Annotated in this window: 39 protein-coding genes, 1 tRNA gene and 5 pseudogenes; 21 read left to right on the top strand and 24 right to left on the bottom strand. The window is 59.5% G+C overall.

Annotated elements, in window-relative coordinates; genetic code table 11:
• On the top strand, window positions 1–217 hold a 217-nt coding region (locus tag AC07XM_RS24025), incomplete at its 5' end, for a hypothetical protein (RefSeq protein WP_102689832.1).
• Between the two features lie 158 nt (window positions 218–375).
• Window positions 376–635, top strand: a pseudogene (locus tag AC07XM_RS24020) (DUF3077 domain-containing protein); the annotation flags it as partial.
• Window positions 636–766: 131 nt separating this feature from the next.
• Here AC07XM_RS24020 and aceA read toward each other — a convergent pair.
• Both aceA and AC07XM_RS24010 read right to left on the bottom strand, forming a co-directional pair.
• Entirely contained in the window at window positions 767–2,092 is a 1,326-nt protein-coding gene (aceA, locus tag AC07XM_RS24015; RefSeq protein WP_016488214.1) for an isocitrate lyase, read from the bottom strand.
• Between the two features lie 493 nt (window positions 2,093–2,585).
• Window positions 2,586–3,350 (bottom strand): secretin N-terminal domain-containing protein, encoded by a 765-nt coding sequence (locus tag AC07XM_RS24010; RefSeq protein WP_172455952.1) that lies wholly within the window; start codon window positions 3,348–3,350, stop codon window positions 2,586–2,588.
• A 112-nt stretch (window positions 3,351–3,462) separates the two neighbouring features.
• Between AC07XM_RS24010 and AC07XM_RS24005 the strand changes: the two genes are divergently transcribed.
• Both AC07XM_RS24005 and AC07XM_RS24000 read left to right on the top strand, forming a co-directional pair.
• Window positions 3,463–5,172, top strand: a complete 1,710-nt coding sequence (locus tag AC07XM_RS24005) for a S8/S53 family peptidase (RefSeq protein WP_102689831.1) — start codon at window positions 3,463–3,465, stop codon at window positions 5,170–5,172.
• Between the two features lie 74 nt (window positions 5,173–5,246).
• On the top strand, window positions 5,247–6,689 hold the full coding sequence (locus AC07XM_RS24000) for a SulP family inorganic anion transporter (RefSeq protein ID WP_016488212.1): 1,443 nt from the start codon (window positions 5,247–5,249) through the stop codon (window positions 6,687–6,689).
• A gap of 112 nt (window positions 6,690–6,801) precedes the next feature.
• On the opposite strand, the gene fusA is transcribed toward AC07XM_RS24000, so the two are convergent.
• Entirely contained in the window at window positions 6,802–8,913 is a 2,112-nt protein-coding gene (gene fusA / locus AC07XM_RS23995; RefSeq protein WP_016488211.1) for an elongation factor G, read from the bottom strand.
• A 73-nt stretch (window positions 8,914–8,986) separates the two neighbouring features.
• Entirely contained in the window at window positions 8,987–9,412 is a 426-nt protein-coding gene (locus tag AC07XM_RS23990) for a hypothetical protein (protein WP_016488210.1), read from the bottom strand.
• A 140-nt stretch (window positions 9,413–9,552) separates the two neighbouring features.
• Between AC07XM_RS23990 and AC07XM_RS23985 the strand changes: the two genes are divergently transcribed.
• A complete protein-coding gene (locus AC07XM_RS23985) occupies window positions 9,553–9,855 on the top strand; it encodes a hypothetical protein (RefSeq protein WP_016488209.1) in 303 nt (100 codons plus the stop codon).
• 3 nt (window positions 9,856–9,858) lie between these two features.
• Here the strand turns inward: AC07XM_RS23985 and AC07XM_RS23980 are convergent, their stop codons facing one another.
• Entirely contained in the window at window positions 9,859–11,109 is a 1,251-nt protein-coding gene (locus AC07XM_RS23980) for a 2-aminoadipate transaminase (protein WP_016488208.1), read from the bottom strand.
• Between the two features lie 235 nt (window positions 11,110–11,344).
• Window positions 11,345–12,241, bottom strand: a complete 897-nt coding sequence (gene gcvA, locus AC07XM_RS23975; RefSeq protein ID WP_016488207.1) for a transcriptional regulator GcvA — start codon at window positions 12,239–12,241, stop codon at window positions 11,345–11,347.
• Window positions 12,242–12,497: 256 nt separating this feature from the next.
• On the opposite strand from gcvA, the pseudogene AC07XM_RS23970 reads away from it, so the two are divergent.
• The 3 genes and pseudogenes from AC07XM_RS23970 (at window position 12,498) to AC07XM_RS23960 (ending at window position 15,219) form a co-directional block, all read left to right on the top strand.
• Window positions 12,498–13,881 (top strand): annotated as a pseudogene (locus AC07XM_RS23970) (amino acid permease).
• Between the two features lie 57 nt (window positions 13,882–13,938).
• Entirely contained in the window at window positions 13,939–14,436 is a 498-nt protein-coding gene (locus AC07XM_RS23965; RefSeq protein ID WP_096426551.1) for a PaaI family thioesterase, read from the top strand.
• Between the two features lie 87 nt (window positions 14,437–14,523).
• Window positions 14,524–15,219, top strand: a complete 696-nt coding sequence (locus AC07XM_RS23960; protein WP_016488204.1) for a glutathione S-transferase N-terminal domain-containing protein — start codon at window positions 14,524–14,526, stop codon at window positions 15,217–15,219.
• A gap of 77 nt (window positions 15,220–15,296) precedes the next feature.
• Here AC07XM_RS23960 and AC07XM_RS23955 read toward each other — a convergent pair whose 3' ends face one another.
• Window positions 15,297–16,913 carry an inorganic phosphate transporter gene (locus AC07XM_RS23955; protein ID WP_102689830.1) on the bottom strand — a complete coding sequence of 539 codons (1,617 nt, stop codon included), beginning with the start codon at window positions 16,911–16,913 and terminating at the stop codon, window positions 15,297–15,299.
• Between the two features lie 127 nt (window positions 16,914–17,040).
• Here AC07XM_RS23955 and AC07XM_RS23950 point away from each other — a divergent pair, with 127 nt between their 5' ends.
• From AC07XM_RS23950 to AC07XM_RS23915, 8 genes are all read left to right on the top strand, one after another.
• A complete protein-coding gene (locus tag AC07XM_RS23950) occupies window positions 17,041–17,427 on the top strand; it encodes a DUF488 domain-containing protein (protein ID WP_023047493.1) in 387 nt (128 codons plus the stop codon).
• A 60-nt stretch (window positions 17,428–17,487) separates the two neighbouring features.
• Window positions 17,488–17,919, top strand: coding sequence for a GNAT family N-acetyltransferase (locus tag AC07XM_RS23945; protein WP_016488201.1), 432 nt, complete (start codon window positions 17,488–17,490; stop codon window positions 17,917–17,919).
• Window positions 17,920–18,039: 120 nt separating this feature from the next.
• Window positions 18,040–18,429, top strand: a complete 390-nt coding sequence (locus tag AC07XM_RS23940; RefSeq protein WP_016488200.1) for a helix-turn-helix domain-containing protein — start codon at window positions 18,040–18,042, stop codon at window positions 18,427–18,429.
• Between the two features lie 63 nt (window positions 18,430–18,492).
• Window positions 18,493–19,131, top strand: coding sequence for a response regulator transcription factor GacA (gene gacA, locus AC07XM_RS23935; protein WP_023047491.1), 639 nt, complete (start codon window positions 18,493–18,495; stop codon window positions 19,129–19,131).
• A 6-nt stretch (window positions 19,132–19,137) separates the two neighbouring features.
• Window positions 19,138–20,961, top strand: coding sequence for an excinuclease ABC subunit UvrC (gene uvrC, locus AC07XM_RS23930; RefSeq protein WP_060516982.1), 1,824 nt, complete (start codon window positions 19,138–19,140; stop codon window positions 20,959–20,961).
• A 33-nt stretch (window positions 20,962–20,994) separates the two neighbouring features.
• Window positions 20,995–21,555 carry a CDP-diacylglycerol--glycerol-3-phosphate 3-phosphatidyltransferase gene (gene pgsA / locus AC07XM_RS23925; RefSeq protein WP_016488197.1) on the top strand — a complete coding sequence of 187 codons (561 nt, stop codon included), beginning with the start codon at window positions 20,995–20,997 and terminating at the stop codon, window positions 21,553–21,555.
• A 63-nt stretch (window positions 21,556–21,618) separates the two neighbouring features.
• Window positions 21,619–21,694 (top strand) — tRNA-Gly (locus AC07XM_RS23920).
• 226 nt (window positions 21,695–21,920) lie between these two features.
• Complete coding sequence (locus tag AC07XM_RS23915) at window positions 21,921–23,864, top strand: tyrosine-type recombinase/integrase (RefSeq protein ID WP_023093402.1); 1,944 nt, start codon at window positions 21,921–21,923, stop codon at window positions 23,862–23,864.
• Between the two features lie 37 nt (window positions 23,865–23,901).
• On the opposite strand, the gene AC07XM_RS23910 is transcribed toward AC07XM_RS23915, so the two are convergent.
• Both AC07XM_RS23910 and AC07XM_RS23905 read right to left on the bottom strand, forming a co-directional pair.
• Window positions 23,902–24,870: a Dyp-type peroxidase gene (locus tag AC07XM_RS23910; protein ID WP_023093403.1), complete on the bottom strand. Its 969-nt coding sequence runs from the start codon at window positions 24,868–24,870 to the stop codon at window positions 23,902–23,904.
• 118 nt (window positions 24,871–24,988) lie between these two features.
• Entirely contained in the window at window positions 24,989–25,804 is an 816-nt protein-coding gene (locus AC07XM_RS23905) for a substrate-binding domain-containing protein (protein ID WP_023093404.1), read from the bottom strand.
• Here AC07XM_RS23905 and AC07XM_RS23900 point away from each other — a divergent pair.
• The gene (locus tag AC07XM_RS23900; protein WP_071536335.1) at window positions 25,762–26,055 is read left to right on the top strand and encodes a helix-turn-helix domain-containing protein; all 294 of its coding nucleotides are present in this window, start codon (window positions 25,762–25,764) and stop codon (window positions 26,053–26,055) included. The two genes, AC07XM_RS23905 and AC07XM_RS23900, sit on opposite strands and share 43 nt — an antisense overlap.
• A gap of 21 nt (window positions 26,056–26,076) precedes the next feature.
• On the opposite strand, the gene AC07XM_RS23895 is transcribed toward AC07XM_RS23900, so the two are convergent.
• The 3 genes from AC07XM_RS23895 to AC07XM_RS23885 form a co-directional block, all read right to left on the bottom strand.
• Window positions 26,077–26,967, bottom strand: a complete 891-nt coding sequence (locus AC07XM_RS23895; protein WP_023093405.1) for a LysR family transcriptional regulator — start codon at window positions 26,965–26,967, stop codon at window positions 26,077–26,079.
• Between the two features lie 484 nt (window positions 26,968–27,451).
• Window positions 27,452–28,666, bottom strand: coding sequence for a glutathione-independent formaldehyde dehydrogenase (locus AC07XM_RS23890; RefSeq protein WP_023093406.1), 1,215 nt, complete (start codon window positions 28,664–28,666; stop codon window positions 27,452–27,454).
• 466 nt (window positions 28,667–29,132) lie between these two features.
• On the bottom strand, window positions 29,133–30,074 hold the full coding sequence (locus AC07XM_RS23885; RefSeq protein WP_028698648.1) for a LysR family transcriptional regulator: 942 nt from the start codon (window positions 30,072–30,074) through the stop codon (window positions 29,133–29,135).
• Window positions 30,075–30,391: 317 nt separating this feature from the next.
• Between AC07XM_RS23885 and AC07XM_RS23880 the strand changes: the two genes are divergently transcribed.
• Entirely contained in the window at window positions 30,392–31,303 is a 912-nt protein-coding gene (locus tag AC07XM_RS23880; protein ID WP_099027937.1) for an EamA family transporter, read from the top strand.
• Window positions 31,304–31,389: 86 nt separating this feature from the next.
• On the opposite strand, the pseudogene AC07XM_RS23875 reads toward AC07XM_RS23880, so the two are convergent.
• Window positions 31,390–31,488: pseudogene (locus tag AC07XM_RS23875) on the bottom strand (FCD domain-containing protein); the annotation flags it as partial.
• On the bottom strand, window positions 31,482–32,420 hold the full coding sequence (locus tag AC07XM_RS23870) for a LysR family transcriptional regulator (protein ID WP_238174935.1): 939 nt from the start codon (window positions 32,418–32,420) through the stop codon (window positions 31,482–31,484). The gene AC07XM_RS23870 and the pseudogene AC07XM_RS23875, both read right to left, overlap by 7 nt.
• Window positions 32,421–32,666: 246 nt before the next feature.
• On the opposite strand from AC07XM_RS23870, the gene AC07XM_RS23865 reads away from it, so the two are divergent.
• Window positions 32,667–33,817 (top strand): IS3 family transposase gene (locus tag AC07XM_RS23865; protein WP_099027935.1). Its coding sequence is split into 2 segments (ribosomal slippage): window positions 32,667–32,910 and window positions 32,910–33,817, totalling 1,152 coding nucleotides; the frame shifts between segments, so codons are not numbered across the junction.
• Window positions 33,818–33,861: 44 nt separating this feature from the next.
• Window positions 33,862–34,002: pseudogene (locus AC07XM_RS23860) on the top strand (IS1595 family transposase); the annotation flags it as partial.
• Window positions 34,003–34,085: 83 nt separating this feature from the next.
• Here AC07XM_RS23860 and acs read toward each other — a convergent pair.
• Both acs and exaC read right to left on the bottom strand, forming a co-directional pair.
• Complete coding sequence (gene acs / locus AC07XM_RS23855; protein ID WP_099027934.1) at window positions 34,086–36,041, bottom strand: acetate--CoA ligase; 1,956 nt, start codon at window positions 36,039–36,041, stop codon at window positions 34,086–34,088.
• Between the two features lie 279 nt (window positions 36,042–36,320).
• Window positions 36,321–37,841, bottom strand: coding sequence for an acetaldehyde dehydrogenase ExaC (gene exaC, locus AC07XM_RS23850; protein WP_099027933.1), 1,521 nt, complete (start codon window positions 37,839–37,841; stop codon window positions 36,321–36,323).
• 276 nt (window positions 37,842–38,117) lie between these two features.
• Between exaC and AC07XM_RS23845 the strand changes: the two genes are divergently transcribed.
• Window positions 38,118–40,010: a sigma-54-dependent Fis family transcriptional regulator gene (locus AC07XM_RS23845; protein WP_099027932.1), complete on the top strand. Its 1,893-nt coding sequence runs from the start codon at window positions 38,118–38,120 to the stop codon at window positions 40,008–40,010.
• Window positions 40,011–40,427: 417 nt separating this feature from the next.
• On the opposite strand, the pseudogene AC07XM_RS23840 reads toward AC07XM_RS23845, so the two are convergent.
• From AC07XM_RS23840 to dctP, 8 genes and pseudogenes are all read right to left on the bottom strand, one after another.
• A pseudogene (locus AC07XM_RS23840) lies at window positions 40,428–40,601 on the bottom strand (IS5/IS1182 family transposase); the annotation flags it as partial.
• A gap of 241 nt (window positions 40,602–40,842) precedes the next feature.
• The gene (locus AC07XM_RS23835; protein WP_099027930.1) at window positions 40,843–43,023 is read right to left on the bottom strand and encodes a malate synthase G; all 2,181 of its coding nucleotides are present in this window, start codon (window positions 43,021–43,023) and stop codon (window positions 40,843–40,845) included.
• 79 nt (window positions 43,024–43,102) lie between these two features.
• A complete protein-coding gene (locus tag AC07XM_RS23830) occupies window positions 43,103–43,504 on the bottom strand; it encodes a heme-binding protein (RefSeq protein ID WP_099027929.1) in 402 nt (133 codons plus the stop codon).
• A gap of 212 nt (window positions 43,505–43,716) precedes the next feature.
• A complete protein-coding gene (gene eutC, locus AC07XM_RS23825) occupies window positions 43,717–44,571 on the bottom strand; it encodes an ethanolamine ammonia-lyase subunit EutC (protein WP_099027928.1) in 855 nt (284 codons plus the stop codon).
• A gap of 9 nt (window positions 44,572–44,580) precedes the next feature.
• Window positions 44,581–45,975 (bottom strand): ethanolamine ammonia-lyase subunit EutB, encoded by a 1,395-nt coding sequence (locus tag AC07XM_RS23820; RefSeq protein WP_102689829.1) that lies wholly within the window; start codon window positions 45,973–45,975, stop codon window positions 44,581–44,583.
• Window positions 45,976–46,260: 285 nt separating this feature from the next.
• Window positions 46,261–47,565, bottom strand: coding sequence for a TRAP transporter large permease (locus tag AC07XM_RS23815; protein ID WP_102689828.1), 1,305 nt, complete (start codon window positions 47,563–47,565; stop codon window positions 46,261–46,263).
• Window positions 47,562–48,077, bottom strand: coding sequence for a TRAP transporter small permease (locus AC07XM_RS23810; protein WP_158248169.1), 516 nt, complete (start codon window positions 48,075–48,077; stop codon window positions 47,562–47,564). Before AC07XM_RS23810 ends, AC07XM_RS23815 begins: the two co-directional genes overlap by 4 nt.
• Window positions 48,078–48,115: 38 nt before the next feature.
• Window positions 48,116–49,135, bottom strand: a complete 1,020-nt coding sequence (gene dctP, locus AC07XM_RS23805) for a TRAP transporter substrate-binding protein DctP (protein ID WP_158248168.1) — start codon at window positions 49,133–49,135, stop codon at window positions 48,116–48,118.
• Between the last annotated feature and the right edge of the window lie 236 nt (window positions 49,136–49,371).

The raw sequence follows: 49,371 nt of genomic DNA, 5'->3' as shown, positions 1-49,371 counted from the left end.
CCACAACCCCCACTCCCTCGAAGACACCCCGATCCAGGCCAGCGACTACGCACTATACGCAGCCACCGTGGTGCATCAGGCGTTGCTGCTTCAGCCCAAGTCCCCAGTTTCGATCCTGATGATGACCTCCATGCACGAGCTGGAGGCGCTACGGGCTTTGCCTGAATCCGCTTTGGTTCAGGTGCAGGCGCCCAGTGAGCGCAGGACTTCGCACTAAGGCTGCTTAATGTGTTGTCAGGGCCGGCCCCTTCGCGGGCACGCCCGCTCCCACAGGATCACCACAGGCTGCAAGACTTGCACAGTACCTGTGAGAGCGGGCGTGCCCGCGAAGGGGCCGGCCCAGGCATTAGAGAATTTTCAGGGAATTGAACAAAGACAACAGAAGACACCCAATTCACCGTCGGCCAGACCACTTTCTATCAAGGCGAAAACGGCACCCATCCACTGTTCCGCATCGAACCCGGCATCCCCTGTCGGGACGCCCGCGAGCAATCTTCGGAATTGATGGGCTATGTCCGTGAACTGACCATCACTGGCCTGAAGGAGGAGAAGCCCATGATGATCTGGGCTGCTCACTACCTGAGTGCAATGGCCAAGGCGCTGAGGATGATGCAGAGCTGGGCATGAAGCACTGACATACCGTAGCCCTTTCGCGACACGGGGCCGCCCCTACAGGTTTCGTGCATTTCTGGTCGGTCTGGTATCGACAAAAAGAAAGGCCCAGGGCTTCCGCAGCTCTGGGTCTTTCTTCAGTGGCAACCCACCATCAGTGGAACTGCTCTTCCTCGGTCGAGCCGGTCAATGCAGTTACTGACGATGCGCCACCCTGAATCACAGTGGTCATGTCGTCGAAGTAGCCAGTGCCCACTTCCTGCTGGTGAGCCACGAAGGTGTAGCCTTTGCTGGCGTCAGCGAATTCCTGCTCTTGCAGCTTCACGTAGGCGGTCATGTCGTTGCGGGCGTAGTCGTGCGCCAGGTTGAACATGCCGTGCCACATGTTGTGGATGCCCGCCAGGGTGATGAACTGGTGCTTGTAGCCCATGGCCGACAGTTCGCGCTGGAACTTGGCGATGGTGGCGTCGTCCAGGTTCTTCTTCCAGTTGAAGGACGGCGAGCAGTTGTACGACAGGATCTGGTCCGGGTACTCCTTCTTGATGGCCTCGGCGAAGCGACGGGCTTCGTCCAGGTCTGGCTTGGCGGTTTCGCACCAGATCAGGTCGGCATATGGCGCATAAGCCAGGCCGCGAGAGATGGCCTGGTCGAGACCGGCGCGGACCTTGTAGAAGCCCTCACGGGTACGCTCGCCAATCACGAACGGCTGATCGTACGGGTCGCAGTCGCTGGTCAGCAGGTCAGCGGCGTTGGCGTCTGTACGGGCCAGAATGATAGTCGGCACGCCGGAAACGTCAGCTGCCAGGCGCGCGGCCACCAGCTTCTGTACGGCTTCCTGCGTCGGTACCAGTACCTTGCCGCCCATGTGGCCGCATTTTTTGACCGAGGCCAGCTGGTCTTCGAAGTGCACGCCGGCGGCGCCTGCTTCGATCATGTTCTTCATCAGCTCATAGGCGTTCAACACGCCACCGAAACCGGCTTCGGCGTCAGCCACGATTGGGGCGAAGTAGTCGATGTAGCCTTCGTCGCCCGGGTTCTTGCCGGCTTTCCACTGGATCTGGTCGGCGCGGCGGAACGAGTTGTTGATGCGCTTGACCACGGTCGGTACCGAGTCAACCGGGTACAGCGACTGGTCAGGGTACATCGACTCGGCCGAGTTGTTGTCGGCGGCAACCTGCCAGCCGGACAGGTAAATGGCCTGGATGCCGGCCTTGACCTGTTGCACTGCCTGGCCACCGGTCAGGGCGCCCATGCAGTTGACGAAATCTTTGTCTGGGCGGAAGGACGGGTGGGCACCTTGGGTGACCAGCTTCCACAGTTTTTCTGCACCCTGGCGGGCCAGGGTGTGCTCTGGCTGCAGGGAGCCACGCAGGCGAACGACATCAGCGGCGGTGTAGGTACGGGTCACGCCTTTCCAGCGCGGGTTCTCGGCCCAATCTTTCTCGAGGGCTGCAATTTGCTGTTCGCGTGTCAGTGCCATGGAAATAAACCTCGTCGCATCGATCTTGGGTTAATTGTGCTGATGCTCGGGTGCAGATCAGGGCGCTTGGCGGCTGTCCTGTTCGCAGGAGTGCGGCGGCGAACGCGAAGGCTCGAAGGGGGAAGGGTGGGCAGGCCGGGCGAAGGTGTGCTCCGGCAGGTCGGCTCGTGGTTGCCTTGCTGCGGTGCTACGCGATTGCCAGTACTGCGGTGATGCGCTTCCGTCCCTCGGGACAACTTCTTCGTTGCAGTCGCAATCCCGTCGAACCGCCTTGTGGGCCGTATAGACACGAGGCGCCTCCGGGGGTGGGAGGAGCACGCCTCGAAGGCCCTTGCCAGGGCCCCTGATTAGCGGGAGCGAGGCCATCATGCCCTTGGGAAAAAGACCCTGTCAAATGTTTTGTAGTGGATTTTTTCACTTACTACATCTTTGGTCTAATGCGACTTGTCAGTCAGTTTCAAGGCCTTTGGTCGAGGCCTTGAATTGCCTGGTATCAGTCCAGAAGGTCGACTTTCACCCGCAAAGTCATGTTTTCACCGCGCTGGGTGCTGTAACTGCGGCTTGACGCGCTGCGCTCGGCTTGGCTCTGCTGGTTGTAGCCTGCCAGGGTGATCCACTCGCCGAGCTTGCCGGTCACGGTCGTGTCGGTGCTTTGCACTTTCACTACATCTGCACGTTCCTGGCTGATGCGATCATTATTAGTGCTGATTTGCAGACGAACCGTGTCACCGCTCAAACTGGGCGTGACATAAAAGCCCTGGGTCACATTGCGGTATTCGGTGTTGCTCTGGATGCGCCCATAACCGTCGGTGCTGGTGCTGGTAATCGGGATGCTCTGGCCAACCTGAATGAGTGCAGGCTGGCCTTCGCTGGCCTGAACCTGCTGCATGCCGCCGTCACGGTTGCTGGTGCCGTAGTGGATGACGCGTGCGTTACCGCGGTTGTCCTGGAAGTTGCTGTCGTTGTTGTCAACGCTGATCAGCAGGCGTTTGGGAGCGGTGTCCAGTTGCTGCAGCAAAGTGCGCAGGTCGCTGATGCGCTCGGGGCTGGCGTTGACGATCAGCTTGTTTTCGAAAGCGCTGACCGTGCCGTCCTTGCCAATGAATGACTGTGCGGCAGGCAGCAGTTCGGCGCTGGCGCGGTGCTGCAGCGGCACCACCTCGGTGGCCGCCTGGGCGGCGAGGCTGGCAACGAGCAGCAGGGAGGCGAAAAAGGGGCGTAGCGGCATGTCCATGATCTCCGCAGGTGGAATCAACATGATGGCAAATTTGCGGATGTCCTGCTGGATCTGGATCACGCTCCGGGGTGGGCAGATGAACCTTTAAGCTGCGCCGTCAGTCGCACTCACAGGGAACGCGTGGGGTGATTACATGAAGGGTAGTCTGATCCTGCTGTTATGGCTTTGCAGCCTTGGTGCACAGGCTGCAGCGGATACGCTGCGGATCAAGCAGCTGCAGCGATGCGGCGACTTGTTCGGCGATAGCCAGCAGCAATGGTGCCTGCGTGCCGAGGGGCTCGGGGCAGATGTGCCAAAGGTATGGCTGGGCGGTGTGCGGCTGTCAACGGCGGATATCGAGCGTCAAGGTGACCGGCTCACGCTGAAGCTGGCGAAGCAAGCGCAGCGCAGCGCGCCGCTTTGGCTGGAGTCTGGCAGCAGTACCAGCAACCCTGTATGGCTGACCCGCCAGCGCAGTCATGTGGTCGCCGCAAGGCCTGATGAGGTGGCGAAGAACATGGATGGCCTGACCACCTATGTCGACCTGGTCAGCCTGTTGATTGAGGAGAAACACGAAGGCCTTGGAGAGGCCCGGCGTATTGCCGATAAATACGGCGCCCAGGTTGTCGGTGCGATACCGCCGCTGAATGTCTACCAGTTGCGCTTGCCGGTGGCTGACCTGGTGCAGCGTGACGCGATGATCCTGCGCATGGGCAGTGAACTCAGCGTGGATGCCGTGGTTGTCGAGGAGTCTGCACCGGAGCGCGGTGAAGAAGGCAGCGGCCGCGACGCTCGGGCCATCGACCAGGCGGACGAATGGGCCGCCAACCGGTTCATGGATGCGCTGTATTTCTACCAGCGACGGATTGGCGCTTCGCACTTGCCGGTGCACCCCGTGCGGGTTGGGGTAGTCGAGCGTGAAGTGGATTTTGATGCCCCCGCGTTCAGCCAATACCGAGGCGGCTGCGAACAGGGCCAGACCTGCCTGTACGCGCGCGACGGGGATCGCGCGACCAGCCACGGCAGCCATGTCGCAGGCATTCTCGCCGCACAGGGTGAGGGTTTTTTGCCGGGGCTGGGCAAGCACAGCCCTGGCTTCGAGGTGATTGTAGAGCGCAACTCCGATGCAGGCATCACCGCCAACATCGCTGCATCGGTAAACCTGGTCGAGGATGGCGTGCGGGTGCTGAACTGGAGCTGGGGCATCCACCGGGTAGGCGCACGCGATGTCAACGGTGATGAGGTCGATTCGCTGGTGCGTTCCGGGCTGGCGATGAGTGGTTACGAGGAATTGCTTGAGGAGTTCTTTCTCTGGCTGCGCAAAGAGCATCCAGATGTGATGGTGGTGAATTCGGCGGGTAACGGTGCGTCGTGGTCAGGTACCGACGAATACCGCCTGCCGTCGTCGTTCATCACCGAACAACTGCTGGTGGTGGGCGGGCACCAGCGCAGCGACAAGGCGACGGCGGTCGAAGCCCCCGAGCATGTGCGCAAGCGCCACAGTTCCAACATCGACATGCGCGTGGATGTCAGTGCCGCTGCCTGCATTCGCCCAGCGGCTGCCGCTGCTGCGCATTGCGGCACGTCGTACGCAACACCCTTGGTGACTGCCACCGTTGCAACGATGCTGTCGATCAACCCGGCCCTGACCCCGGAACAGGTGCGCATGCTGTTGCGGCGCAGTGCCCTGACCCTGGGCACCGAGCAGGATTTCGAGGCGATGGATGCCGAAGACCTGACGGCGCCGATCCTGCCTTCGGAACGTGGAGGGCGCCTGAACCACCCAGACCTGGGGCGTTCAGCGCGGCTGGACATGCAGCGTGCGCTGGACCTGGCAGTGCAGAGCCGGGAGCGGGTGCGCTGAACGGTGGCCGCTGTCAGACAAATTCCGTAACATCGCGCCCTCGTTTTTGTAATGTCCCGCATCACAGGAAACCCATGAAGCCCGCCCGAATACGCGCCGACCTGCTCGCCGGCCTGACCACCTCGTTCGCCCTGGTGCCCGAGTGCATCGCCTTTGCCCTGGTGGCGCACCTCAACCCGCTGATGGGCCTGTATGGCGCGTTTATCATTTGTACGCTGACGGCGCTCTTTGGCGGTCGACCGGGGATGATTTCCGGCGCTGCCGGGTCCATGGCGGTGGTGATCGTCGCGCTGGTGGTGCAGCACGGCGCGCAGTATCTGCTGGCCACGGTGCTGCTGGGTGGCGTGGTGATGATCCTGTTCGGCCTGCTACGGCTGGGCAAGCTGGTACGCCTGGTGCCGTACCCGGTCATGCTCGGCTTCGTCAATGGCCTGGCCATCGTCATCGCCATGGCGCAGCTTGAGCACTTCAAGGCGGGTGAGCACTGGCTCAGCGGCGCGCCGCTGTACCTGATGATCGGCTTGGTGGCACTGACCATGGCGGTGGTCTACGTGCTGCCGAAATTGACCCGTGCGGTACCGCCGGCGCTGGTGGCGATCCTGGGCGTTGGCTTGCTGGTGTACCTGCTCGACCTGCCCACCCGCACCTTGGGCGACATGGCGCACATCGCAGGCGGTCTGCCGGGGCTGGCGCTGCCGGATGTACCCTGGAATCTGGACACCCTGAAGATCATCGCCCCCTACGCGGTGCTGATGGCGATGGTCGGCCTGCTGGAGACCTTGCTCACCCTCAACCTGACCGATGAAGTGACCGAGAGCCGTGGTTTCCCGGACCGCGAATGCGTGGCGCTGGGTGCGGCGAACATGGTTTCGGGCCTGTGCGGTGGCATGGGCGGTTGCGCAATGATTGGCCAGACGGTGATCAACCTCAGTTCCAACGGGCGCGGCCGGCTGTCCGGGGTAGTGGCCGGGGTGATGATCTTGCTGTTCGTGTTGTTCCTGTCGCCGCTGATCGAGCGTATTCCGCTGGCAGCGCTGGTCGGGGTGATGTTCGTGGTGGCCCAGCAGACCTTCGCCTGGGCGTCGCTGCGGGTGCTGCACAAGGTGCCGGTGAACGATGTGCTGGCGATCATTGCGGTGACCGTGGTGACGGTATTTACCGACCTGGCCATGGCGGTGCTGTTCGGCATCGTCATCGCGGCGCTCAACTTTGCCTGGCAGCATGCGCGAGAGCTGTACGCCGACAGCCATGAGGACGCTGAAGGTGGCAAGCGTTATCAGGTACATGGCACCCTGTTCTTTGCCTCGACCGCCTCGTTCCTCAACCAGTTCGACCCGGCCCAGGACCCGGCCCAGGTCACGCTGGATTGCCAGCATTTGAGCTTTGTCGATTATTCGGCAATTGCGGCGCTCAAGACCCTGCGCGAGCGCTATGCCAAGGCGGGCAAGCATTTGCGCGTTGTGCATTTGTCGGAGCGGTGCAAGAAGCTGTTGAAGCGGGCTGGCGAGCAGCATTGAAAAAATTGTGGCTGCCTGTTCCGGCCCCTTCGGCTAAAGCCGCTCCCACAGGGGTATGCGATCCCTTGTGGGAGCGGCTTTAGCCGCGAAGGGGCCGGAACAGGAGAGCCACTTACTCCCCGCGATTTTTCTTGACGATGCCATCGGCAATGCTCGCCGGGGCCTCGGCATAGCGGGTGAACTCCATCGAGAAGCTGGCCCGGCCCTGGGTCATCGACCGCATCGAGGTGGCGTAGCCGAACATCTCGCCCAACGGCACCTCGGCGCGGATCACCTTGCCAGCCGGTGTTTCGTCACCGTCCTGGATCATCCCGCGGCGCCGGCTGAGGTCGCCCAGAATGTCGCCCTGGTATTCCTCCGGCGTCACCACCTCCACCTTCATCACCGGTTCCAGCAACACCGCGCCGCCTTTCTGCGACAGCTGCTTGGTGGCCATTGAAGCAGCGATCTTGTAGGCCATCTCGTTGGAGTCGACATCGTGGTACGAGCCGTCGAACACGGCAGCCTTGAGGCTGATCAGCGGGTAGCCGGCAAGCACGCCGTTCTTCATCTGCTCTTCGATGCCCTTCTGGATCGCGGGTATGTACTCGCGCGGTACCACGCCGCCGACGATCTCGTTGATGAACTCCAGGCCTTCCTTGCCCTCGTCGCCGGGGGCGAAACGGATCCAGCAATGGCCGTATTGGCCACGGCCGCCGGACTGGCGCACAAAACGGCCCTCGATCTCGCAGGTATTGCGGATTTTTTCCCGGTAAGCCACCTGCGGCTTGCCGATGTTGGCCTCGACGTTGAACTCGCGGCGCATGCGGTCGACGATGATGTCCAGGTGCAACTCGCCCATGCCCGAGATGATGGTCTGGCCGGTCTCTTCGTCGGTACGTACGCGGAATGACGGGTCCTCCTGGGCCAGCTTGCCCAGGGCGATGCCCATTTTTTCCTGGTCGGCCTTGGTCTTCGGCTCCACGGCCACGGAAATCACCGGGTCAGGGAAATCCATGCGTTCGAGGATGATTGGTTTGTCCAGGTCGCACAGGGTGTCGCCGGTGGTCACGTCCTTCATGCCGATCAGCGCGGCGATGTCGCCTGCGCACACGTCCTTGATTTCGGCACGCTGATTGGCATGCATCTGCACCATGCGGCCGATGCGTTCCTTCTTGCCTTTGACCGAGTTGAGTACCGCGTTGCCGGAACTGAGCACGCCGGAATACACGCGGGCGAAGGTGAGGGTGCCGACGAACGGGTCGGTGGCAATCTTGAAAGCCAAGGCTGAAAACGGCTCTTTGTCGTCGGCGTGCCGTTCCAGGTGCTTTTCTTCGTCGTCCGGGTCGGTGCCGCGGATGGCAGGAATTTCCGAGGGGGCGGGCAGGTAGTCGATTACCGCATCCAGCATCAGCGGTACACCCTTGTTCTTGAACGATGAGCCGAGAATGGTCGGGACGATTTCGTTGGCAATGGTGCGTTGGCGCAGGGCAGCCTTGATTTCTTCGACGCTCAGCTCCTCACCATCGAGAAACTTCAGGGTCAGCTCATCGTTGGCTTCGGCAGCGGCTTCCACCAGGTGAGCGCGCCATTCGTCAGCGAGCGCGCGCAGGTCATCCGGAATTTCTTCTTCGCGGTAGCTGGTGCCATTGTCGGCGTCGTTCCAGTAGATGGCCTTCATCTTTACCAGGTCGATCTGGCCAATGAAGTTTTCTTCGCTGCCGATGGCCAGCTGGATCGGCACCGGGTGGTGCCCCAGGCGCTGGTCGATCTGCTTGACCACCCGCAGGAAGTCGGCGCCCTGGCGATCCATCTTGTTGATGTAGGCCAGGCGAGGCACATGGTATTTGTTGGCCTGGCGCCAGACCGTCTCGGACTGAGGCTCTACCCCGTCAGCGCCGCTGAACACCACCACCGCGCCATCGAGCACGCGCAATGAACGCTCCACCTCGATGGTGAAGTCGACGTGGCCGGGGGTATCGATGATGTTGAAGCGGTATTTGTGCGCGAACTGTTTGGTCGAGCCTTGCCAGAATGCCGTGGTGGCCGCCGACGTGATGGTGATGCCGCGTTCCTGCTCCTGGGCCATCCAGTCCATGGTCGCGGCGCCATCGTGCACCTCACCCATCTTGTGGTTGACCCCGGTGTAGAACAGGATCCGCTCGGTAGTGGTCGTCTTGCCGGCGTCCACGTGGGCGACGATGCCGATATTGCGGTATAGCTCGATGGGGGTTGTGCGGGCCATGGCGGACTACCTGCGGATGGGCGGATTCCACCACGTTAGCAGACCGGTGGAATCCTGCCCTGCCGCCGGGCCGTCAGTCGGCCTGGGCTTGCAGCATCCATTGGCCATCCACTTCACGGGCCAGGCCACTGGCCGTGAGCAGCGCCAGCAGGCGCGGGTGCAGGTCCGCTTCGGTGAAGGTCTTGAGGGTGGCCAGGTCCAGTGGGCCGACCAGGTTGAGGTCGGCCTTGGTGTACGACAGCCAGGCCTTTTTCAATACCTGGGCGACATCGCTGCCTGATGTACTGGCGAAGCGGCGATGGCACTGGCGGCTTGCAAAAGTGAAGGTGTGGGCGTGGCTGTAGGTGCTTTCGTCACCCCCTTCAGTGCAGCGGTGGCAGCGGCACGGGCCTTCGCCGAAGGCGTTGCGCAGGTAGCTGTTGAAGTCCACGACGGGCTTGAGGGACAGGCGTTTATCGACATCGAACAGGTCGGCGATCAGGGGTTCTTCGGCGCTCACTCGGGATCCTCGTGTGGTGTGGCGTGCATCGGCGGGCACCCTAACAGATCGGGGCATTCAGATCACCTGTAGAGACAACAGAGACCACCTGCCGTACTCTACGCGCCCTTACGCCTACACACCCACTGAGGTAACCCCGTTTGAGCACCAAGTACCCGTACACCGCCACCGTGACCATCAGCGCCGAAGACCGTGGCGGAGATACCGAAGCTTCGGAAAACCCCAGCATGCGCGTGGGCCTGGAAGCGGTGACCGAAACCCTGAAGAAGGTGCATTTCGTCGGTACGCTCGCGGCACCTGAAAAACAGGCCACGCACATCTGCGTGACCCTGGAGAACGGCCTGACCTACTACGGCCCGATCGTCAACGGCCACGCCGAACTCGAAGGCGGCTGGATCGCCTTCGAATCCGACATGCTGACCCCCGAAGAACTGGGCCTGTAAGCCTCAGTTCAGCTCCACCAGGCACTGCTCGAGGATATCCAGCCCTTCCTCGAGCACCTCGGCTTCGATGGTCAAGGGGGCCAGCAGGCGGATGATGTGTCGCGCCTTGCCGCTGGGCATCAGCAGCAAGCCCTTGGCCCGTGCCGACTCCATTACCTTGGCCAGTTGCGCCGGCGCCGGGCTGCCGTCGGCATTGACGAATTCGATGCCGCGCATGGCGCCCACGCCGGTCAGTCGGCCGATGTACGGGCTCAGACCCGAAGCCTTCCAGCGCTGGTGGCGGCTGACGATGGCCTGCTCCTGGCGCTCACCCCAGGTGGCGATGTTTTCGTCGGTCATCTGCGCCAGGCTGGCCAACGCCGCCGCACAGGCAATCGGGTTGCCCGAGTAGGTGCCACCGAGGCCGCCCTTGGGCAGTGCTGCCATCAATTCCTTGCGCCCGACCACCGCCCCCAGCGGCATGCCGCCGGCGATGCTCTTGGCCAGCAGCAGCAGGTCGGGCTCGATGCCGAGGCGCGGGAAGGCGAAGCGCTGGCCGGTGCGGCCGAAGCCGGACTGGATCTCGTCGATGATGATCAGGATGCCGTGTTGGTCGCAGAAGCGGCGCAAGGCCTGGGCGAAGGCCGGGTCGAGGGCGAGGAAACCGCCTTCGCCCTGCACCGGCTCGAGGATGAACGCTGCCACGTCTTCCACGGCCAGCTCCACGCTGAACAGGCGCTCCATGGCCTTAAGCGCCTGCTCGCAGGTAACCCCGGTATCCACGCTGGGGTAGGGCAGGTGGTACACCGGTCCGGGCAGCTCGCCGACCCGTTGCTTGTAAGGGGCTACCTTGCCATTGAGGTTCAGGGTGGCCAGGGTACGGCCGTGGAAGCCGCCGTCGAAGGCAATGATGGCGCGTTTGCCTGTAGCACCGCGGGCGACTTTAAGAGCGTTTTCTGCAGCTTCCGCACCGCTGTTGGTGAGCATGCCGGCCAACGGGTAGCTGACCGGTACGAACTGGCTCAGCTGTTCCATCAGCGCCAGGTATGGACCGTGGGGTGCGGCGTTGAAGGCATAGTGGGTCAGACGGGTGGCTTGCGCCTGGATGGCTTCGACCACGGCGGGGTTGCAGTGGCCCAGGTTGAGCACGCCGATACCGCCGACAAAGTCGATGTAACGTTTGCCGTCGGTGTCCCAGACTTCGGCATTACGGCCATGGGAAAGTGTGATCGGGTGAACGATGGCGATGGATGGGCTGATACTTTCCTGGTTCATGGGCACGCGGGACCTTTGTTCAAGTTTCTTATTATCCAAGCGTGTTGGGGGGTTATTCCGCAAACGAATTATTCGATTGCGGTCATTCCCTGAATTCGTGAACTGGCCGGTATGTGTGTTGCCTGTGCCGGCCTCTTCGCGGGCTTGCCCGCTCCCACAGGTTATGCACAGTGTTCGAACCTGTGGTGATCCTGTGGGAGGGGGCAAGCCCGCGAAGAGGCCGGTATAGGTTAAGTCAGTCCCCCTCAGCCACCCGCTCCCGAATCCACTGCACAAAGGCCCTGATCTTGGGCACTTCGGCCGCATGCTCGGCATGCGCGATAAAGTGCTTGCCGTTGCTCGCCACCGGGTGGTCCCAGGCCACCACCAGCTTGCCCTCGCTCAGCTCCTCGGCCACCAGGTAGCGCGGAATCAGGGCTATGCCGCAACCGGCGATCGCTGCGCGGATGCACAGGTAGAACGTGTCGAAACGCGGCCCGTGGTAGCTGTTCTGGCTGTGTAGCCCCAACCCCAGGAACCATTCATGCCAGGCCTCCGGGCGCGACACGCATTGCAGCAGGCGGTGCTCGGTAAGCGCCTGGGCGCTTTCAAAGGGGTGGTTGGCCAGCAGCTGCGGGCTGCATACCGGTACCACTTCTTCGCTGAACAGCTCGATGCAAGTGGCCCCAGGCCAGGTGCCCTGGCCGAAGAAAAAAGCCACGTCGGCCTTGGCCTGCACCAGGTCGAATGGCTCCAGCTCGTTGCGCACGTCCAGGTGAATGCGGGGGTAGCGGTCGCCGAAACCCTTGAGCTTGGGCACTAGCCAGCGCGCGCCGAAGGTAGGCTGGGTAGCAATACGCAGCACTTCGGTTTCGTCGCCGTAGCTGAGGATGTAGCGGCTGGAAATATCGATCTGGGTGAGGATCTTGTTCACTTCGGTGAGGTACAGCGCACCCGCCGGGGTAAGGTGCAGGCGCCGACGAATGCGCTGGAACAGGGAGTGCGAGAGCATGTCTTCGAGCTGCGCCACCTGCTTGCTGACGGCGCTTTGCGTCAGGTGCAGTTCCTGGGCCGCGCGGGTGAAGCTGAGGTGGCGGGCAGCCGCTTCGAAGCACTGAAGGGCGGTGGTCGAAGGCATCAGGCGTTTGGACATGACGGGCAAATACCGAGCAAAAAAAGGAAGGAGTTCATTCCAAAGCGGAATCATGTGGTTCGAAAAGGTCGTTTGTTGACCCCGGCCTATAGATTAATACTGACCTGGATCAACGATTACAACCGGTCATGTGAAGAGGAGGTCAGTACCCGCTTCCGGCATCTGCAAAACAACAAAAACGACTATCAGAAATTTACAAGAATTCTGCTCCGACCTTCAGCCGCTTTGTCGCGGCCGACCCATTCGAGGGTTCTTCATGGCTTCGCAAGACAACAAGAAACAGCGTTCCCTGCAGCACGGCCTGACTTCCCGTCAGGTGTCCATGATCTCCATTGCCGGCATCATCGGCGCCGGCCTGTTCATCGGCTCGTCGAACGCCATCGCCACCGCCGGCCCGGCCATCCTCATTTCCTACGCCATGACCGGCCTGCTGGTATTGCTGGTGATGCGCATGCTGGGCGAAATGGCCATCGCCAACCCTAACAGCGGCTCGTTCTCCACCTATGCCTCAGAAGCCATCGGCCCTTGGGCGGGCTTTACCATCGGCTGGTTGTACTGGTGGTTCTGGGTGCTGATCATTCCGGTGGAGGCCATCGCTGGCGCCGACATCCTGCATGCTTACTTCCCCGGCGTACCGTCCTGGTTGTTCGCCTTCCTGATCATGCTGGTGCTGTCGTGCACAAACCTGATCAGCGTGAAGAACTTTGGTGCCTTCGAGTACTGGTTCGCACTGGTCAAGGTGGTGGCGATCATTGCCTTCATTGTGGTCTGCAGCCTGGCGGTATTCGGCTTCTGGCCGCTGGCCGAGGTGTCCGGAGTCAGCCGGCTGTGGGACAACGGCGGCTTCATGCCCAACGGGTTCGGCACGGTGCTCGGTGGTGTGCTGATCACCATCTTCTCGTTCTTCGGCGCCGAAATCGTCACCATTGCCGCTGACGAAACCGCAAACCCGAAAGACAAGATCCGCCGTGCCACCAACCTGGTGGTGTACCGCATTGCCATCTTCTACCTGGCGTCGATCTTCCTTGGTGGTGTCGCTGGTAGCCTGGAATGACCCTGCGCTGAAAGCAGTCGGTTCGTTCCAGCGCGTGCTGGAAGTGCTGAACGTGCCAGGCGCCAAGCTGTTGGTCGACCTGGTGGTGCTGGTTGCAGTGACCAGTTGCATGAACTCGGGCCTGTACACCGCGTCGCGCATGCTGTATTCGCTGGGCGCCCGTGGCCAGGCACTGAGCATGACCAAGCGTATCTCCGGCTCGGGCGTGCCGACCGTGGCGGTCATCTTCTCGACGCTGGCCGGTTTTGCCGGGTGCCTGGTCAACTATGTGTTCCCGGGTAAGGTGTTCGGCTTCTTGCTGTCCACCACCGGCGCCATCGCCTTGCTGGTGTACCTGGTGATTGCCGTGTCGCAGCTGCGCATGCGTGCGCGTGCGGACCGCGAAGGGCGCCCGCTGGAGCTGAAGATGTGGCTGTTCCCCTGGCTGACCTGGCTGGTGATCGGCACCATCGTCATGGTGCTGGGCTACATGCTGTTCAGCGATGCCTACCGCTATGAAACCCTGATGACCGCTGGGGTGACAGCATTCATCCTGCTGGTTTCGCTGACCCAACGGCGTGCCCAGGGGGTTGCCCAAGCCGCCTGATGTTTCTGCTTTAATGGGGGCGTTGCGCGCCCCCATTCCAACAAGCACAGGAAGCGTATGACTGACCACCCACTCTCCCTTCAGGCCCTTGCGGCGCCTGAAGGCACCTGCTACGGCTGCGGCTGCGCCCACCCCAGTGGGCTGCACCTGCAAAGCCACTGGGACACCGACGGCATCCACCTGATATGCCGGCACGCACCCGACAGCACCTTTATCGGCTGGCCCGGCCTGGTTTACGGCGGCCTGCTGGCGATGCTGGTCGACTGCCATTCCAACTGGGCGGCCATGGCCTACCACTACCGCAACGAAGGCCGCGAGCCAGGCAGCCTGCCGCGTATCGATTGCGTGACTGGCACACTCAACCTGACTTACCTGAAACCTACCCCGATGGGTGGGGAGCTTTTGCTCAAAGCCCGAGTCGAAGGGGAGGTGGGGCGCAAAAGCCGGGTGATTTGCGAGGTCTGGGCCGAGGATGTGCTGACGGTGACGGCCGACTCGGTGTTTGTCCGTGTCGATACCGAAAAGCTCAAACTCAAGGCCCATGGCCAGGCTTGAGTTGCCGGCCCGGATGAGTGGTCGGTGATGGTCAGCGGCCGGGGATGTCTCTAGAGTGACAGGTTCATTCCCCAGGCAAGGTTGATCATGACCGATCTCAGTGCTTTCCCCATCACTCGCAAGTGGCCCGCCAAACACCCTGAACGCCTGCAGCTGTATTCGCTGCCGACGCCCAATGGCGTCAAGGTGTCGATCATGCTCGAAGAAATCGGCCTGGCCTACGAGGCGCACAAGGTCAGCTTCGATAACGATGACCAGTTGAGCCCCGAATTCATTTCGCTCAGCGCCAACAACAAGATCCCCGCCATCCTTGACCCGGACGGGCCTGGCGGCCAGCCATTGCCGCTGTTCGAATCCGGGGCGATCTTGCAGTACCTGGCGGAAAAAAGTGGACAACTGCTCAGCCAGGACCCTGCCCAGCGTTACCAGACGCTGCAGTGGCTGATGTTCCAGATGGGCGGCATCGGGCCGATGTTCGGCCAGGTCGGGTTCTTCCATTTCTTCGCTGGCAAGGAATATGAAGACAAGCGCCCGCGTGACCGCTACGTCAACGAGTCCAAGCGGCTGCTGGGTGTGCTGGATCGGCATTTGAAAGGTCGGGAGTGGATGGCTGACGAGTACAGCATCGCCGACATCGCCATCTTCCCTTGGGTGCGTAACCTGGTGGATCGCTACAACGCGCGTGAGTTGGTGGGCTTCGACCAGTTCAAGGAAGTGCAGCGGGTACTGGCGAATTTCCTCGAACGGCCGGCGGTGCAACGCGGCCTGAAAATCCCGGGCTGATAACGCAGAACCCGTCACGTACACCGGTCCCTGCAGGAGTGGCACAAGGCCGCTCCTGCAAAGGGCGCAGTTCAGGTTTAGAAAATGTGGTTCAGCAGCCAGTACAGGCTGCCAGCCAACAGCATCGCCGCCGGCAAGGTCAGCACCCAGGCCATCAGCAAGTTGAACAGCGTGCGCTTCTGAATCCCCGACCCATTCGCGACCATGGTCCCCGCCACCCCCGAGCTCAGCACATGGGTGGTCGAAACCGGCAACCCGAACATGTCCGCTGCGCCAATGGTGCACATGGCAACCACCTCCGCCGAGGCACCTTGGGCATAGCTCAGGTGGGTCTTGCCGATCTTCTCGCCCACTGTCACCACGATGCGCCGCCAGCCAACCATCGTCCCCAGCCCCAGCGCGATGGCCACAGCCACCTTGACCCATAGCGGAATGTAGCGGGTGGCGTCGTCCAGTTGAGTCTTGAACAGTTGCACCTGGCTGCGGGTATCGGCATTGAATGCCACCAGGCGGTTTTTCTCGATCAGGCGGATGGCTTCGCTGGTCAGGTACATATCATTGCGCACGTTGGCCATAGCCTCGGCAGGTATGCGCTTGAGCGAGCCGTAGCTTTTGACCTCTTGGCCGATCATCCCGGTCAACGCCGCCAGTGCCGGTACCAGTTGCGCGCTGGCCTTGGGCTCGCCAATGAACGCGGTCAGGGTCTGGCGCGGATCGGCCGGGGCCGCATGTGGGGCGCTGCGCACCAGTGCCTGGCGGGTCACTTCGGCGACGGTGGAAAACTGCAAGGCCTGCTCATTGGGCATGGTTTTGTTCAGCGCATACGCCATTGGCAGGGTGCCGACAAGGATCAACATGATCAGGCCCATGCCTTTCTGGCCATCGTTGGAGCCGTGGGCGAAGGACACCCCGGTACACGTCAGGATCAGTACACCGCGAATCCACCAAGGCGGCGGTGTCTGGCCTTGTGGCGCCTGATACAAAGCTTGACGCTTGACCAGTGCACGCAAGGCGAGCAACAACAGGGCGGCGCAGGCAAAGCCGATCAGGGGGGAGAACAGCAGGGCGTAACCCACCTTGCTGGCCTGGGCCCAGTCCACGCCGCTGGTGCCGTCACGCCCATGCATCAGCGCATTGGCCACCCCCACACCGATGATCGAGCCGATCAGGGTGTGCGAGGATGACGCCGGTAGCCCCAGCCACCAGGTGCCGAGGTTCCAGATGATCGCCGCCAACAGCAAGGCAAAAACCATCGCGAAGCCGGCCGAGGAGCCTACCTGTAGAATCAGTTCCACGGGCAGCAGGGCGATGATGCCGAATGCCACCGCGCCACTGGAAAGCAGCACGCCCAGGAAGTTGCACAGCCCGGACCATACCACTGCGACCGGTGCCGGCAGCGCATGGGTATAGATCACGGTGGCTACCGCGTTGGCGGTGTCGTGGAAGCCATTGACGAATTCGAAGCCCAGGGCAACCAGCAGTGCCAGGCCCAGCAGCAGAAACGGCGTGGACGTGGTGATGACCGTGCCGCTGGCGCTGACATCCTGTTTCAGGCTCCAGGCGGTGTAGGCGATACCCGCCAGCAGCAGGCCGAAGAACAACACGAGGGTGGCGCGCCCAGGCTTGTGGGCAAGTGGCGGGCGGGCGTCGCGTTGGGCCAGGTGCGGCTGGCTGGCCAGTAGCGGGGTTGCCATGATGGCTCCGGTTGGCATTGGGCAAGTTGCCGAAGGCCTTGAGCATAGAAACAATTCGCAACCCGGCCGTGACCTCGATCAATGAATTATCTAGGCTCAAGACGGACGGTAAATGCCGGAGACAGCCATGATCCGCTGCAAGCGTGTCTACGATGCGGTCGCGAGCGACGATGGCCAGCGAGTGCTGGTCGACCGCCTGTGGCCGCGCCACCTGCGCAAGGAAAACCTGCACGGGCAGTGGTTGCGCGAAGTGGCACCCTCCAATGAATTGCGCAAGGCGTTTCACCAGGGGGCGGTCGACTTTACCGGTTTTACCCAGTGCTACCAGGAAGAATTGGCTGCCCATCCAGAGCATTGGTACCCCCTGCTGGACTTGGCCGGAAAGGGGTTGCTAACCCTGCTTTATGCAGGCAAGGACACCGAGCACAATAACGCCCGGGTGCTGGCCGAATGGCTGGAAAGCGAACTGGACCGGCATGGGCCTGGCAGTTCACCCGTATGCTATGCCCAGTGAGTGACATTTGCTGCACCGGCCTCATCGCCGGCCCTGCCAATCTCCAGAGCCCATTGTGCGATGCCGCTACATTTGATTCCCGCCAACGACAGTCACCGTACGTTCGCCCGCGACCTCACGCGGCGCGCCATGCTGCGGTATTACCGTGAATTTGACCTGCTCTGGATCGAGGACGCGTTCGACCAGGCCTGGGGTTGGCGCGAGCAGTGGTTGATCAGCGAAGGCGACAGCCTGTTGGGTTTCTGCAGCCTCAGCCAGGACCGCCAGGCGCTGTTTATCCGCGAGTTGCACCTGTTGCCCGAGCATCGCGGGCGCGGTGTCGGCAGCTGGGTATTGGAAGAGCTGGCGCTGTGGGCCGGGCAGCGGCGCCTGCCGTTGCTCAGGCTGATGGTGTTTCGCAGCAACCCGGCGCGCCTGTTGTACCAACGCCATGGTTTTGTCGAAATGGGTGAGGATGAGTGCTTTGTGCGCATGCAACGTACGATTGGCTAGTAGCGTAATGATGGCTTGTCGCGACCGAAGCGCAGCGGCATAGTGAGCCCAGACGCTCACGGTCGCCCGTAGACGGGGCGGCAGAGGATGAGCGTGATCAGGGATAAGGAGAAGCCCACAATGAACGGGATTGGTCCGCGGCTGCGGGAAGAACGTGAGCGCTTGGGCATGACCCAGCGCGTGTTTGGCGATATCGGTGGGGTCGAACCCAATGCCCAGGGCAAGTACGAAAGTGGCGAGCGTACGCCGCGGGTCGATTACCTGGCAGCACTGGCGGCCAGGGGGGTGGATGCACTGTACGTGCTTAGTGGCATGCGCACGCCGGCCCCGCTAGAAGGGTTGAGTACGGATGAGTCAGGGCTGCTGGGCGCCTTCCGGCAATTGCCGATCGACGACCAGGCGGCCATCTGGCACCTGCTTGGCCGCTTGAGCAGCGATATCAAGCCCAGGCAAACAGTGAGGCCTGTCACTGTTGTGCGTCAGGCGTTTCTTACAGAAGCAATGCGTTAGACCCGCCTGGAAAAATTTTGTTAAGGTGGCGGGATCCAATCGCCCTGCTGACGAGGTGTGTGCTTGATTAGGGTCTTAGTGGTCGACGATCACGATCTGGTACGAACCGGTATTACCCGCATGCTGGCCGACATCGACGGCTTGCAGGTGGTGGGTGAGGGGGACTCGGGTGAATCCGCGCTCAAACTGGCCCGCGAGCTGAAGCCGGACGTGGTGCTGATGGACGTGAAAATGCCCGGCATCGGCGGCCTTGAGGCCACCCGCAAACTGCTGCGCAGCCACCCGGATATCAAGGTAGTGGCCGTGACCGTGTGCGAGGAAGACCCGTTCCCCACCCGCCTGTTGCAAGCCGGTGCCGCCGGTTACTTGACCAAGGGCGCAGGCCTTGACGAGATGGTTCAGGCCATCCGTCTGGCTTTTGCCGGCCAGCGCTACATCAGCCCGCAAATCGCCCAGCAGTTGGCGCTGAAACCTTTCCAGCCACAGGGCTCACCGTTCGATACACTGTCGGAGCGGGAAATCCAGATTGCCCTGATGATCGTTGGCTGTCAGAAAGTGCAGATCATCTCTGACAAGTTGTGCCTCTCGCCCAAGACCGTCAATACTTACCGTTATCGGATCTTTGAAAAACTCTCGGTCACCAGCGACGTCGAACTGACCTTGCTGGCCGTTCGCCACGGCATGGTCGACGCAAGCCTGTAGAACCTCATGTCCCAAGTGTTTGATGCCAGCGCATTCCTGGCCACCTGCAGTGGTCGCCCGGGCGTTTACCGGATGTTCGACGGCGAAGCCCGCCTGCTTTACGTGGGCAAGGCCAAGAACCTCAAGAAACGCCTGGCCAGCTATTTCCGCAAGACCGGCCTGGCGCCCAAGACCGCCGCGCTGGTCGCGCGCATCGCCCAGGTCGAAACCACCATCACCGCCAACGAAACCGAGGCGTTGCTGCTGGAGCAGAACCTGATCAAGGAATGGCGGCCGCCGTACAACATCCTGCTGCGCGACGACAAATCCTACCCCTACGTGTTCCTGTCCGACGGTGAGTTCCCGCGGCTGGGCATTCACCGTGGGGCGAAGAAGGCCAAGGGCCGCTACTTTGGCCCGTACCCCAGTGCTGGCGCCATCCGCGAAAGCCTAAGCTTGCTGCAAAAGGCTTTTTCGGTGCGCCAGTGTGAAGACAGTTACTACGCCAACCGCACCCGGCCGTGCCTGCAGTACCAGATCAAACGCTGCAAAGGGCCCTGCACCGACCTGGTCACCCCCGAAGAATACGCCGAGGATGTGCGCCACTCGGTGATGTTTCTGGAAGGCCGCAGCCAGCAACTGGGCAACGAGCTCAATGCCGAGATGGAGAAGGCCGCCATGGCCCTCGACTTCGAGAAGGCCGCTGAGTTGCGCGACCAGATCGCCTTGTTGCGCCGCGTGCAGGACCAGCAGTACATCGAAGGCGGCAGTGGCGACGTCGATGTCATCGCCGCTTTCGTCAACCCCGGTGGCGCCTGCGTGCACCTGATCAGCGTGCGCGGCGGCCGGGTGCTGGGCAGCAAGAACTTCTTCCCGCAGGTGGGCATCGAGGAGGAGGTGGCCGAGGTCATGGCCGCATTCCTTTCCCAGTACTACCTGGGCAACGCAGAACGCGAATTGCCCAGCGAGTTGATCGTCAACGTTGTTCACGAAGACTTCGATGCCATCACCGCAGCGCTGCACACGCTGCGTGGCCGCGAGCTGACCATCAGCCACCGGGTACGCGGCACGCGCGCCCGCTGGCAGCAGCTGGCAGTGACCAACGCCGAGCAGGCGCTGAACGCTCGCCTGGCCAACCGCCAGCACATGGCCGCACGTTTCGAGGCCTTGGCCGAAGTGCTGGGCCTGGACGAAGTACCGCAGCGGCTGGAATGCTACGACATCAGCCATTCCAGTGGTGAAGCCACCGTGGCCAGTTGCGTGGTGTTCGGCCCCGAAGGTGCGCTGAAGTCCGACTATCGCCGCTTCAACATCGAAGGCGTCACAGCCGGCGATGACTACGCCGCCATGCACCAGGCCCTGACCCGCCGTTACGGGCGTATCAAGGATGGTGAGGGCAAGCTGCCCGACGTGTTGCTGGTGGACGGCGGCAAGGGGCAGTTGAACATGGCCCGGGATGTGATGCAGGAATTGGGCTTCACTGACCTGACCCTGCTGGGTGTGGCCAAGGGCGTCACCCGCAAGGCCGGTTTCGAAACCCTGTACCTGAACGACGTGCACCACGAGTTCACCCTAAAGGGTGATTCGCCGGCCCTGCACCTGATCCAGCAGATCCGCGACGAAGCCCACCGTTTTGCCATTACCGGCCACCGCGCTCGCCGCGGCAAGGCCCGCCGGGTGTCGAGCCTGGAGGATGTGGCCGGGGTAGGGCCCAAGCGCCGGCGCGACCTGCTGAAACATTTCGGCGGCCTGCAGGAGCTCAACCGCGCCAGTATCGATGAAATCGCCAAAGCCCCCGGCATCAGTAAAAAGCTTGCCGAGTCGATTTATGCCAGCCTGCATAGCGAGTAGAATGCCGGGCTCAACTTGCAGCCAGTCGTACCGATGAATATTCCAAACCTGCTCACCGTTCTACGCGTCCTGCTCATTCCGTGCTTCATTCTGCTGTTCTATATGCCTTATCAGTGGAGCTACATGGCCGCCAGCAGCGTGTTTGCCGTTGCCGCCGCCACTGACTGGCTGGACGGCTACCTGGCGCGTCGCCTGCAGCAGAGCACGCCGTTCGGTGCCTTTCTGGACCCGGTGGCCGACAAGCTGATGGTGGCGGTGGCCCTGGTACTGCTGGTGCAGACCCACGCCAACTTCTGGCTGACCCTGCCGGCGGCGGTCATCATCGGCCGCGAAATCGTGGTGTCGGCGCTGCGCGAGTGGATGGCTGAGCTGGGCGCGCGGGCGCACGTGGCGGTGTCCAACCTTGGCAAGTGGAAGACCGCCGCGCAGATGCTGGCGCTGGTGATCCTGCTGGGCAACCCGCCAGCGGTAACGTTCTGGGTGATCCTGGGCTACGGGCTGCTGCTGGTGGCGGCGGGGCTGACGCTGTGGTCGATGGTGCATTACCTGCTGGCCGCCTGGCCGCACCTGCGCGAAGGTTCTGAACAGAAATAAACTTTTTTTGAATCAAGGGGTTGACGCTGTTTTAGAAATCGCTAGAATGGCACCCATCACGACGCGGGAATAGCTCAGTTGGTAGAGCACGACCTTGCCAAGGTCGGGGTCGCGAGTTCGAGTCTCGTTTCCCGCTCCAAATTTTGATCTACAGACTTCTACTGGGGTCTGTAGGTCATTGAAAAAAGGAGCTTCGGCTCCTTTTTTCATTCCAGCGAGTGCCACGGAAATCCACCCACAGCTACCGTTTTTGAGTGACCAAATAAGGCACAAGAATACGGGTGGGTCGGCTACCGGATAGTTGCTGGGGCTGAGCGGGAACCATGACGAGCATAGGGCCTAAGTCATTACTTAGGAGTCTCGAAATGGCGCTCTCTGATCTGACCGTCCGGCAGGCGAAGACCACCGGAAAACGCTACACCCTCTCCGACAACGACTGCCTGGGCCTGATGGTCTCAGCCGCAGGCGGCAAGTCATGGCAATTCCGCTACTACTGGCTGGGCAAGCAAAAGCGCCTGTGCCTAGGCGGCTATCCTGCCCTCAGCCTGCGTGAAGCCCGGACCGAGCGAGACAAGGCCCAGGCCCTGCTTGCCAGGGGGATCGATCCCCAGGTCGAGCGCGACCAGAAACGGCACGCGGCCAAGCTGGCAGGCGAATACACCTTCAAGACCGTCTTCGATGCTTGGGTCGAGCATCGCCGTAAGGAACTCAAGGAAGGCCGTCAGAGCACGCTTTCCCAGATCCTACGCATCTTTAACAAAGACGTGCTGCCCACTCTGGGGAAGATGTCGATCTATGACATTCGCCGCCCTCAGCTTCTGGGCGTCCTGGCGGCGATCGAGAAGCGCAAGGCGTTCACTACTGCGGAAAAGGTCCGCACCTGGTTCAACCAGATGTTCCGTTATGCCCTGGTCATCGCCGAGGGGCTGGAGGTCAACCCGGCCGCAGACCTGGACGTGGTAGCCGAACCCAAGCCCCCGGTAGCCCACAATCCCTACTTGCACCTGCCCGAGATGCCCGAGTTCCTCCAGAAGCTCCGGCTCTACAACCCCCGTGGCTGGCAGACCCAGCTTGGCGTCCGGCTGCTGTTCCTGACCGGGGTGCGCACCGGCGAACTGCGGTTGGCCGAACCCGAACAGTTCGACCTCGACCGCGGCTTGTGGATCATCCCACCGCAGATCGTCAAGCAGCTCCAGGATGAAATGCGCAAGGCAGGGAAGCGGCCGCAGGATGTGCCCCCCTATATCGTGCCGCTATCCCTGCAGGCCATCGAGATCGTGCGCTATCTTCTGGGGGTGATGCGGCCGGCGCAGAGGTACCTGCTGTCACACCGCAGCGAACTCAAGAAGCGCATCAGCGAGAACACTCTCAACAAGGCCGTGCAGCTCATGGGCTATGAGGGGCGCCTGACCGGCCACGGCATCCGCGGCACCATCTCGACGGCGCTCAACGAGATTGGCTACCCGAAGATTTGGGTGGACGCGCAGCTTTCCCATTCCGACCCCAACAAGGTGAGTTCGTCCTACAACCACGCCAAGTACGTTGAGCCGCGCCGTCGGATGATGCAGGACTGGGCCGATCGGCTCGACCTGCTCGAACAGGGCGAAGTGGAAGCCGCGAGCGCGCACCTGACCATCCGTATCGACGGAGTGCCGGCGATGGCGGAAGCGGAGGAAGCGGTGGAGACGGCCCCCACGGTGGCCGAGCCCACTCTCACCAGCGTCTCGCCCGTTGTAGCAACACCCATTGTCGTGACCTCGAATGGCGGCGGGATCACGTTCCAGCGGCTGTCTCAGGTGCCGCCGCCTCCGACGCATGCCCCAGAGCCGGAAGTGTCCGCGATCCAGCGCGAGCGCGAGGAAATGCTGACCATCTACGAGTCTCCAAGCAGCTTGCCGGTCCCGCTGTTCGGCAAGCTGGCCGGAAAGTCCAAGGACCAGATCAACCGCGAACTGAAAGCGGGCAAGTTGCTGTCCATCAGTTTGGGCAATCGGGGGCAGCGTGTTCCCGATTGGCAACTGGTGCCGCTCAAGCACAAGCTGGCCCAGGTGCTCATGAACCAGTGCCCGCACGCGGATTCGTGGGATCTGTACCGCATGCTGACCCAGCCGCACCCTGACCTGGGGGATCGCGCGGCCATTGATGCGGTCACGCCGACCAACGTGCCGGCAATCATCCGGGTCATCATGGGCGACTACCAGCACCATGCGGATATGCCCGAGGCCATTGCCCCGTACCCCATCCCCGAGGATGTGCGGCAAAGCGTTCGTCGGCTGGTGGATAGCGCAGTAGTTCTAGACGGAGCATAGGGCTCTCAAACCTTGCAGGGGCCTTGTGGCCCCTGCATTACGCTTGCACCGCCTCCACGAGTTCGCTCAGCGTGCGCGGTGCGGGAGCGAAGAACACGGCGCCGGTGTGCGCCGTCGAGAAATCGAGCAGGCGGTCGTGCATGCCTGGCGGATCGCCGAGGAACATGCGCTCCAGCATCTTCTGCGTCACCCACAGATGCCTGGAGTAGCCGATGAAGTAGGTGCCATATTCGCCCTGGCCGGGGCGGCCGAAGGGCATGTTGTCGCGCAGGATGTCGTGCTCGGTGCCGTCGTCGTCCACGATCGTGGCGAGGGTCTTGTGCGATTTCTGGCCGCTCGTCGCGTCGGGCAATTCGACATTGCTGACGATCTCCCGGCCGATGATCCGCTCTTGCTCGTCCTTGGCGAGCCGAGCCCACGGCTGCATTTGGTGCAGATACTTCTGCACCACCAAGTAGCTGCCGCCGGCGAACGCCTGATCTTCACTGCCGACCAGCGTCGAGGCGCCGATGTCGTGCCCGGTCGGGTTGGCCGTGCCATCGACAAAGCCAAGCAGGTCGCGGGAGTCGAAGTAGCGAAAACCGACCACCTCGTCGGCCACCGTCACGCTGCTGCCCAGTTGGTCCAGCAGCAGGCGCTCGAATTCAAAACAGAGGTCCTCACGTTCGGCACGGATGTGAAAGAACAGGTCGCCGGGCGTGGCAGGCGCGGTGTGCTTAGCACCCTCGATGGGCAGGAAGGGCCGTAGTTCCTTCGGGCGCTTCCCGGTCTGGAAACGGTCCCATAGCGCCGATCCCAGTGCAGTGATACACGACAGCCGGCCGTTGAGATCGCGGAAGCCCACCGTTTTGATCAGGTCGTCCAGCCCGTCCAAGACGCCGGCGACCACCTGAAGGGCCTCGTGGCCCTCGGCGACCGTCAACGTGAGAAACACCGCCGCGCGCGACAGCGGCGCATCGATGCTTTGCGAGTCAATTGGTACTCGGTCCCAACCACTTCCAACCATTCGTGCCTCCAAAGACCATGTTCATTCATCATATTGCCAGAGATGAAAGTGCTATCACTGGCGCGCTAACAGGCGCGTGCCGCTGTAACTACCCGCACGCAGCCTCGGCGAGAGCGGGCTATGGGTTGTTCGAGCAAGCCGCGCTGTCCCTGGCAACCAGCATTGCCCTGTGCTCGAACCGCTCAGAAACAACATTGGCTCGTCCGTGGGGCCGCTGCAGGTATGTCACGATCTCGTAGGGGCCGTCTGAAAGCGGTCGCATAGTGATCCCCCACGCATGGGCACGCTCAATGCGCGATTGCGCGGAGAGCCCCACTCCGTAGCCAGCGGTCACCCAAAGCGCCATCATCTCGAACGAAGTCACATGCTGAATGCTCTGCTGGCTCAACGGAAGAAAGGACAGTCGCTGATCCAGCAGTAGGCAAGTCTCCGCCGGCCAGCGAAACACCGGATAGTCCAGAAGCTCGGCAAGCGTGATCTTCGCCTGGGCAACTAAGGGGGACCCCAGCGGCACTGCAACAGCCACGTTCTCCACCCAGAGCGGTTGGCTTTTCACGGCCGGAGCACCAGCGTTCCGAAGCGACATTCCAGCGTCGTAGCGGCCTTCCTCAAGGCCCGTCAACAGATCATCGGCTGAGGTCTCAAAGAACGTGATGGTGACTTCTGGTTCCTCCGCGCGCTGTAGGGCAAGAAGCGTTGTGAGGCAAGAGGATGGCACTCCGGGCGCGATAGCAAGCCTGAAATGGGAAAACTGGCTGGTGGCGTCATGCATGAGGGCCCCCAATAAGCGATCTGTCCAGAAAGGCAAACCAGCGTTGCAGGAAAGAGTGAAGTTTAACGTCGTTATCTTTAACGTGGTTAATTGTGGCAGATTGTTTGACGCTTCTGCTAATGCAGAAATCAACAATTCAGCCAGGCCGTCCTTCTGGCACATCGACGTATGAATCCGAGTCGGCGTCAGCCTTCGGAAAGGCCGTGCGCGCTGCGCGCGTCGCTCAAGGAGTCGCGCAAGACGAGTTCGCATCTCGGGCAAGCATTTCGCGTTCTCACATGGGTAAGATCGAGCGTGGTGAGCACGTGCCCACGCTTCCGCTCATACTGAAAATTTCTACGGCACTTGGAATAAGCGCGGCTGACCTGATGACGGCGACCGAACGCAATCTGCGTGCCGACACTGATCCCTGAGTGTCTAGCCTGCCAGCTCCGTCAACCGTCCGAAGAGTCGCGAAGGCGAACGATAAAACGCTCCACCGAAGCCGATAAATTGCCGCCGTCGGGCCGAAGCAGGTAGGTGGTGATCACGGCGGAATCCATCGCCAAGGGGCGGATCACCACATCCGGCCGTTGGGAGATGGGAATCTTGGTCGCCGTCATAAAGCCGATGCCGTAGCCGGCGCCGACCAACGTGAGCATCATGTCTAGCGAGGACACTTCCTCGACAACATTCAGCTTGTGCTCCAACGTGTTGAGCAGCCGCTTGAGTTCGCGGCAATAGCCCTCGCATACCTGCGGGTCGCACAGGACAAGTGGATGGCCTTGAAGTTCTTGAAGTGGCACCTCCTTGTAGGTGAGCAATGAGTGACGAGCTGGCACCGCAATCACCAGCGGGTCATGCCAGATTGGTTCGGCAGCGATACCGTCGCCGACATCGGCCGTGTGCGCGAACCCGATCATGAAGTCGCCCGAACGCAAGCCACGCACTTGCTCTGCCAGAGGCACTTCTGACAAGCGTATTTCGATCTCCGGCTCCTCGGCGCGGCAACGAGCCAGAAATGCCGACAGCCGTGGATCGATAGCCCCATCTGATACAGCGATGCGCAGGCTACCGCGCAAGCCCGATGCCACAGCCTTGGCATTTTCACGAGCCTGTTCCAGCACTGTGAATAGACGGCGAACATCTTGCAAGAAGACCGCGCCCGCCGCCGTTAGAACTGTTCCTCGTCGGTTTCGGTCGAAGAGCACTACGCCCAACTCGTCCTCAAGTTCCTTGATGGCTCGTGATAGCGGTGGTTGTTCGATATGCAGGCGCTCAGCCGCCCGCGTGAAATGTAGCTCCTCAGCAAGAACTACGAAGCAGCGAAGATGGCGCAGCTCCATAGGCCACCCTCCCGTTCCGACTTATCCAACACTGTGCTATCTCCCTATAGAAGTGACTGCCATTCTGGCGGCGGCGAGTTCGGCCACATCATTGGAAACTTCTGGCTGAATGAGCCAGGGCTGGGTTGACCGTGCGATGGCCCGAGGCAGGCACAACACCAGGCGAGCCTGATCAAGTCCGTGGGGTGATAAGGATCAGACGAAGGCTATCTCCAGCCACGCACGTCAATGGATGCCGTGCATCGTCCCCGTCTGACCCTTGGCCGATTGCGAACCAAGCGCTTGAACACGCTTGCGGTTGATCATCACCTGCGGATTGCTGAGGCTCTGCTCCTGGTCCGAGCCAAGGCAAGTACCTTGGGGCAGACGGCAAATGCCGGCGAAAATATTCGCCGGCTCAAGTTGCTGCCCGGAGACTGGCGGGACCAGAATGCCTCTCACCAGAAAGTGTGAGACATCCTGATGCTTAGCCCGCGCCGGATGCTTAATGCCGCACTGAACCATGCGGGTCGATGACGTACTTGTATGCAGAACCCGCGTCGAACTCTTTGTACGCGGCGGGCGCGTCTTCGAGCTTGATGAATTTAGTGTTCATCATCGGCGAAAGGTAAGGCATGCGATCGTTCAGTATCGCCCGCATTAACGCGTGGTTGTAGTTGGCCGTCGGAGATTGACCAGCCGACATTCGCGGCGACTTGATCCAGGCGTTGGACCATTCCAGATCCATATGGCCTTTCTTGGCTTTCGGGTCTTTCGAGATCGGGTTTGCGCAGTACACACCGACCGTACTGGTCATTCCGCCGAAGCGGACATATTTGAGCATTGCGTTGGTAACAGCGCTCTCCACGATCTTGTCAGCCTCCGCGCCAAACCCGCGGCAGTCCACACCAACATAGTCGATGACGCGATCCACCTCCCTGTGCCCGGTAATGCGTTCGAGATGCTCCTCGATCGGCACGCCGTCGGAAAGGTTGATGGTTTCCACGCCGTGTGGCTTGAGAAGGTCCAGCCGCTCTTGAATGTAATCGGCAACGATGATGGCGCCTGCACCCAGAAGTCTGGCGCAGGCGGCACCCGCTCTGCCGACCGGCCCGGCACCGAAGATCAGGATGTTTTCGCCGACGACGTAGGCCGGTGCGGCTGGCCAGTCCGGGCCAGCGAACCCATGGAAAGCTGTGGGTAATACGTCAGAGAGAAGGGTCAGGTCGCGGATTTTTTCCATGGCGGCATCCTTGTCAGGGAAGCGAAGGAGATTGAAATCCGCATACGGTACGAAGAGATAATCACCTTGCCCCCCCGTCCAGCCACCGAGGTTGAACCCGTAGGCTCCGCAGTCGATTTCGGGGTTGGTGTTCTCGCATACATCGGAGCGCATATGCTTGCAGTTGTAGCAACGCCCACACCCCACATTGAAGGGAACGGAAACGATGTCGCCCTTCTTCACGACTTCGACGTCTGATCCCACTTCGATCACTTCGCCGGTCATTTCATGGCCCATGGTCATTCCCTTGGGAACAGCAAACGAACCGCGATAAATGTGAAGGTCGCTGCCACAGATATTTGTGGTAACTATTTTGAGGATAGCGCCATGGGGTGCGCTTTTCCCTTGAGGGGTTATCAGCTCTGGAAATTTGAAGGTGTTGACCTTCATTTCCAAGGGCTTCTCGAAAGTCACGATTCGGTTACCGGTCGGAGTCATTTCGTCACCTCTGTGCGTTAATGTTTCCATCTTCTAAATCGAAGTGGGAAACGAGACTTACCGCTGTCAAGAAGAACGATCGTGGTACTGCCTAGCCGTTGGCCGCGTCTCCTTCTGCGGTCTTGACAGCATCGGATCAAGCTCAGAAGTGGTCAAACTGGAATAATCTATGTGCAGATAGGCACGATCTATCTACGCGGGATCGTCGAGCCGTGCTCGTCTCCTAGCCGGGAGAGGGCAACGATCATGGCTACATCGCGCCTCCTAGCTTGATCTAGGAACAGTCAGCTCGACCCAGCGAGACATGAGGAGGCCGCATGCAGCAGGTACTCCTGTCCCCCGAGTTGCCCCTGGACCTGGTGGCCTTCGATGGGTTGCTCAGCACGTGGCGCCTGTTAGCGGCGCACACGGCATGCCTGCAATCTTCGCCTGGTTGAAGCAATACAGAGTTGCTCTTCAAGACTCGCTATTTCAGGGGGCTTTGAGATGAGTCTGCTTTGGGCTGGAACCGACGATGGATCGATATAACGGATTGAAGAGTGGCGGCGAGTTCGGGGGTGTGCACCATTTCGAGCAATGCACGCGATGACGGTGCCTCGAACGCATTTTTCCCGGCAACGAATCCGACATTTGAGTGCGACATTGGTCCATTGATTGCGATTGCGTGGAGATTTGGAATGTGCGCGAGTTGGCCGGCGAGAGATTGCGGAAGAACTGCCGAATATTTTCCTGTCGCCACGTGTGCCGATAGCACGTCAATTGAATCAGTGCGAATAGTCTGCGCGGTACATTGCATCAGCCTATCTTGAATGGGTTCAGGTACTGCCGAGTTCAGCACGCAGAGTTGTCTATTGAGAACATGGTCCCACGTTGTGCTTCGGGGTTGCTGTGTTCTCGCGGCGTGAAAAAGGAAAATGCGTTCACGGTACAGAAGGTGAGTATCGAAGTCTTCCCCTGGGATATCCTCCAAATGCATGAGTGCGATATCCAAATTGTTTTCTCGAATCGCCTGTAGCAGGGAAGAAGCGCCGGAAACCAGAACTGATTGTTGAAGTAAGGGTGTTTTTTCAGCAAGGGCGATGCTTAATGTGGGCGCTACACCGGCAGTTCCTGGGAGTATCCCTAGCCGGAATTGCCCCTCTATACCTCGCCGTAATGCGGAGAGTTCTCGCTCCAGCCCTTTGCAGTCGTCATACATCTGCTGAGCCCAAGACAGTACGCGCATCCCTTCAGAAGTGAGGCCGTCATAGCGTCGCCCATGACGCACGATCTCGACACCCATGTCTTCCTCCAATTGCTTAATGCCCGCGGAGAGTGTCGGCTGAGAAACATTGCAGCTTTTGGCCGCGTTGCCAAAATGGCCTTCACGGTGCAAAGCAAGCAAGTATTCAAAGTTTCTTACGATCATAGATTTTCTTCTGATAAAGTTGATTAGATTTTATACTTTCACGAAAAACCCTGCGCACGCTTCGATCCGCGTCCAACCTTGGGCACGTAGCTGGCACGCATGAAAGGCTGCCGCGCGCAGTGCCCATACTGTAGGTTCGACTCGTCATCGACGGTCAGCACCACAACGCACGGGACAGCCAATAGCGCGAACACAGGTGCTTTGCGCTGTGGGGCGAGTCGTCCTCATGTAGCTTAGCAGTTGGCGCGTTCTGGAAGGGAGTAAGCGTGAGTGGTGAGGCACGCAACCGCAAAAGGCGGTGCTAAGGAAATGCTGTTATGACTTCATCCGCGCTGTTACCCCGTCATATCGCCGTTATGATCATCGCTTTGATCGCATGCTCTTTCGCCGGCAACCATGTGGCTGCCCGTATCGCATTTGACCATGACACCGGCTTATTGATGGCCATGCTCTGCCGATCTGGGGTGACCATGCTGGCATTGATTGCGCTGGTGATGTGGCGGCGTGAATCACTGCGACTCACACCCCAGACTTGGGCCTGGCAATTGTTACTAGGGCTGTTGATTGCCATCCAGAGTTTTTGCATCTACTCGGCTGTTGCCCGCATTCCAGTGGCATTAGCACTATTGGTGGTCAACCTATCGCCTATCTTGCTGGCAATACTAACTTGGGCCTTAGGCGGCCCCCGCCCAACGCGACGCGCCAGCCTGTTGATGGGGCTGATTTTGTTTGGCTTGGTATTGGTCCTCGATTTGCCCTCACGCCTTGCCAATCCAGGAACGATCGATGCTAGCTGGATAGAAGGCGTGTTGTTTAGCATTACCACTGCCGCCATATTTGCCTGCGCACTTTGGGTTACCGATCACCGGCTGGCGCGGATGCCTGGCGCGGTGCGCAGCATGCTCACCTTAGCGGTGGTATTCATCGCATCAGCTATCGCTGGCGCAGCCGGGCTGGTACCTGGCGGCATGAGCTTACCAAGCGCATTGGCTGGCTGGATCGCCCTCGGCTGCTTGGTGGTGTTATATGGCACGGCATTCTCCGCGCTATTTATTCTCGTCACGCGGCTAGACATTGCTCGTAACGCACCCGTAATGAACATGGAACCCGTCGCAGGACTGCTATTCGGCTGGCTGATTCTTGATCAGTTACTCGGTGGAATACAGGTGATTGGCGGGCTGATTGTGATTTGCGGAATCGTCATGCTGGCGTATAAAAGAACCGCCTAAAAGCGGTTATTCGAGCTGTTTAGTTTTGACCATCAAGCGTGCTGGGATTCTGCTTCTGCTGATTCGTGTGCATGCCGCAAGCGCTCTTAAATGTTGGTAAGGTGAAGGCGCATGGTGACGCGAGCCGCATCAGTATCCTGGAGGGCGATGGCTTCAAATATCTGCTCATGTTCGCGGCTCAAACGAGAGTGCTATTGCATCTGCTTATTGGTGGTGTTTCACAAACCGGCACGTGAAGCATTGCGCTCTTACGGATAACTTCTATAAGGCTGCGAGTCGTGAAGGTAATGCCTCGAAATGATGGAGTCAGCATATTCAGATGAATCGCGGTTGTTTGCTCAGAAGTACAGACTAACTGCAGCGATTGACTCTGGAGTTCATGCTGACAAGCTGCCAAAGGCAGGTAGGCAGCTCCAAGACCGGCTTTAGCAGCGTCCTTCAAGGCTTGTAGATTGGTGGTGATGAGTGATGGCGTTTGCAGCGTGCGCGTGCTGTCTTTCAGCACCCATGACTGCAGATTCAGGCTGGTCCCATAGGCCAAGAGCTGATTGTCGGGAATCGATTTTAGGCAGCTATTTGCACCCAGTCGCCCAGCTAAGGTGGGGCTTATCACGATACCTCTTTGCAGGTTTACCAGTTTGCGCACAACAAGCTCAGCGCTGTCCTCTGGCGGCGGCAGTAGGCTTAGGCAGAGATCAAGGTGCCTGGAAGGATTGGCAAGCCCCTCTTCAATAAAAAGCTCATAGCGCACATTGGGATTGTCTTTTTGGAACCGGCTCAATATGCCTATTAACCAGTCTGATAGGATACTGGGGACAGCAATGCGGACAAGGCCACTGCAAGTACCTCGGTTTTCCTCGGCACTGATGTGGGCGGCATGTGCCTCAGCAAGCATGTTGAGGGCATGCCGGTAGATGTCTTCTCCGGCGCTGGTCATGGTAAGCCTGCGCGTATTTCTACTGAGCAACTGCACACCGAGCCGTTCCTCGAGAGCGACTACCCTGCGACTTAAGCTCGATTTACCGACTCCGGCTTTTTCCGCCGCGGCTGAATAGCTGCCTAAATCGACCACGCATGTGTACCAATACAGCTCGCTTAGAAAACTTGCATCCAGCATATGATATCCCTGATGCAACACAGTGTTGCGCATGCAGCTGCTGTTAAAGCAGCAACCGTGGCGTTCAGCGGTTATGTTAGCCGCCAGCGTTGCCTCAGCCTTTTGAATAAGGGCGTATGTGCTTTGATTGCGCGGATACTTTGTGTCTTTGAGCATGTTTGCTGACGAGCGAGCCAATGAGCCATGAATCGCCCCTAGTTTCGTAGACACCTCCATGCCTCATAATACGGCCCATTAGGAGGTGCCATGAGCAACCCGCGTTATCCCGAAGAATTTAAAATTGAAGCAGTCAAACAAGTTACCGAGCGGGGTCTGCCGGTGGCTGAGGTAGCTGCTCGTTTGGGCATGTCGACACACAGCCTTTATGCCTGGGTGAAGCGCTACAGCAAACCCCAAGAACAACGAGCGCAAGAAGACGATCAGCAAGCTGAGTTGCGTCGCCTGCGTGCCGAACTAAAGCGCGTGACCGAAGAGCGAGACATCTTAAAAAAGGCCGCCGCGTACTTTGCCAAGGAATGCGGCTGAAGTACGCCTTCATCAATCAGCTATCCGCAGACTATACGGTTCGCCGTCTGTGCCTGACTTTGAAAGTACATGCCAGCGGTTACTACGCCTGGCTGGCAGAGCCTACGTCGGCGCGAGCCAAGGATGACCAACGCCTGCTTGGTATGATCAAGCACTCATGGCTAGAGAGCGGCGGCGTGTATGGCTACCGCAAAATCCATGACGACCTGCGTGAGCTTGGAGAGGCGTGCGGCAAGCACCGTGTTGCTCGACTAATGCGTTTGGAAGGACTGCGCTCGCAGACAGGATATCGGCGTCGACCAGGCCGTTATGGCGGTAAGCCTCCAGTAGCTTCACCAAATCATCTGGAGCGCCGATTCAATGTCACCGAACCTAACAAAGTCTGGGTCACGGACATCACCTACATCCGCACTTACGAGGGCTGGTTGTATTTGGCGGTAGTGCTCGATCTGTTTTCGCGGCAGGTAATCGGTTGGTCAATGAAGCCGCAGATGACCAGCGACCTGGCTATTGATGCATTGCTGATGGCGGTTTGGCGGCGTAAGCCAAAGCAGGAAGTGATGATCCATTCAGACCAGGGTAGTCAGTTCAGCAGCGGCGACTGGCAGAGTTTCCTGAAAGCCAACAACTTGCTTGGCAGCATGAGTCGACGCGGAAATTGTCATGACAACGCAGTAGCGGAAAGCTTTTTCCAGCTTCTGAAGCGCGAGCGGATCAGGCGAAAGATCTATAGCACTAGGCAGGATGCCCGCGCTGATGTGTTCGACTACATCGAGATGTTTTACAACCCAAAACGCCGACACGGTTTCAACAACCAGCTGTCACCGGTAGAGTTTGAGAAGCGACATTTACTGAGCCTGGAAAGTGTCTAAGAAATCCGGGGCGATTCAAGATTCGGGAGCATCATAGACCGCAAGCCCGATACTTGGCCGCATTTACATACCGATTCAACCGTCGCGGTTGGCTGAGCACGCTGCCTGCACGGCTGCTCACCGCCGCCACGACCTGCGTTCCGCAAGCGCTGCGACTGGTTCGGGTAGCTGAGCATCATTGCTAATCAGATAGCCTGATTAAAGCGAGAAACAAAAAAGACCCCGCCCGGTAAGTGGCCACGCGGGATCTGGTTGATACTAAGCTCTGTCAGGCGACATTCATGGTTCTATGCGTATCAATCAAAAGTACCACCACGCTTGGATCCGCCAAGGTGGAGATATCCCCCAGACCGTCGTATTCCGCCGTAGCAATCTTGCGCAGGATGCGGCGCATGATCTTGCCCGAACGAGTCTTCGGCAAACCGGGAGCCCACTGGATAACGTCTGGTGAGGCGATCGGACCGATCTCCTTGCGCACCCAGTTCTTCAATTCCTGACGCAGCTGCTCGGAAGGCTCCTGGCCAACATTCAGGGTGACGTAAACGTAGATGCCCTGCCCCTTGATGTCATGAGGCACACCGACCACTGCGGCCTCAGCCACTTTCGGGTGAGCAACCATAGCGCTTTCGATTTCGGCGGTACCCATGCGGTGGCCGGAAACATTGAGCACGTCATCGACGCGGCCGGTGATCCAGTAGTAACCGTCTTCGTCACGGCGAGCACCGTCGCCGGTGAAATACATGCCTTTGAAGGTCTTGAAGTAGGTATCGACGAAACGGTCATGATCACGGTACAGAGTACGGGCCTGGCCTGGCCAAGAATCGATGACTACTAGGTTGCCCTCGACGGCCCCTTCCAGCAGGTTGCCCATGTTGTCCACCAGCGCTGGCTGCACGCCGAAGAACGGTCGGGTTGCCGAGCCAGGCTTAAGCGCGGTCGCGCCTGGCAGGGGGCTGATCATGATGCCGCCGGTTTCGGTCTGCCACCAGGTGTCGACGATTGGGCAGCGCTCCTGGCCGACCGTTTTATAGTACCAGGCCCAGGCTTCCGGATTGATCGGTTCACCCACCGAACCGAGCAGACGTAGGCTAGAGCCATCCGCGCCCTGCATGGCTGCATCACCCTGAGCCATCAGGGCGCGGATCGCGGTCGGCGCGGTGTAGAGGATATTAACCTTATGCTTGTCGACAATCTTGGCGACGCGGGTGATATCCGGGTAGCTGGGCACGCCCTCGAACAGCAACGTGGTCGCGCCGTTAGCCAGCGGGCCATAGACGATGTAGCTGTGACCGGTGACCCAACCGACGTCGGCGGTGCACCAATAGACCTCGCCCGGCTTGTAGTCGAATACCCGCTCATGGGTCAACGCGGCATACAGCAAATATCCTGCGGTGGTGTGCTGAACGCCCTTGGGCTTGCCGGTGGAACCCGAGGTGTAAAGGATGAACAGCGCTTCCTCGGCGCCCATTTCTTTCGGCGCGCATACGCTACCGGCAACCGCCATCAGATCTTCGTACCAAATATCGCGATGCGGATGCCACTTGATATCGCCGCCCGTGCGCTTGCACACGATGATCTTCTGCACGCTGGCAGTTTCTGGGTTAGCTAGGGCGTCATCGACGTTGGCTTTGAGCGGAGTGCGCTTACCACCGCGCAGACCTTCGTCAGCGGTGATCACCACCTTGGACTGGCAGTCGATGATGCGACCGGCCAGCGCTTCAGGGGAGAAGCCGCCGAACACCACCGAATGAATCGCGCCGATGCGGGCACAGGCGAGCATCGCCACTACCGCTTCTGGAATCATCGGCATGTAGATGGTCACTACATCGCCACGGTGCACGTCCTGGCCGCGCAGGGCATTGGCAAACTTGCACACTTGTTCGTGCAGCTCGCGGTAGGTGATGTTCTTGTGCTCGGACGGATCATCGCCCTCCCAGATGATCGCCAGCTGGTCGCCACGCTCTTCCAAGTGCCGATCCAGGCAGTTGTAGGCCACGTTGAGGGTTCCATCGGCGAACCACTTGATATCGACATGGTGATCGTCGAACGAGGTTTGTTTGACCTTGCTGAAGGGTTTGATCCAGTCGATACGCTGGGCCTGCTCACGCCAGAAGCCGTCGGGGTTGATTACCGACTGCTGGTACATGAATTTGTAGGTAGCCTCGTCAGTCAGCGTGTTGGCCAGAACCTCGGGACGAACGGAATACGGAGAAGTCGCACTCATCTTTATTACCTAGGTGGAATAGTTGTTTTCGTATGATCTATTTCAAACTGTCCCATTATGGTGATGTGGGAATGCTCGATTGCAGGCTTATGCGACCGGAAATTTGCGACACCTTGAGGTTGAGCAGTGTCTTCTCCAAATGCAGAAGTACTCAGCCCACTGGCATAGCCTGGATACCCCTCGACAGTGCATGTTGCTCACTGTCGAGGGCCCATGCTCGGTTTCGGTCAACTCAGAGAGGCTACTTGCCCCGGCGACGGATGCCGCCGAGGCTGCGTCTTAGAAGAAGCCCAGCGGATTGATGTCGTAGCTGATCAGCAGGTTCTTGGTTTGCTGATAGTGGTCGAGCATCATTTTGTGGGTTTCACGGCCAACGCCGGACTTCTTATAGCCACCGAAGGCGGCGTGCGCCGGGTACAAGTGGTAGCAGTTGGTCCACACGCGCCCAGCCTTGATCGCCCGGCCCATCCGGTAGGCGCGGTTAATGTCGCGGGTCCACAGACCGGCGCCCAAACCGAACTCGGTATCGTTGGCAATTTCCAGGGCTTCGGCTTCATCTTTGAAGGTGGTGATACCCACCACCGGGCCGAAGATTTCTTCCTGGAACACGCGCATCTTGTTGTTGCCTTTGAGCAGAGTCGGCTGGATGTAGTAGCCACCCGCCAGATCACCTTCCAGTCGCTCGACGGAACCACCGGTGAGCAATTCGGCACCTTCCTGCTGGGCGATTTCGAGGTAGCTGAGGATTTTGTCGAACTGCTGTTCGGATGCCTGAGCGCCAACCATGGTCTCTGTATCCAGCGGATTACCACGCTTGATCGCCTTAACCTTTTTCATCACCTCAACCATAAAGGCGTCGTAAATCGACTCCTGCACCAGCGCGCGGGCTGGGCAGGTGCACACTTCACCTTGGTTAAAGAACGCCAGCACCAGGCCTTCGGCGGCTTTTTCAATAAATGTCGGCTCGGCATTCATGATGTCTTCGAAGAAGATGTTCGGCGACTTGCCGCCCAGTTCGACGGTGCTCGGAATGATGTTCTCGGCGGCGCACTTGAGGATGTGCGAACCGACGGGGGTGGAACCGGTGAAGGCGATCTTGGCAATACGTGTGCTGGTGGCCAGGGCCTCACCCGCTTCGCGACCAAAGCCCTGCACCACATTGAGTACGCCTGGCGGCAGCAGGTCGCCAATCAGTTCCATCAGAACGGTAATCGACAGCGGTGTCTGCTCGGCTGGCTTGAGCACAATGCAGTTACCGGCAGCCAGAGCGGGAGCAAGCTTCCAGGCGCCCATCAGCAGCGGGAAGTTCCACGGGATAATTTGCCCCACCACACCCAGTGGCTCATGGAAGTGATAGGCGGCAGTGTGCTCGTCGATCTCGGCAGCGCTGCCTTCTTGGGCGCGGATGCAGCCGGCGTAATAACGGAAGTGGTCGGCCGCCAGCGGTACGTCGGCGTTGAGGGTTTCACGCACGGCTTTACCGTTGTCCCAGGTTTCAGCCACGGCCAGCAGTTCAAGATTGGCTTCGATACGGTCGGCGATTTTCAGCAGAATCATTGAGCGATTTTGTACGCTGGTCTTGCCCCACGCATCAGCCGCGGCGTGAGCCGCATCCAGCGCAAGGTTGATATCCGCAGCGTCAGAGCGTGGGAACTCACCAATCACCGAGGCATCCACCGGGCTGGTGTTAGTGAAGTAACTGCCATTAACCGGCGCGACAAATTCGCCACCGATGTAGTTACCGTAGCGCGGTTTGAGATTGATAACAGCGCCTGGGGTGCCGGGTTTTGCGTATATCATGGTGGTGCTCCTGATTCTTCTGTTTATTGGGGCGTGCAGCTCTACTGCGCTTGCAAAGTTCTATAGCAAGGGTCGGGCCAGACTGATGTAATCACCGAATTAGAGCTCTCTAACCTGTATCTGGAGCGGTTCACCCAACAGCACTGTCGCGGCCTCAGCACAACCGAAGTGACACTTTGTCACGCTGTCAGTACAGCCCGTGACTCGCCGGTCGGTGCGGGTGTCTCGCCGGGGCACAGGCTGCTTGCAGCCACCCCGAAACGGAGAAGAATAAAAATGCACCACGATCTGAGCCGCCACACCCACCAGGTTCTGTCCGTGGCGCAAGGCAAGGCGAACCTCGCCGGCCCAGCCGCCGACCCCTCGGTCGCCCGTTCCTGGCTGCGCTGCTTGGAGCAGCACCACCTCGACCCTGCGCAGTTGATGGCACCTGCGGTGCTCGAACACTCGCGCATGCTCGAGCGCCGCGAACAGCTGCAACAGGTGCTGGAGATTTGCAGCAGCGAGATGAACAGCCTGCACCGTCAGCTGGCCGGCTCCAGCCATGCAGTGCTGCTCACCGATGCCAGTGGGCTGATCCTCAACTGCGTGACCGAGCAGGCGAATAAGCGCACCTTCGAACAAGCCGGGCTGTGGCTCGGCGCCGACTGGAGCGAGGCCTGCGAGGGCACCAACGGTATCGGCACCTGCCTGGTCGAGCGGCAACCACTAACCATCCACCAGAACGAACATTTTCGCAGCCGCCATACCGGCTTGACCTGCTCGGCCAGCCCAGTATTCGACCTCCATGGCGAGCTGTTGGCTGTGCTCGATGTGTCCTCGGTGCGCCACGACGTCTCGCGGCAAAGCCAGTTTCACACCATGGCCCTGGTCAACCTGTCGGCCAAGGTCATCGAGGGCTGCCACTTTCTGCGCAGCTTCGAGGGTGAATGGCTCTTGCGTTTCCATGCCCAGGCCGAATATATCGGCCAATTCAGCGAGGGCTTGCTGGCCTTCGATGGAGATGGCCGGGTCAGCGCAGTGAACCAGAGCGCGATCAACCTGCTCGGCCTGCCGCGTCAGCGTCTGCTCGGGCGTACCCTGCTGGAAATTTTCGATTGCCGCCTGGATGACCTGCTCGGTCGCGCCTCGCCGCAGCCCAGTGCCACTTGGCCGCTGTATACCCAGCGCGGTCAGCTGCTCTTCGCCATGCTCCGTGGCCAGGCGCGCCACAGTCCGCAAGCCCAGGATGGGCAAGTCTTATCTACCCCTGGGTTCTGCCTGGTCGACGCGGACCTGCAGAACGATTTTCGTCGCGCCCTGCGGGTCTACGAACGCGATGTGCCGCTGCTGATCGGCGGTGAGACCGGTACCGGTAAGGAGGCCTTCGCCAAAGCGCTGCACCTAGCCAGTTCGCGCGGCGGCAAGCCCTTCGTCGCACTGAACTGCGCGGCGATCCCGGAGACCCTGATCGAGAGCGAGCTGTTCGGCTACTGCGGTGGCAGCTTTACCGGTGCACGCAAGGAAGGTATGCGCGGCAAGCTGCAACAGGCCGACGGCGGTACCCTGTTCCTCGACGAGATCGGCGACATGCCGCTGGCGATGCAGACCCGCCTGCTGCGCGTGCTCGAGGAGCGCCGGGTGGAGCCCATAGGCGGCGAGGCGCAACCCATCGACGTGCGGGTGATCAGCGCCAGCCACCGCAACCTCGGCGAACGGGTAACCAGCGGGCAATTTCGCGAGGACCTTTTTTACCGCCTCAATGGCCTGATGCTTGAGTTGCTGCCGCTGCGCGCGCGCGGCGACAAGGCGCAACTGTTGCAGCACCTGTTCGATGAGGAAGCTCGTGGCCAGGCTCTGCGGCTGGAGGAGCGCGCCCGACAGGCGCTGCTCGGCTACCGCTGGCCGGGCAATGTGCGTCAGTTGCGCAATGTGCTGCGTACCCTGGTGGCGCTGTGCGAGGACGGACTGATCCGCCATGCCGAGTTGCCGCCAGAAATTCGTAGCGTTCCGGCCCTGACCGATGAGTGCGACGACGCCACCCCGCTCGACGACGCCGAGCGCAGCGCCTTGCTCGCCGTGCTGGAGAGCCAACGCTGGCACATGACGCGCAGCGCCGAACAACTGAGCATCAGCCGCAACACGCTCTACCGAAAATTGCGCAAGCACGCCATCAGTCCACGCCGCTGAGCATTAGATGATTCCGGGGCTGCGGGATCGCGGGCGCTATTGGGCTGCTCCCGAGCCGTCTGGCGCCTATCACTTCCCGCCGGCGGCCTGGCGTCAGTCCGGACGAAAGCGCTGGGCGCTGCGCTCGAGCACTAGCCCCGCAGCAGGAACTAACGAAACCCTATCACCGACTTGATGATGCCGAAAACCGGTTCCACTGTCTGTTTGCGCAGGGCATAGAGGCGGCGGCCAGACTGAGTTTTGAGCTTGTGCACCATACGCTATTGCGGTGTGGCGTCGGCTGAGAGCGCCGGCGGATCCTCGAAACGCGCCTTCTAGTCGGGATGGTGATGCTCGCGCGCCACCGCAAAGTAAGGTTCGGATTGATCTGATCGTGCGACCTGAGGCCGGCGCCTTAGACGGTCTGCCGCCGGGTTGCTTGGTGTCATCGAGGCTGATGGTGTCGAGCTTGAGCAGTTTCATCTTACTCGCCAGTTCCAGTACCTGAAGGAAGATGCCAGCCAGCTCGCCGAGGAAGCGCCGGCGGAAGCGGGCCAGGGTGTCGTGATGAGAGTGGCTGCCGGCTGCCAGATAACGAAAGGCGAGCGAGTCGTCCAACGATGTAGTGAGCAGGTAGTCGGTCTCGTAGTCTTTCGGGCGAAAGCGGCTCATGCGCTGGTCATCGACTGCGCAGCTCCGGGATTGTCCTCGAATGAAGCAGTAAAGCCCGTAAGGCTGTTAGATGACTAGCAGCAGAGGTCAGGCCACGAGGACCTGATAGATCTGTACCGGCGCCCATGAACGACAGCCGCTGCCGCGCTATGGGGCCGAGCTAGTTATCGATAACTCAGGATCATGCCTGCTGCTTGAAGCGCAGGCGCCAGGCATGCAGCAGTGGCTCGGTGTAGCCGCTCGGCTGCTCACGCCCCTTGAACACCAGATCGCTGGCGGCCTGGAAGGCAGCCGACCTCACGTAATCCGCTGCCATCGGCCGGTAAGCGCTATCGCCCGCATTCTGCTGATCGACCACCTTGGCCATGCGCTCCAGCGACTCACGCACCTGGGTCTCACTGATCACACCGTGGTGCAGCCAGTTGGCAATGTGCTGGCTGGAAATACGCAGGGTCGCGCGGTCTTCCATCAAGCCGACGTTGTGGATATCCGGCACCTTGGAGCAACCCACGCCCTGCTCAACCCAGCGCACCACATAACCGAGGATGCCCTGGCAGTTATTGTCCAGCTCTTCCTGAATCTCGCTAACGCTCCAGTTGCGCTCGGCCGCCACTGGCACGCTGAGCAAACCGTTAAGCAGTTCGTCACGCTGGCTGGCCAAGTCGATGGCCTCCATCTCACGCTGCACGGCCTGCACGTCCACCTGGTGGTAGTGCATGGCGTGCAAGGTAGCGGCGGTCGGCGACGGCACCCAGGCGGTGTTGGCACCGGCCTTGGGGTGGCCAATTTTCTGCTCAAGCATGGCGGCCATCAGGTCCGGCATGGCCCACATGCCCTTGCCGATCTGCGCACGACCACGCAGGCCGCAGCTCAGCCCCACCAGCACGTTGTTGCGCTCGTAAGCCTGAATCCAGGCGCTGCTCTTCATGTCGCCCTTGCGCAGCATGGCGCCGGCTTCCATGGCGGTGTGCATCTCGTCGCCGGTGCGGTCGAGGAAGCCGGTGTTGATAAAGGCCACCCGCGCACCGGCGGCGGCAATGCAGGCCTTGAGGTTGATACTGGTGCGGCGCTCCTCGTCCATGATGCCCATTTTCAGGGTATGACGCGGTAGCTTAAGCAGGTCTTCGATACGGCCGAACAGCTGATCGGCGAAGGCCACTTCGGCCGGGCCGTGCATCTTCGGCTTGACGATGTAGACGCTGCCAGTGCGCGAGTTACCGCGACGCTGCAGGTCGTGCAAGGCGCACAGGCTGGTCATCACGCCATCAAGAATGCCCTCGGGTATCTCATTGCCTTCGCCGTCGAGGATCGCCGGGTTGCTCATCAGGTGGCCGACGTTACGCACGAACAGCAGTGAGCGACCGTGCAGCGTCAACTCGCCACCGGCGGCGGCGGCGGTGTATTCGCGGTCCGGATTGAGGCGACGGACGATGCGCTTGCCGCCCTTCTCCAGCTCTTCGCTCAGGTCGCCCTTCATCAGGCCAAGCCAGTTGCGGTAGATCACCACCTTGTCGTCGGCATCGACTGCCGCCACGGAGTCTTCACAGTCGAGGATGGTCGACAGGGCCGATTCCAGCAGCAGGTCTTTTACGCCCGCAGCGTCGGTCGCACCGATCTGGCTGCTGGCATCAATCTGAATTTCTACGTGCAGGCCGTTGTTCTTCAGCAACAGGGCCTTCGGTGCAGCGGCTTCGCCTTGGTAGCCGACAAACTTGTCGGCCTGAGCCAAACCGGTCTGGGAGCCATCTTTCAGGCTGACCTGGAGCTGACCATCAACCACCTGATAGCCCCTCGAATCGGCGTGGGAGCCACTGGCCAGCGGCGCAGTCTGATCGAGGAAGGCACGGGCGAAGGCGATCACCTTGTCGCCACGCACCTGGTTGTAACCTGGGCCCTTCTGCGCACCGCCCTCCTCGCTGATGGCGTCGGTGCCATACAAGGCGTCGTACAGCGAACCCCAGCGGGCGTTGGCGGCGTTCAGCGCGTAGCGCGCGTTCATCACCGGCACCACCAGCTGCGGGCCGGCCTGGCTGCTGATTTCGCTGTCGACGTTAGCAGTGCTGGCCTGCACGCTGTCCGGCTGCGGCAGCAGGTAACCGATGGATTCGAGGAAAGCACGGTAGGCAGACATGTCGCTGATCGGGCCCGGATGCTCACGGTGCCAGGTGTCCAGCTTTACCTGTAGGGCATCGCGTTCAGCCAGCAAGGCACGGTTCTGTGGTGCCAGATCATGGACCAGGGCATCGAAGCCGGCCCAGAACGCATCACGTTCGATACCGCTGCCCGGCAGCACTTCTTCATCGACGAAACGCTGCAGGTTGGCGGCTACTTGCAGGCGCTGGCAGTTCACGCGATCAGTCATTTTCTTACTCTCCAAAATCAGTCCAGGTGCGGCGCTAGGCGCCAGCGCGGCCCCCTGAGGAACCGCCTCAATGTGCGAATCAGCTCAGTGCAGCGACACCGGCTTTGGCCACTTGGGCGTCTTGGTCAGCTTTGACACCGGAAACACCCACGGCACCCACTACCTGACCACCAACAATCACCGGCACGCCGCCTTCCAGCGAGGTCACAAGCGGCGCGGACAGGAAGGCCGTACGACCGCCATTGACCATGTCTTCAAAACCCTTGGTTTCACGGCGACCGAGGGCGGCACTGCGGGCTTTTTCAGTGGCAATGTAGGCACCGATCGGCGCACAACCGTCGAGACGCTCGAAGCCCAGTGGGTGGCCGCCGTCATCGACCACGCTGATGCTCACCGCCCACTGGTTTTTCTCGGCTTCGGCACGGGCGCCAGCAAGAATGCGGCTGACTTCGGCTTGGCTCAGTACGGCTTTGGTTTGCATAATTACTTCCATAAATATCTGTGGATGAGGCATTAATGAGTTGCGAGAAATTAAAGATAATTTTTATATGAATCCAACATGCTCATTATTAATGGTCATGTTAAGTATTCTTTTTTGTTCTGAGTCGTTGCGGCGATTAAGTACTACTTGAATACACGTGTTACTTACTCAAGGACTAACGCGCTTTATGATCGTCAAGTGCTCTTAAAAACTCATCTGGAGTGATCACCGAGTAAGAAGTTGGAACTCGCTGTCGATGTCTCGCCGGAAATAAGGCTCTGTACCTCAGCCTCATCCTTCAAGTTGACACCGGACAGTTGCCGACGACAGGCCTCCCGCATTAGATAAAGCAAACGGTGTGCAGCCATGGCATAACTAAGACCTTCCAGGCGCACATTGGAAATGCAGTTGCGGTAGGCGTCAGTCAAACCGACTCTGGGCGCATACGTGAAGTACAGGCCAAGGCTGTCAGGCGAGCTCAATCCAGGTCGCTCACCGATCAGAATCACCACCATGCGTGCGCCGAGCAGCTCGCCTACCTCGTCGGCTACCGCGACCCGCCCTTGCTCCACCAGCACAACCGGCGACAACGACCACCCCTCGGCGTGTGCTTGCTCCTCCAGACGTGCGAGGAAGGGCAGAGTGTGCCGGTGCACGGCGAGCGCCGAGAGCCCGTCGGCCACAACAATGGCCAAGTCGACCCCACCAGGGTGCTTCTGGGCGTAGTCGCGCAACTGACAAGCCGAGGCGTCGTCTAGGCGCCTGCCTAAATCGGGGCGCTGTAAGTAACTGTGGCGGTCGGCCGCTGCGCTATGTAACAGCAGGCTGGCGCGTCCGCGCTCGGCCAATCCGCTGCTGAGGGCTGTATGGTCGAACGCCAAGTGCACAGCGTCCCGCGCTTGGGCGTGGGCATATTGGAAGTCCAGCTGCGCATTGGTTGGCAGGCTACTGCCAGCGCGGCCAAGGGCAATCCGCGCACTGGTCAGGTTACGCAGCTGCTGCCAAGGGTTTTGAGTGACCGCCGAGGGTGTCGCTTGGTCTTCTTGCTCGGTTTCAATGGGCTGCATAGCGACTCCTTAGGCCAGTTGCGCCAGCGCTTGGCGAAACGCCGGTGGCAATTGCTCGCCGAAGCGAACGCGACCATCGGCCTGGTTGAAGATGCCCATACGCTGCAGCCAAGCCTCGAACTCAGGTGCTGGTTTCAAACCGAGCGACTGCCGCGCATAAAGCGCGTCGTGGAACGAGGTGGTCTGGTAGTTGAGCATGATGTCGTCGGAGCCAGGGATGCCCATGATGAAGTTGATGCCGGCTACACCGAGGAGCGTCAACAGCGTGTCCATGTCGTCCTGATCCGCTTCGGCGTGGTTGGTGTAGCAAATATCACAGCCCATGGGCACACCGAGCAGCTTGCCGCAGAAGTGGTCTTCCAGTCCGGCACGGATGATCTGCTTGCCGTTATAGAGGTATTCCGGACCGATAAAACCCACCACTGTGTTGACCAAAAATGGCTTGAAGTGCCGGGCCACTGCGTAAGCGCGGGTCTCACAAGTCTGCTGGTCGAGGCCATGATGGGCATTAGCCGACAGTGCACTGCCCTGGCCAGTTTCGAAGTACATCAAGTCATTGCCGAGGGTGCCGCGCTTCAGCGACAACCCAGCCTCGTAACCCTCTTGGAGGGTCTGCAGGTTGATACCAAAACTGGCATTTGCGGCCTCAGTCCCAGCGATCGACTGGAATACCAGATCCAACGGTACGCCACGATTAATAGCCTCGATCGAACTGGTGACGTGGGTGAGCACGCAAGCCTGGGTCGGAATCTCGAAACGCTGGATTACGCCGTCGAGCATTTTCAGCATTTCGCAGATGGAGGCAATGCTATCGGTGGCCGGGTTGATCCCGATCATGGCGTCGCCATTACCGTACATCAACCCATCGAGAATGCTCGCCGCGATCCCCGCCGGTTCGTCGGTCGGGTGGTTGGGTTGCAAGCGCGTAGAAAGACGGCCGCGCAAGCCAAGGGTGTTGCGAAAACGGGTGACCACGCGAATCTTCTGTGCGACCAGCACCAAGTCCTGCACGCGCATTATTTTCGAAACGGCAGCGACCATTTCGGGCGTCAGTCCTGGGGCGAGCGCACGCAAGCTGTGCTCATCGGCGGCATCGCTCAGCAGCCAGTCACGAAAGCCGCCGACAGTCAGATGACTGACTGGCGCAAAGGCTTGTTTGTCGTGTGTATCAATGATCAGCCGGGTGACTTCGTCGCTCTCGTAGGGAATCAGTACTTCTTGCAGGAAATGCTTGAGTTCGATATTGGCCAGGGTCATCTGCGCCGCAACACGCTCACCATCGTTGAGTGCTGCCACGCCCGCAAGCATGTCTCCGGAGCGGGCCGGACTGGCTTTCGCCATGACCTCTTTGAGGCTTTCAAAGCGGAAGTTTTCGGCGCCGACTGAATGTAAAAAACTTGCCATTAATGACTCCAAAATACGAACGCGATTTTTATTTCGCTTTCCTAGCCGACTCAAACAAAGGGACACAACTTACTTGTTTGAAGCGTCAACTATGATTCCTAATGCCAAGGGCTTTCGCAGGCACGTAGGCACTTAGCCGGCCGGCTACCATATCGACACTAGCGGCTTAAGAAGTAGTCTGAACTGACGCAGCACGTGTCTAGAGGGATTGCTTTTGGACACCCGTGCTTAGAATGCATGGAGCTTCTAATAGAAGATCCATGCATCCGCTCTGCTACCTACTCATCAGTAACCCAATATCATTCTTGGTAATGTCAAAGAGAGTGCGGGGTAAAACGTTGTCAGCAACACGACTGGCAAATAAGCAAACAACAGGAACACAAACGTGGGCGACAACATTCGACTCAATGGTACTTTGCCTACCAAGGAGCCTATATAGAGCAATGGCGCGGTGGGGGGCGTAATTAATCCCATCCCAAGGTTGGTTGCAATAATGGCGGCGAAGTGCACTGGATCAATACCGAGCTTGAGCATAATTGGCATCAACATAGGCGTTGCGAGGAGAATGGCGCTCACATCATCCATGAACATCCCCACCAACAGCAGGAAGAGGTTAACCAGCAGCATCAAAATGAGCGGGTTCTCACTGATGGTAGTAAACCCTTCCAAGAGCAACTGCGGCACGCTCTGCATGGTAAACATGCGGGATAACATTGACGCAAAGAAGACCAAGACCAACAACACCCCGGTCATTTGCCCCGCCTTCCAAAGCGTGGTGTACAAATCTTTCCAGCCTAACTCTCGATAAATTAATACCGCGAGAGGGACAGCGTAGATCACCGCAATAGCTGCAGCTTCAGTCGGAGTCGTAATACCGCCGTAGATACAACCGAGGATGATTAACGGCATAACCAGTGCGAGAGACGCCTTGCGACCCCGAACAGTAATTTGCTTAGCCCACTCCTTTCCCTTCAGAGGAGTTTCTTGGCGAATGGGCATCTTCCGCGTCAAGACCCAGTTCCAGAAGCAGAACAATACAATCAAAATCATTGCAGGGAGAATGGGGGCCAAGAAAGCAGCGGTAATCGATGTCCCTGAAACCCAACCGTACAAAATCATTGATGCACTGGGGGGTATGAGCAACGCCAAAACAGATGAACAGGCGATTAAGCTTGATGCATATCCCCGGTCGTAACCGCGCTCAACCATTCGAGGAATAATCGTACTTCCGATGGCGGCTACCGATGATGATGCCATACCAGAAATGGCACCAAAGACAGCGGTGGCCATGATCGCCACAATACCCAAGCCACCACTAAACCTTCCAACGACCCCTTCGGCAAAGTCGATTAGACGCTTGGCGATTCCCCCTTGAGCCATGATGACGCCAGCAATGATGTACAACGGTAATGCCAGCAATATGACTGATGACATCTGGCTGAAGCCAGCACTGACCAGAAACGATGCACTACCAAAGTTACCCACACTAAAAAGAAAGAGTACGGCCGCCGCAAAACACATCGGTACCGGGACACCGATCACCAACAAGATGCACAAGATGGCCGCATCAATAAGAATATATTCAATCATTTTTTACGTCGACTCCGCTGCCATTGGTCAAGGTTGCCGATAAGTTCGACGAAAAAATAAAGAGACATTAGAGCCAGCCCTACCGGCATCGCAAGTTGCGCCACCCCGACAGGAAAATTTATTTCTGTGGACATCATGCCTAAACGGAGTGACCAACTGGCGAGCTTGTAAGCCCACACGGTCATCCAGACGCACAGAGAAACGGTGATGATACTCGCGACTATTTTTATCGCTAATTGCCAAGTGGCACTTTCGATGAAAGCATCCACTAGTGAGGCCGAGATATGCTCGGACTGTTCCGCACCGATTGAGGCGCCGATAAAGTACATCCACACTGCGATATAACAGGCAATTTCTTCGACACCGAAAATAGCCGTGTTAAAGACATAGCGAGAGACCACCTGAGTGAAGATGAGGCCTGTCAACGATATGGCTGCAATAACGAGAATAAATTTTTGAAATGTAAGCTTGGCACGCCATATAAGACGCAGCGCCCTGCTAATGTTTACCATCGACCACCTCATTAGCCAGGGGCTGTGATTGTCTTTAATTACTCAGCCTTTAGGCCGTCACGTAGTTGCTGCATGACGTCATCACCTAATTCCGAGCCGATTTCAGGCCATACTTTCTCTCGTGTGAACGACGCAAGAGCTTGCAACTGCTCGGGAGTCAAACGCACTACTTTAGTGCCATTTTCTTCCATCAGTTTAAGTTGCTTGTCGTCCGCAACTTGTACTTCGTCGAAGCGCTTGGAAGAAATGTCCTGAGCCACTTGAATCAGCAGATCTTGATCCGCTTTGGGCAATGCGCTTAAACGCTCGCTGTTGATAACGAACCATGACAATTCAAGGTGGTCGTTGTACTGAACCCACGTTTTAGTAATGTCTTTGAAGTTGCTGTTAGACATTTCCGGGGAGCCACCAATCTGGCCATCTACCACACCAGTTTGCATGCCCGTGTAGAGTTCTGCCCAAGGGATTGTCGCCACTTGGTAGCCAAACTTTTCCATCAGCGTGCGGTGAGTCGTACCACCTGGCCATACACGGATGCGCATGCCCTTATCAACACCTGGCTGCTCTGGGTTAGCAATTTCTTTGGTGAATCCAGCGCCACCCATACCATCAGCAAATACACCAAGGAGGCTCAAGCCTTGCGCCTGGATAAGCCCGTCGACGACTTTGTACGCAAAGCCATCACGGCTATAGGCTTTTTTGGCTTCATCATAGGTTGGTGCAATATAGGGGAACCACGCGATAGCTAAGCGTCGGTCAAAGCCAGTTGAGAGTGGCTGTAAGCCAATATCAATAGCCCCTTGCATGAGCAAAGAATGGGTCTCAGTCCAGTCACCCAACTGGCTGGAGGGGAATACGCCGACTTCGATCCGGCCTTCACTGCGGGCTTTTACTTGATCAGCGAAAGCTTGGGCTGCTTGGCCGGCATCTGAATCTGCACGGAACATGTGGGTTAAACGCAAGGTGGTGTCTGCTGCCAGCACTGCGCTGATAGGAGTCAACCCCATGGCGACTACAGCCGCACTGATACCGAAAATTTTTCGTAATTTGGAATGCATGCTCCCCCCTAGGGATTTCTTTATCTTTATTAGTTTATTGCTCAATACAATTCCGGCACATCCACTTCGGTACATCCGGGTACAACCATAGGTTGTACCCGGGTACAATCCAGTACATTTCGAGGCTAACACCCGGAACCTCTATAGTCAACAGTGCTTTAGGGAATCTCCGAACAAGCCTTCAGTTATGCGAGAATCCCCGCAACACCTGATCCGAGCCGCCCATGAGCCAGATG

This window comes from Pseudomonas sp. GW460-LB5, from assembly GCF_059423245.1.
This window is presented reverse-complemented; position numbering and strand designations above follow the sequence as displayed.

Coding starts and splice junctions, on each gene's coding strand:
- fusA (WP_016488211.1), bottom strand. CDS start 8,913: ATGGCCCGCACAACCCCCATCGAGCTATACCGCAATATCGGCATCGTC.
- AC07XM_RS23815 (WP_102689828.1), bottom strand. CDS start 47,565: ATGATTGAATATATTCTTATTGATGCGGCCATCTTGTGCATCTTGTTG.
- AC07XM_RS23885 (WP_028698648.1), bottom strand. CDS start 30,074: ATGATCGTAAGAAACTTTGAATACTTGCTTGCTTTGCACCGTGAAGGC.
- AC07XM_RS23880 (WP_099027937.1), top strand. CDS start 30,392: ATGACTTCATCCGCGCTGTTACCCCGTCATATCGCCGTTATGATCATC.
- AC07XM_RS23895 (WP_023093405.1), bottom strand. CDS start 26,967: ATGGAGCTGCGCCATCTTCGCTGCTTCGTAGTTCTTGCTGAGGAGCTA.
- exaC (WP_099027933.1), bottom strand. CDS start 37,841: ATGATATACGCAAAACCCGGCACCCCAGGCGCTGTTATCAATCTCAAA.
- AC07XM_RS23915 (WP_023093402.1), top strand. CDS start 21,921: ATGGCGCTCTCTGATCTGACCGTCCGGCAGGCGAAGACCACCGGAAAA.
- AC07XM_RS23960 (WP_016488204.1), top strand. CDS start 14,524: ATGACCGATCTCAGTGCTTTCCCCATCACTCGCAAGTGGCCCGCCAAA.
- AC07XM_RS23830 (WP_099027929.1), bottom strand. CDS start 43,504: ATGCAAACCAAAGCCGTACTGAGCCAAGCCGAAGTCAGCCGCATTCTT.
- AC07XM_RS24000 (WP_016488212.1), top strand. CDS start 5,247: ATGAAGCCCGCCCGAATACGCGCCGACCTGCTCGCCGGCCTGACCACC.
- AC07XM_RS23835 (WP_099027930.1), bottom strand. CDS start 43,023: ATGACTGATCGCGTGAACTGCCAGCGCCTGCAAGTAGCCGCCAACCTG.
- AC07XM_RS23845 (WP_099027932.1), top strand. CDS start 38,118: ATGCACCACGATCTGAGCCGCCACACCCACCAGGTTCTGTCCGTGGCG.
- AC07XM_RS23810 (WP_158248169.1), bottom strand. CDS start 48,077: ATGGTAAACATTAGCAGGGCGCTGCGTCTTATATGGCGTGCCAAGCTT.
- dctP (WP_158248168.1), bottom strand. CDS start 49,135: ATGCATTCCAAATTACGAAAAATTTTCGGTATCAGTGCGGCTGTAGTC.
- AC07XM_RS23950 (WP_023047493.1), top strand. CDS start 17,041: ATGATCCGCTGCAAGCGTGTCTACGATGCGGTCGCGAGCGACGATGGC.
- AC07XM_RS23820 (WP_102689829.1), bottom strand. CDS start 45,975: ATGGCAAGTTTTTTACATTCAGTCGGCGCCGAAAACTTCCGCTTTGAA.
- AC07XM_RS23940 (WP_016488200.1), top strand. CDS start 18,040: ATGAACGGGATTGGTCCGCGGCTGCGGGAAGAACGTGAGCGCTTGGGC.
- AC07XM_RS23945 (WP_016488201.1), top strand. CDS start 17,488: ATGCCGCTACATTTGATTCCCGCCAACGACAGTCACCGTACGTTCGCC.
- AC07XM_RS23870 (WP_238174935.1), bottom strand. CDS start 32,420: ATGCTGGATGCAAGTTTTCTAAGCGAGCTGTATTGGTACACATGCGTG.
- AC07XM_RS23890 (WP_023093406.1), bottom strand. CDS start 28,666: ATGACTCCGACCGGTAACCGAATCGTGACTTTCGAGAAGCCCTTGGAA.
- AC07XM_RS23900 (WP_071536335.1), top strand. CDS start 25,762: ATGCAGAAATCAACAATTCAGCCAGGCCGTCCTTCTGGCACATCGACG.
- AC07XM_RS23910 (WP_023093403.1), bottom strand. CDS start 24,870: ATGGTTGGAAGTGGTTGGGACCGAGTACCAATTGACTCGCAAAGCATC.
- gcvA (WP_016488207.1), bottom strand. CDS start 12,241: ATGTCCAAACGCCTGATGCCTTCGACCACCGCCCTTCAGTGCTTCGAA.
- AC07XM_RS23955 (WP_102689830.1), bottom strand. CDS start 16,913: ATGGCAACCCCGCTACTGGCCAGCCAGCCGCACCTGGCCCAACGCGAC.
- aceA (WP_016488214.1), bottom strand. CDS start 2,092: ATGGCACTGACACGCGAACAGCAAATTGCAGCCCTCGAGAAAGATTGG.
- AC07XM_RS24005 (WP_102689831.1), top strand. CDS start 3,463: ATGAAGGGTAGTCTGATCCTGCTGTTATGGCTTTGCAGCCTTGGTGCA.
- eutC (WP_099027928.1), bottom strand. CDS start 44,571: ATGCAGCCCATTGAAACCGAGCAAGAAGACCAAGCGACACCCTCGGCG.
- AC07XM_RS23905 (WP_023093404.1), bottom strand. CDS start 25,804: ATGTGCCAGAAGGACGGCCTGGCTGAATTGTTGATTTCTGCATTAGCA.
- AC07XM_RS23965 (WP_096426551.1), top strand. CDS start 13,939: ATGACTGACCACCCACTCTCCCTTCAGGCCCTTGCGGCGCCTGAAGGC.
- uvrC (WP_060516982.1), top strand. CDS start 19,138: ATGTCCCAAGTGTTTGATGCCAGCGCATTCCTGGCCACCTGCAGTGGT.
- acs (WP_099027934.1), bottom strand. CDS start 36,041: ATGAGTGCGACTTCTCCGTATTCCGTTCGTCCCGAGGTTCTGGCCAAC.
- pgsA (WP_016488197.1), top strand. CDS start 20,995: ATGAATATTCCAAACCTGCTCACCGTTCTACGCGTCCTGCTCATTCCG.
- AC07XM_RS23980 (WP_016488208.1), bottom strand. CDS start 11,109: ATGAACCAGGAAAGTATCAGCCCATCCATCGCCATCGTTCACCCGATC.
- AC07XM_RS24010 (WP_172455952.1), bottom strand. CDS start 3,350: ATGTTGATTCCACCTGCGGAGATCATGGACATGCCGCTACGCCCCTTT.